This window comes from Pseudomonas sp. BIGb0278 (genome assembly GCF_024809895.1).
GTDB lineage: Bacteria > Pseudomonadota > Gammaproteobacteria > Pseudomonadales > Pseudomonadaceae > Aquipseudomonas > Aquipseudomonas shirazensis.
The window spans coordinates 57,672-113,947 of sequence record NZ_JANUEL010000002.1; the positions used below are offsets into that span (position 1 = coordinate 57,672).

The 56,276-nt window shown below is 63.5% G+C and carries 54 protein-coding genes (1 of these 54 only partly in view); 35 read left to right on the forward strand and 19 right to left on the reverse strand.

Annotation, left to right across the window (positions count from 1 at the left end):
- The 12 genes from M2396_RS09025 to M2396_RS09080 all read left to right on the forward strand — a co-directional run.
- On the forward strand, nt 1-882 hold the final stretch of the coding sequence (locus M2396_RS09025; RefSeq protein ID WP_259074312.1) for a protein-disulfide reductase DsbD. It extends 888 nt beyond the left edge of the window; only the last 882 of its 1,770 coding nucleotides appear in the window; its start codon lies off the left edge, out of view; the stop codon is at nt 880-882.
- A 178-nt stretch (nt 883-1,060) separates the two neighbouring features.
- Entirely contained in the window at nt 1,061-1,513 is a 453-nt protein-coding gene (gene aroQ, locus M2396_RS09030; RefSeq protein WP_101316084.1) for a type II 3-dehydroquinate dehydratase, read from the forward strand.
- Nucleotides 1,514-1,613: 100 nt separating this feature from the next.
- Complete coding sequence (gene accB, locus M2396_RS09035; RefSeq protein WP_101316082.1) at nt 1,614-2,072, forward strand: acetyl-CoA carboxylase biotin carboxyl carrier protein; 459 nt, start codon at nt 1,614-1,616, stop codon at nt 2,070-2,072.
- 17 nt (nt 2,073-2,089) lie between these two features.
- A complete protein-coding gene (gene accC / locus M2396_RS09040) occupies nt 2,090-3,445 on the forward strand; it encodes an acetyl-CoA carboxylase biotin carboxylase subunit (protein WP_101316079.1) in 1,356 nt (451 codons plus the stop codon).
- Between the two features lie 165 nt (nt 3,446-3,610).
- Nucleotides 3,611-4,504 (forward strand): 50S ribosomal protein L11 methyltransferase, encoded by an 894-nt coding sequence (prmA, locus tag M2396_RS09045; RefSeq protein ID WP_103435904.1) that lies wholly within the window; start codon nt 3,611-3,613, stop codon nt 4,502-4,504.
- A 28-nt stretch (nt 4,505-4,532) separates the two neighbouring features.
- The gene (locus M2396_RS09050) at nt 4,533-5,894 is read left to right on the forward strand and encodes a DUF3426 domain-containing protein (RefSeq protein ID WP_259074317.1); all 1,362 of its coding nucleotides are present in this window, start codon (nt 4,533-4,535) and stop codon (nt 5,892-5,894) included.
- Nucleotides 5,895-6,067: 173 nt separating this feature from the next.
- Nucleotides 6,068-7,081, forward strand: coding sequence for a tRNA dihydrouridine synthase DusB (gene dusB, locus M2396_RS09055; protein WP_259074319.1), 1,014 nt, complete (start codon nt 6,068-6,070; stop codon nt 7,079-7,081).
- A complete protein-coding gene (gene fis, locus M2396_RS09060) occupies nt 7,078-7,398 on the forward strand; it encodes a DNA-binding transcriptional regulator Fis (protein WP_101316071.1) in 321 nt (106 codons plus the stop codon). The genes dusB and fis overlap by 4 nt, the downstream gene beginning before the upstream one ends.
- 79 nt (nt 7,399-7,477) lie before the next feature.
- Nucleotides 7,478-9,085: a bifunctional phosphoribosylaminoimidazolecarboxamide formyltransferase/IMP cyclohydrolase gene (purH, locus tag M2396_RS09065; protein ID WP_150573670.1), complete on the forward strand. Its 1,608-nt coding sequence runs from the start codon at nt 7,478-7,480 to the stop codon at nt 9,083-9,085.
- Nucleotides 9,086-9,194: 109 nt separating this feature from the next.
- Nucleotides 9,195-10,487: a phosphoribosylamine--glycine ligase gene (gene purD / locus M2396_RS09070; RefSeq protein WP_259074325.1), complete on the forward strand. Its 1,293-nt coding sequence runs from the start codon at nt 9,195-9,197 to the stop codon at nt 10,485-10,487.
- Nucleotides 10,488-10,626: 139 nt separating this feature from the next.
- Nucleotides 10,627-13,404: a hybrid sensor histidine kinase/response regulator gene (locus M2396_RS09075; RefSeq protein WP_101316067.1), complete on the forward strand. Its 2,778-nt coding sequence runs from the start codon at nt 10,627-10,629 to the stop codon at nt 13,402-13,404.
- A gap of 95 nt (nt 13,405-13,499) precedes the next feature.
- Nucleotides 13,500-14,096 (forward strand): MarC family protein, encoded by a 597-nt coding sequence (locus tag M2396_RS09080; RefSeq protein ID WP_101316065.1) that lies wholly within the window; start codon nt 13,500-13,502, stop codon nt 14,094-14,096.
- On the opposite strand, the gene M2396_RS09085 is transcribed toward M2396_RS09080, so the two are convergent.
- From M2396_RS09085 to cobG, 7 genes are all read right to left on the reverse strand, one after another.
- Nucleotides 14,093-14,716: a hypothetical protein gene (locus tag M2396_RS09085; RefSeq protein WP_259074328.1), complete on the reverse strand. Its 624-nt coding sequence runs from the start codon at nt 14,714-14,716 to the stop codon at nt 14,093-14,095. The two genes, M2396_RS09080 and M2396_RS09085, sit on opposite strands and share 4 nt — an antisense overlap.
- Nucleotides 14,716-15,399 (reverse strand): hypothetical protein, encoded by a 684-nt coding sequence (locus M2396_RS09090; protein ID WP_259074330.1) that lies wholly within the window; start codon nt 15,397-15,399, stop codon nt 14,716-14,718. Before M2396_RS09090 ends, M2396_RS09085 begins: the two co-directional genes overlap by 1 nt.
- A gap of 60 nt (nt 15,400-15,459) precedes the next feature.
- Nucleotides 15,460-16,149, reverse strand: coding sequence for a hypothetical protein (locus M2396_RS09095; RefSeq protein WP_259074332.1), 690 nt, complete (start codon nt 16,147-16,149; stop codon nt 15,460-15,462).
- A 94-nt stretch (nt 16,150-16,243) separates the two neighbouring features.
- Entirely contained in the window at nt 16,244-17,950 is a 1,707-nt protein-coding gene (gene cobJ, locus M2396_RS09100) for a precorrin-3B C(17)-methyltransferase (protein WP_101316057.1), read from the reverse strand.
- Complete coding sequence (locus tag M2396_RS09105) at nt 17,938-18,672, reverse strand: precorrin-2 C(20)-methyltransferase (protein WP_101316055.1); 735 nt, start codon at nt 18,670-18,672, stop codon at nt 17,938-17,940. Before M2396_RS09105 ends, cobJ begins: the two co-directional genes overlap by 13 nt.
- Nucleotides 18,669-19,295 (reverse strand): precorrin-8X methylmutase, encoded by a 627-nt coding sequence (locus M2396_RS09110; protein WP_101316053.1) that lies wholly within the window; start codon nt 19,293-19,295, stop codon nt 18,669-18,671. Before M2396_RS09110 ends, M2396_RS09105 begins: the two co-directional genes overlap by 4 nt.
- Nucleotides 19,288-20,619: a precorrin-3B synthase gene (gene cobG / locus M2396_RS09115; RefSeq protein ID WP_409035094.1), complete on the reverse strand. Its 1,332-nt coding sequence runs from the start codon at nt 20,617-20,619 to the stop codon at nt 19,288-19,290. Before cobG ends, M2396_RS09110 begins: the two co-directional genes overlap by 8 nt.
- A 131-nt stretch (nt 20,620-20,750) precedes the next feature.
- Here cobG and cbiE point away from each other — a divergent pair, with 131 nt between their 5' ends.
- The 17 genes from cbiE to M2396_RS09200 all read left to right on the forward strand — a co-directional run bounded on the left by cbiE (nt 20,751) and on the right by M2396_RS09200 (nt 38,088).
- A complete protein-coding gene (cbiE, locus tag M2396_RS09120) occupies nt 20,751-21,962 on the forward strand; it encodes a precorrin-6y C5,15-methyltransferase (decarboxylating) subunit CbiE (RefSeq protein ID WP_259074336.1) in 1,212 nt (403 codons plus the stop codon).
- Nucleotides 21,955-23,049 carry a cobalt-precorrin-5B (C(1))-methyltransferase gene (locus tag M2396_RS09125; protein WP_259074338.1) on the forward strand — a complete coding sequence of 365 codons (1,095 nt, stop codon included), beginning with the start codon at nt 21,955-21,957 and terminating at the stop codon, nt 23,047-23,049. Before cbiE ends, M2396_RS09125 begins: the two co-directional genes overlap by 8 nt.
- Nucleotides 23,046-23,765, forward strand: coding sequence for a cobalt-precorrin-6A reductase (locus tag M2396_RS09130; RefSeq protein ID WP_259074340.1), 720 nt, complete (start codon nt 23,046-23,048; stop codon nt 23,763-23,765). The genes M2396_RS09125 and M2396_RS09130 overlap by 4 nt, the downstream gene beginning before the upstream one ends.
- Before the next feature lie 127 nt (nt 23,766-23,892).
- Nucleotides 23,893-24,330, forward strand: coding sequence for an NfeD family protein (locus M2396_RS09135; RefSeq protein WP_150571354.1), 438 nt, complete (start codon nt 23,893-23,895; stop codon nt 24,328-24,330).
- A 25-nt stretch (nt 24,331-24,355) separates the two neighbouring features.
- Nucleotides 24,356-25,207 carry an SPFH domain-containing protein gene (locus M2396_RS09140; RefSeq protein ID WP_101316041.1) on the forward strand — a complete coding sequence of 284 codons (852 nt, stop codon included), beginning with the start codon at nt 24,356-24,358 and terminating at the stop codon, nt 25,205-25,207.
- 129 nt (nt 25,208-25,336) lie between these two features.
- Complete coding sequence (locus M2396_RS09145; RefSeq protein WP_181089637.1) at nt 25,337-25,726, forward strand: DUF2946 domain-containing protein; 390 nt, start codon at nt 25,337-25,339, stop codon at nt 25,724-25,726.
- Nucleotides 25,727-25,774: 48 nt separating this feature from the next.
- The gene (locus M2396_RS09150) at nt 25,775-26,257 is read left to right on the forward strand and encodes a copper chaperone PCu(A)C (RefSeq protein WP_101316037.1); all 483 of its coding nucleotides are present in this window, start codon (nt 25,775-25,777) and stop codon (nt 26,255-26,257) included.
- Between the two features lie 25 nt (nt 26,258-26,282).
- Nucleotides 26,283-26,735 (forward strand): DUF2946 domain-containing protein, encoded by a 453-nt coding sequence (locus M2396_RS09155; RefSeq protein WP_259075237.1) that lies wholly within the window; start codon nt 26,283-26,285, stop codon nt 26,733-26,735.
- Nucleotides 26,736-26,801: 66 nt separating this feature from the next.
- Complete coding sequence (locus M2396_RS09160) at nt 26,802-28,865, forward strand: TonB-dependent copper receptor (protein WP_259074344.1); 2,064 nt, start codon at nt 26,802-26,804, stop codon at nt 28,863-28,865.
- 49 nt (nt 28,866-28,914) lie between these two features.
- Entirely contained in the window at nt 28,915-30,279 is a 1,365-nt protein-coding gene (locus M2396_RS09165; RefSeq protein ID WP_188035244.1) for a PepSY domain-containing protein, read from the forward strand.
- A gap of 134 nt (nt 30,280-30,413) precedes the next feature.
- Nucleotides 30,414-31,817 (forward strand): D-serine/D-alanine/glycine transporter, encoded by a 1,404-nt coding sequence (cycA, locus tag M2396_RS09170; RefSeq protein ID WP_150571350.1) that lies wholly within the window; start codon nt 30,414-30,416, stop codon nt 31,815-31,817.
- A 195-nt stretch (nt 31,818-32,012) separates the two neighbouring features.
- Nucleotides 32,013-33,278: an urea ABC transporter substrate-binding protein gene (gene urtA / locus M2396_RS09175; protein WP_101316028.1), complete on the forward strand. Its 1,266-nt coding sequence runs from the start codon at nt 32,013-32,015 to the stop codon at nt 33,276-33,278.
- Between the two features lie 99 nt (nt 33,279-33,377).
- Nucleotides 33,378-34,865 carry an urea ABC transporter permease subunit UrtB gene (gene urtB, locus M2396_RS09180; RefSeq protein ID WP_101316026.1) on the forward strand — a complete coding sequence of 496 codons (1,488 nt, stop codon included), beginning with the start codon at nt 33,378-33,380 and terminating at the stop codon, nt 34,863-34,865.
- Nucleotides 34,865-35,944 (forward strand): urea ABC transporter permease subunit UrtC, encoded by a 1,080-nt coding sequence (gene urtC / locus M2396_RS09185; protein ID WP_101316024.1) that lies wholly within the window; start codon nt 34,865-34,867, stop codon nt 35,942-35,944. The genes urtB and urtC overlap by 1 nt, the downstream gene beginning before the upstream one ends.
- Entirely contained in the window at nt 35,941-36,798 is an 858-nt protein-coding gene (gene urtD / locus M2396_RS09190; protein ID WP_188035243.1) for an urea ABC transporter ATP-binding protein UrtD, read from the forward strand. The genes urtC and urtD overlap by 4 nt, the downstream gene beginning before the upstream one ends.
- A gap of 50 nt (nt 36,799-36,848) precedes the next feature.
- A complete protein-coding gene (urtE, locus tag M2396_RS09195) occupies nt 36,849-37,547 on the forward strand; it encodes an urea ABC transporter ATP-binding subunit UrtE (protein WP_101316020.1) in 699 nt (232 codons plus the stop codon).
- A gap of 31 nt (nt 37,548-37,578) precedes the next feature.
- Complete coding sequence (locus tag M2396_RS09200; RefSeq protein WP_188035242.1) at nt 37,579-38,088, forward strand: GNAT family N-acetyltransferase; 510 nt, start codon at nt 37,579-37,581, stop codon at nt 38,086-38,088.
- A 145-nt stretch (nt 38,089-38,233) separates the two neighbouring features.
- Here the strand turns inward: M2396_RS09200 and M2396_RS09205 are convergent, their stop codons facing one another.
- Together M2396_RS09205 and cbpA are read right to left on the reverse strand one after the other, a co-directional pair.
- Complete coding sequence (locus M2396_RS09205; RefSeq protein ID WP_188035241.1) at nt 38,234-38,539, reverse strand: chaperone modulator CbpM; 306 nt, start codon at nt 38,537-38,539, stop codon at nt 38,234-38,236.
- A gap of 2 nt (nt 38,540-38,541) precedes the next feature.
- Nucleotides 38,542-39,504 carry a curved DNA-binding protein gene (cbpA, locus tag M2396_RS09210; RefSeq protein ID WP_101316014.1) on the reverse strand — a complete coding sequence of 321 codons (963 nt, stop codon included), beginning with the start codon at nt 39,502-39,504 and terminating at the stop codon, nt 38,542-38,544.
- A 164-nt stretch (nt 39,505-39,668) separates the two neighbouring features.
- Here cbpA and M2396_RS09215 point away from each other — a divergent pair, with 164 nt between their 5' ends.
- Nucleotides 39,669-40,940 (forward strand): Hsp70 family protein, encoded by a 1,272-nt coding sequence (locus M2396_RS09215; RefSeq protein ID WP_150571345.1) that lies wholly within the window; start codon nt 39,669-39,671, stop codon nt 40,938-40,940.
- A gap of 51 nt (nt 40,941-40,991) precedes the next feature.
- Here the strand turns inward: M2396_RS09215 and M2396_RS09220 are convergent, their stop codons facing one another.
- From M2396_RS09220 to M2396_RS09230, 3 genes are all read right to left on the reverse strand, one after another.
- Nucleotides 40,992-41,999: an AI-2E family transporter gene (locus tag M2396_RS09220; RefSeq protein ID WP_101316010.1), complete on the reverse strand. Its 1,008-nt coding sequence runs from the start codon at nt 41,997-41,999 to the stop codon at nt 40,992-40,994.
- Nucleotides 42,000-42,070: 71 nt separating this feature from the next.
- Nucleotides 42,071-42,343: a PsiF family protein gene (locus tag M2396_RS09225; RefSeq protein WP_101316008.1), complete on the reverse strand. Its 273-nt coding sequence runs from the start codon at nt 42,341-42,343 to the stop codon at nt 42,071-42,073.
- Between the two features lie 78 nt (nt 42,344-42,421).
- Complete coding sequence (locus M2396_RS09230) at nt 42,422-43,312, reverse strand: triacylglycerol lipase (RefSeq protein WP_101316006.1); 891 nt, start codon at nt 43,310-43,312, stop codon at nt 42,422-42,424.
- A gap of 123 nt (nt 43,313-43,435) precedes the next feature.
- Between M2396_RS09230 and osmE the strand changes: the two genes are divergently transcribed.
- On the forward strand, nt 43,436-43,777 hold the full coding sequence (gene osmE, locus M2396_RS09235; protein WP_150572865.1) for an osmotically-inducible lipoprotein OsmE: 342 nt from the start codon (nt 43,436-43,438) through the stop codon (nt 43,775-43,777).
- A 43-nt stretch (nt 43,778-43,820) separates the two neighbouring features.
- Entirely contained in the window at nt 43,821-44,351 is a 531-nt protein-coding gene (locus M2396_RS09240) for a bacterioferritin (protein WP_101316002.1), read from the forward strand.
- Nucleotides 44,352-44,411: 60 nt separating this feature from the next.
- On the opposite strand, the gene M2396_RS09245 is transcribed toward M2396_RS09240, so the two are convergent.
- The gene (locus M2396_RS09245; protein ID WP_259074363.1) at nt 44,412-46,475 is read right to left on the reverse strand and encodes an AsmA family protein; all 2,064 of its coding nucleotides are present in this window, start codon (nt 46,473-46,475) and stop codon (nt 44,412-44,414) included.
- Between the two features lie 328 nt (nt 46,476-46,803).
- Between M2396_RS09245 and M2396_RS09250 the strand changes: the two genes are divergently transcribed.
- The 3 genes from M2396_RS09250 to M2396_RS09260 all read left to right on the forward strand — a co-directional run bounded on the left by M2396_RS09250 (nt 46,804) and on the right by M2396_RS09260 (nt 49,093).
- On the forward strand, nt 46,804-47,169 hold the full coding sequence (locus M2396_RS09250) for a hypothetical protein (protein ID WP_220632997.1): 366 nt from the start codon (nt 46,804-46,806) through the stop codon (nt 47,167-47,169).
- Between the two features lie 123 nt (nt 47,170-47,292).
- Nucleotides 47,293-47,925, forward strand: coding sequence for an HTH-type transcriptional repressor FabR (fabR, locus tag M2396_RS09255; RefSeq protein ID WP_101315997.1), 633 nt, complete (start codon nt 47,293-47,295; stop codon nt 47,923-47,925).
- Between the two features lie 58 nt (nt 47,926-47,983).
- Nucleotides 47,984-49,093 carry an AGE family epimerase/isomerase gene (locus M2396_RS09260; RefSeq protein WP_259074368.1) on the forward strand — a complete coding sequence of 370 codons (1,110 nt, stop codon included), beginning with the start codon at nt 47,984-47,986 and terminating at the stop codon, nt 49,091-49,093.
- 48 nt (nt 49,094-49,141) lie between these two features.
- Here M2396_RS09260 and M2396_RS09265 read toward each other — a convergent pair whose 3' ends face one another.
- The 6 genes from M2396_RS09265 to M2396_RS09290 all read right to left on the reverse strand — a co-directional run bounded on the left by M2396_RS09265 (nt 49,142) and on the right by M2396_RS09290 (nt 55,702).
- Nucleotides 49,142-49,909, reverse strand: coding sequence for an SDR family oxidoreductase (locus M2396_RS09265; RefSeq protein WP_103435868.1), 768 nt, complete (start codon nt 49,907-49,909; stop codon nt 49,142-49,144).
- Between the two features lie 710 nt (nt 49,910-50,619).
- On the reverse strand, nt 50,620-51,336 hold the full coding sequence (locus M2396_RS09270; protein ID WP_103435867.1) for an ABC transporter ATP-binding protein: 717 nt from the start codon (nt 51,334-51,336) through the stop codon (nt 50,620-50,622).
- Nucleotides 51,333-52,208, reverse strand: coding sequence for an ATP-binding cassette domain-containing protein (locus M2396_RS09275; RefSeq protein ID WP_259074370.1), 876 nt, complete (start codon nt 52,206-52,208; stop codon nt 51,333-51,335). Before M2396_RS09275 ends, M2396_RS09270 begins: the two co-directional genes overlap by 4 nt.
- Nucleotides 52,205-53,494: a high-affinity branched-chain amino acid ABC transporter permease LivM gene (livM, locus tag M2396_RS09280; protein ID WP_101315987.1), complete on the reverse strand. Its 1,290-nt coding sequence runs from the start codon at nt 53,492-53,494 to the stop codon at nt 52,205-52,207. Before livM ends, M2396_RS09275 begins: the two co-directional genes overlap by 4 nt.
- A 2-nt stretch (nt 53,495-53,496) precedes the next feature.
- Nucleotides 53,497-54,411, reverse strand: a complete 915-nt coding sequence (locus tag M2396_RS09285; protein WP_101315985.1) for an ABC transporter permease subunit — start codon at nt 54,409-54,411, stop codon at nt 53,497-53,499.
- A gap of 154 nt (nt 54,412-54,565) precedes the next feature.
- On the reverse strand, nt 54,566-55,702 hold the full coding sequence (locus M2396_RS09290; protein WP_101315983.1) for a branched-chain amino acid ABC transporter substrate-binding protein: 1,137 nt from the start codon (nt 55,700-55,702) through the stop codon (nt 54,566-54,568).
- Nucleotides 55,703-56,276: the final 574 nt, after the last annotated feature.

Consider the following 56,276-nt stretch of genomic DNA (forward strand, 5'->3'; position numbering starts at 1 on the left):
GCGGTGCTCGGCGTGCTCTCCAGCCTGCTGGTTTCACCCTGTGTGTCGGCGCCACTGGCCGGCGCCCTGCTGTACATCAGCGCCAGTGGTGACGCTTTGGGCGGCGCGCTGAAACTGTTCGCCCTAGGCCTGGGCATGGGCGCGCCATTGCTGCTGATCGGCACCGGCGGCGCGGCCTGGCTGCCGAAGAGTGGGCCGTGGCTGAACACCGTCAAGAATGCCATCGGCGTGCTGTTGCTGGGTCTGGCTATCGGCCTGCTCAGCCGGGTTTTGCCCGGGCCGCTGACTTTGCTCTTGATCGGCCTGCTGGCGGCGGGCGTAGCGCTGTTCCTCGGCGCCCTTGAGCTGGTGGTGAAAACGCCGCGCGAGCGCCTCGCGCAATTGGCCGGCCTGGCCTTGCTGGTGTACGCCCTGGCGTGCTGGTACGGCGCCCTCAGCGGCCAGGGTGACCCACTGCGGCCACTGCCCAGCGCGGCTCCAGCCGCTGCTGCAGGCGCAGTCAGCGCCGACGCCTGGCAGACCATCACCACTCCGGCGGCGCTCGACGCAGCCCTGGCGGCGGCCTCGGCCGCCGGCCAACCGGTGCTGCTCGACTGGTACGCCGACTGGTGCATCAGCTGCAAGGTGATAGAACATGAGGTGCTCAGCGCACCGCAGGTGCAGGCGCAGTTGGGCGCCTTCAAACTGCTGCGTTTCGACATCACCGAAAGCAATGTCGAGCAGCGCAGCCTGCTCGACCGCTATCGCTTGTTCGGCCCGCCAGCACTGCTGTTCTTTGCCGCAAACGGCAGCGAAATGAGCAGCGATCGTGTGGTTGGTGAAATAAACGCCGGCGATTTTGCACAGATCCTCACGCGCGTACGCGGCCAACTCGGGCTATAACTTCCTGCTGACTGCGCTGTTCGCAGCCTGCGGTGACCAAATTTAAACATCTGGTCACATACTTTGCGCGAATCTCGGGCAACGTGCTGGCTATTGCCGGGAACTGGACACACCTACTCGCTTTGCGGCATAGTCGCCGCGCATGTCGTATTGCCCTACAAGACCAAGGAACCCGCAGATGGCTACCCTACTGGTGCTGCACGGCCCCAACCTCAACCTGCTCGGTACCCGCGAGCCGGGTCATTACGGTGCCGCCACCCTCGCCCAGATCAACCAGGATCTGGAGCAGCGTGCCCGTGCCGCAGGCCACCATCTGCAGTACCTGCAGAGCAATGCCGAGTATGAGCTGATCGATCGGATTCACGCCGCGCGCGACGAAGGCGTCGATTTCATCCTGATCAATCCGGCTGCTTTCACCCACACCAGCGTCGCATTACGTGACGCATTGCTGGCGGTGAGCATCCCATTCATCGAAGTGCACCTGTCCAACGTGCACAAGCGTGAACCGTTCCGGCATCACTCTTACTTCTCCGATGTTGCGGTAGGGGTGATCTGCGGTCTCGGCGCCAGCGGTTATCGACTGGCCCTGGAGGCAGCTCTGGAACAGCTGGCTGCAAGCGCACAGCCCTGATGAAACAAGGCCTTGGCCCCTGCGGGCCGAGGTCATAGAGAAACGTTTTCGACACGTTTTCAATTTACGTCCCCGACCGAACCTTGGGAGTTGCTGATTAATGGATATCCGTAAAGTCAAAAAGCTGATCGAACTGCTGGAAGAGTCCGGCATCGACGAACTGGAGATCAAGGAAGGCGAAGAGTCCGTTCGCATCAGCCGTCACAGCAAGACCCCAGCTGCTCAGCAGTACTTCGCGCCACAACCGATGGCCGCCGCTCCAGCAGCTGCGCCTGCTCCGGTTGCCGCTGCCGCCCCTGCTGCCGACGCCGCGCCAGTGCTCAAAGGCACCGTGGTCCGTTCGCCAATGGTCGGTACTTTCTACCGCAAGCCATCGCCGACCTCGCCGAACTTCGCTGAAGTCGGGCAGAGCATCAAGAAAGGCGACACCCTGTGCATCGTCGAAGCGATGAAGATGATGAACCACATCGAAGCCGAAATCGGCGGTGTCATCGACGCCATCCTGGTGGAAGACGGTCAGCCGGTTGAATTCGACCAGCCGCTGTTCACCGTCGTTTGATCCTCGGAGAGCCAACGATGTCTGCGAAGCTGGAAAAAGTCCTGATCGCCAACCGTGGCGAAATCGCCCTGCGTATCCTGCGGGCCTGCAAAGAGCTCGGCATCAAGACCGTCGCTGTGCACTCCACGGCTGACCGTGAGCTGATGCACCTGGGTCTGGCGGACGAATCGGTCTGCATCGGCCCTGCGTCGTCCAAGGATTCCTACCTGCACATCCCGGCGATCATCGCTGCCGCCGAAGTGACTGGCGCTACCGCCATCCACCCAGGCTACGGCTTCCTCGCCGAGAACGCTGACTTCGCCGAGCAGGTCGAGAAGTCCGGCTTTGCCTTCATCGGCCCGAAAGCCGACACCATTCGCCTGATGGGCGACAAGGTTTCGGCCAAGGCAGCCATGATCGAAGCTGGTGTACCGACCGTACCAGGCTCCGACGGCCCACTGCCGGAAGACGAAGAAGAAGCCCTGCGCATCGGCCGTGAAGTCGGCTACCCGGTGATCATCAAAGCCGCTGGCGGCGGCGGTGGTCGCGGCATGCGCGTGGTGCACAATGAAGAAGACCTGATCGCGTCGGCCAAGCTGACCCGTACCGAAGCCGGTGCTGCGTTCGGCAACCCGATGGTCTACCTCGAGAAGTTCCTGACCAACCCACGTCACGTGGAAGTCCAGGTGCTGTCCGACGGCCAGGGCCAGGCAATCCATCTCGGCGACCGTGACTGCTCGCTGCAGCGCCGTCACCAGAAGGTTCTCGAAGAAGCACCGGCCCCGGGCATCGACGAGCAAGCGCGTCAGGAAGTCTTCGCCCGCTGTGTCAAGGCGTGCATCGACATCGGTTACCGTGGTGCTGGCACGTTCGAGTTCCTCTACGAGAACGGCCGCTTCTACTTCATCGAAATGAACACCCGTGTTCAGGTCGAGCACCCGGTTTCGGAAATGGTCACTGGTATCGACATCGTCAAGGAGATGCTCAGCATCGCCGCTGGCAACAAGCTGTCGTTCACTCAGGATGACGTGGTGATCCGCGGCCACTCGCTGGAATGCCGGATCAACGCTGAAGACCCGCGCAAGTTCATCCCGAGCCCAGGCACCGTCAAGCACTTCCATGCCCCAGGCGGCAATGGCGTGCGGGTCGATTCACACCTGTACAGCGGCTATTCGGTTCCGCCGAACTATGACTCGCTGATCGGCAAGCTGATCACCTACGGCAAGGATCGCGACGAAGCCATGGCGCGCATGCGCAATGCCCTCGACGAAATCGTGGTCGACGGTATCAAGACCAACATCCCGCTGCACCGCGACCTGGTGCGCGATGAAGGTTTCTGCAAAGGTGGCGTCAACATCCATTACCTCGAGCACAAACTGGCCAACCAGGATTGATCTTGAAGTGATGCGCTGAACAAACCCCGGCCCTGTGCCGGGGTTTTTTATTGCCGCTCGTGCCTCGCTTGCCTCGCCACGCGCACAAACCGCACACACTGAAGTAAACTGCCCTACTTCGCGCAGCCCAGTCGCTGCCCCCACAGATTTTTTAAGGTACCCGCCATGCCCTGGCTGCAAGTACGTCTGGCCATCAGCCCGGAACAAGCCGAAACCTACGAAGATGCCCTGCTCGAAGTAGGCGCTGTCTCGGTAACCTTCATGGACGCCGAAGACCAGCCGATCTTCGAGCCGGACCTCAACACCACGCCACTGTGGTCGCACACCCACCTGCTGGCCCTGTTCGAAGCCGACGCTGAGCCTGAGCAGGTATTCGCTCACCTGCGCCTGCTGACCAACGCCGAGCTGCCCGAGCATCAGGCTGAAGTCATCGAAGACCAGGACTGGGAGCGCAGCTGGATGGACAACTTCCAGCCCATGCGTTTTGGTCAGCGTCTGTGGATCGTGCCAAGCTGGCACGCAGCCCCTGAGCCGGAAGCAGTCAACCTGCTGCTCGACCCGGGCCTGGCGTTCGGCACCGGCACCCACCCGACTACCGCGCTGTGCCTGGAGTGGCTCGACGGCCAGCAACTGGCTGACGTGCAGGTACTGGACTTCGGCTGTGGCTCGGGCATTCTGGCCATCGCTGCGCTGCTGCTGGGCGCGCGCGAAGCGGTCGGTACCGATATCGATGTGCAGGCGCTGGAAGCTTCGCGCGACAACGCCGGGCGCAACGGTATCGAAGCCGAGCGCTTCCCGCTGTACCTGCCTGAAGACATGCCGGCGATGCAGGCCGACGTGCTGGTGGCCAACATTCTGGCTGGCCCGCTGGTCTCGCTGGCGCCGCAGTTGTCGGGCCTGGTACGACCGGGCGGCCTGCTGGCGTTATCGGGGATCCTCGCCGAACAGGGTGAAGAAGTCGCCGCCGCCTATGCTGCAGACTTTGACCTGGACCCGATCGTCGTCCGCGACGGCTGGGTTCGCATCAGTGGCCGCCGTCGCTCGGCAGGCCTGAAATAATCACCTGCACAGCCCCCCGGATCGCCGCATGACCGACAGTTTCGTCACCCAGTGCCCGCATTGCCAGACCAGCTTTCGCGTCACGCATCATCAATTGAGCGTGGCCCGCGGGGTGGTTCGCTGCGGCCAGTGCCTGCAAGTGTTCAACGCCGCCAAGCAACTGCTCGAGCAAAACCGCGTAGCCACTGCCGAGACGGCGCCTGCGCAGCCAGAGCTGGCTACCCCGGTCGAAGCACCAGCGCCTGCTGGGCCGGCGCCGAGCCAGGACGACTGGCAGGCCAGCGCTCAGGCCTTTGACGAAATCGACCTGGACCAGGCATTAGCCAATCTGGAGCGTCGCGATCGGGCCAGCGAAGGCCAGAGCGAGGCGCGCAGCGATGCCCTGCAGGCAGTGCGCGAGGTGCACGACCCGGACGAAGACGTCGGCCGCCCGTTCGGTAACGCCACCGACGAGCCTCTGAGCGAGCCTTCACCGCTGGTCCTCGAGCCGCCACTGATCGAGCCCGAAGCGCTTGAGCAAGAGCCGCTTGAGCAGGAAGCCTTTGAGCACGAGCCATCGCCCCGCGAGCGCACCGAGCCAAGCATTGGCCTGGTACTTGACCCGGACGATCAACCCAGCCGCCAGCAGCCCACGCTGGGCGCGCCGTTGACCGCAGCCGAAGCGCTGAGCCGCGAGTCTCTGGCCGCCGACGACGACCATGACACGGTAGTAAGCGGCCTGTCGGCGTTCGATGATGGCCGCCGCAAGGAAAACCTGTCAGCGCTGGACGCCCACGACGAGGAACTCGAGCAGCCGCTCGATGAGCGTATCGAACCGGGCCTGAACAGCCGCGCCAACCGGCGCAAGGAGCCGCTGATCGATGTGGTCGACGACCCGCTCCAGCTGGGCTGGCAAAAACCCCAGGTCAACTGGGGCAAGCGCTTGCTGTGGGGCACGCTGACCCTGCTTGCCGCCGGCTTGCTGGCCTTTCAGTACGTGTGGTTCCACTTCGACGAAATGGCCCGCCAGGACCAGTACCGGTCGTGGTTCCAGCAACTGTGCCCGACGCTGGGCTGCAAGGTGCCGACCCGGGTCGACATTGCCCGGATCAAGAGCAGCAACCTGGTGGTGCGCAGCCATCCGGACTTCAAGGGCGCCCTGATCGTCGACGCGATCATCTACAACCGCGCGCCGTTTGCCCAACCGTTCCCATTGCTGGAACTGCGCTTTGCCGACCTCAACGGCCAGTCGATTGCCAGTCGTCGCTTCAAACCCAGCGAGTACCTCTCCGGTGAATTGGCCGGGCGCGGCGAAATGCCCAGCCAGACGCCTATCCATATCGCCCTGGATATCCTCGACCCGGGCCCCAAGGCCGTCAACTACAGCCTGAGCTTCCGCTCGCCGGAGTGACAATTGCCTGCAGACGCCGGTTTACCGGCGCCTGCAGCTTGTCCAGAACTGCGAGGCATAAGGCCGCAGCTGTTCAGATTTTATCCAAATTGACCTTTATCCAGTCATCCAGAGCGGGTATTATGCCCACCCTTTTTGACCTCAATGATTCGGCCCCACAACAGGGAACACCTATGTCGGCGGTACGCATCGGCCCATATACGCTTCGCAACAACCTGATCCTTGCGCCTATGGCCGGGGTTACGGACCAGCCTTTCCGCACGCTTTGCCAGCGCTTGGGCGCAGGCATGGTGGTGTCGGAGATGGTCAGCAGCGACATGAGCCTGTGGGACAGCCGCAAGTCACGTCTGCGCCGCATCCATGAAGGTGATCCCGAGCCGCGCTCGGTACAGATCGCCGGGGGTGACGCACAGATGATGGCGGCGGCGGCCCGGGCCAATGTCGAGGCCGGCGCGCAGATCATCGACATCAACATGGGTTGCCCGGCAAAAAAAGTCTGCAACAAAGCCGCAGGCTCTGCTTTATTGAGAGATGAAATGCTGGTCAGCGAGATCCTCGACGCCGTCATTGGCGCAGTGGATGTCCCGGTGACCCTGAAGATACGTACCGGCTGGGACCGTTCGAGCAAGAACGGCCTGAACGTGGCAAAAATTGCCGAACAGGCCGGCATCCAGGCGCTTGCGGTGCATGGCCGCACACGCGCCGACCTGTACACCGGTGAAGCCGAGTACGACACCATTGCTGCGATCAAGCAGGCAGTGTCGATCCCGGTCTTTGCCAATGGCGATATCACCTCGCCAGAAAAAGCCCGGGCGGTGCTGCATGCCACCGGTGCCGACGGCCTGCTGATTGGCCGTGCGGCCCAAGGCCGGCCGTGGATCTTCCGCGAGATCGAGCATTACCTGCAGACCGGTGAATACCTGCCGGCGCCAGGGCTGGACGAAGTTGAACGCATTTTGCTGGAGCACCTGGCCGCGCTGCATGCCTTCTACGGCGATGTAATGGGCGTACGTATCGCCCGAAAGCACGTTGGCTGGTACCTGGCAACCCGACCCGGCGGCAAGGAGTTCCGCTCCCGGTTCAACGCTTTGGATGAGACACACGCGCAATGCGCCAACGTTCGCGAGTTTTTCTCCGAATGCCGACAGAGCCTTGAAACAAAGGACGAACAAGGGGTGGCCGCATGACGATGATGACCGAGACTTTAGTGAGTGGAACAACGCCCGTGAGCGACAACGCCAACCTCAAGCAGCACCTGAATACGCCGAGCGAGGAGGGCCAGACCCTGCGCGACAGCGTCGAGAAGGCGCTGCACAACTACTTCGCCCACCTCGAAGGCGCCTCCGTCACGGACGTGTACAACCTGGTGCTCTCGGAGGTCGAGGCGCCGCTGCTCGAAAGTGTGATGAATTACGTCAAGGGCAACCAGACCAAAGCCAGCGAGATGCTCGGACTCAACCGTGGCACCCTGCGCAAGAAGCTCAAGCAGTACGATTTGCTCTAAGGCCAGAATCCCAATCAGAAAAGGCGGCTCCCGCAGGAGGCGCCTTTTTTGCTGACTCCACCGCGTTATGGAATCCGAAATGACCGACCAGACTACCCGCCTGCCGATCCGCCGCGCCCTGATCAGCGTCTCCGACAAGACCGGGATCCTCGAATTCGCTCGCGAGCTGCAACAGCTCGGCGTCGAGATCCTGTCCACCGGTGGTACCTACAAGCTGCTCAAGGACAATGGCGTCGACGCGGTGGAAGTGGCCGACTACACCGGCTTCGCTGAAATGATGGACGGCCGGGTGAAGACCCTGCATCCAAAAATCCACGGTGGCATCCTCGGTCGTCGCGGCACCGACGACGCGATCATGAACGAGCACGGCATCAAGCCAATCGACCTGGTGGCAGTCAACCTGTACCCGTTCGAAGCCACCATCGCCAAGCCTGGCTGCGACCTGCCGACCGCAATCGAGAACATCGATATCGGCGGCCCGACCATGGTTCGCTCGGCAGCCAAGAACCACAAGGACGTGGCCATCGTGGTCAACGCCGGTGACTACGGCCAGGTCCTCGAAAGCCTCAAGGCCGGTGGCCTGACCTACGCTCAGCGCTTCGACCTGATGCTCAAGGCGTTCGAGCACACCGCCGCCTACGACGGTATGATCGCCAACTACATGGGCACCGTGAACCAGGCTGCCGAGACCCTGTCGACTTCCGACCGCAGCCTGTTCCCGCGCACCTTCAACAGCCAGTTCGTCAAAGCCCAAGAAATGCGCTACGGCGAGAACCCGCACCAGAACGCGGCGTTCTACGTTGAAGCGAACAAGGGCGAAGCGAGCATCTCTACCGCCACCCAGCTGCAGGGCAAAGAGCTGTCGTTCAACAACGTGGCCGACACCGATGCCGCCCTCGAGTGCGTCAAGAGCTTCGTCAAGCCGGCCTGCGTGATCGTCAAGCACGCCAACCCGTGCGGCGTTGCAGTGGTTCCGGACAACGAAGGCGGCATTCGTCAGGCCTACGAACTGGCCTACGCCACCGACACCGAGTCGGCCTTTGGCGGCATCATCGCCTTCAACCGCGAACTGGACGGCGAGACTGCCAAGGCCATCGTCGAGCGTCAGTTCGTTGAAGTGATCATTGCGCCGAAGATCTCCCAGGCTGCCCGTGACGTAGTAGCCGCCAAGCAGAACGTGCGTCTGCTCGAGTGCGGCGAGTGGCCAGCCGAGCGCAGCGCTGGCTGGGACTTCAAGCGGGTCAACGGTGGCCTGCTGGTGCAGAGCCGCGATATCGGCATGATCAGCGCCGACGATCTGAAGATCGTTACCCAGCGCGCGCCGAGCGAGCAGGAAATTCACGACCTGATCTTCGCCTGGAAAGTTGCCAAGTTCGTCAAGTCCAACGCTATCGTCTACGCCAAGCAGCGCCAGACCATCGGTGTCGGTGCTGGCCAGATGAGCCGCGTCAACTCGGCACGCATTGCTGCCATCAAAGCCGAGCATGCTGGCCTGCAGGTACAAGGTGCGGTCATGGCCTCGGACGCGTTCTTCCCGTTCCGCGACGGTATCGACAACGCTGCCAAGGCCGGCATCACTGCAGTGATCCAGCCAGGTGGTTCGATGCGCGATGCTGAAGTGATCGCTGCTGCTGACGAAGCCGGCATCGCCATGGTGTTCACCGGCATGCGCCACTTCCGCCACTGATCGGCAATCGGCCGCACTGAAGCAGGCATCTGCTGCGTTGCGACCTCGTACCGCGAATACAGCGCGGTAGGTTCAGCCTACCGCCCAAGAGATTTCCGAGGTTTTAGACATGAAAGTTTTGATCATCGGCAACGGCGGCCGTGAACACGCCCTGGCCTGGAAAGTTGCCCAGGACCCACGTGTCGAAAAAGTCTTCGTCGCCCCAGGCAACGCTGGCACCGCCACCGAAGCCAAATGCGAGAACGTCGAAATCCAGGTGACCGCTCTGGAGCAGTTGGCCGATTTCGCCGAGCAGAACGTCGACCTGACCATCGTCGGCCCGGAAGCGCCACTGGTTGCCGGCGTCGTCGACCTGTTCCGCAGCCGCAAGCTCGACTGCTTTGGCCCAACCAAGGGCGCTGCCCAGCTTGAAGGCTCCAAGGCATTCACCAAGGACTTCCTGGCCCGTCACCAGATCCCTACCGCGGATTACCAGAACTTCACCGAAGTCGAGCCAGCCCTGGCCTACCTGCAAAAGGTCGGCGCGCCGATCGTGATCAAGGCCGACGGCCTTGCTGCGGGCAAAGGCGTGATCGTTGCCATGACCTTGCAGGAAGCCGAAGACGCCGTGCGCGACATGCTCGCCGGTAACGCCTTTGGTGATGCAGGTTCGCGGGTCGTCATAGAAGAGTTCCTCGACGGCGAAGAAGCCAGCTTCATCGTCATGGTCGACGGTGAAAACGTGCTGCCGATGGCGACCAGCCAGGACCACAAGCGCGTCGGCGACGGCGACAGCGGGCCGAACACCGGCGGCATGGGCGCCTACTCGCCAGCCCCGGTGGTTACCGCCGAAGTGCACCAGCGGGTGATGGACCAGGTGATCTGGCCGACCGTGCGCGGCATGGCCGCCGAAGGCAACGTCTACACCGGCTTCCTGTACGCCGGGCTGATGATCGACAAGGCCGGCAACCCCAAGGTGATCGAGTTCAACTGCCGCTTCGGCGACCCGGAAACCCAGCCAGTCATGCTGCGCCTGGAGTCGAGCCTGGTGCTGTTGATCGAAGCCGCCTTCGCCAAGGCCTTGAACAAGGTCGAAGCACAATGGGACCCGCGGCCAAGCCTGGGTGTCGTGCTGGCTGCCGGCGGTTACCCGGCCGACTACGCCAAGGGCGCTACCATTCACGGTCTCGGCGCTGCGGCCAAGCTGGAAGGCAAGGTCTTCCATGCCGGCACTGCGCTGCAGGACGGCCAGGTCGTGACCAACGGCGGCCGCGTGCTGTGCGCCACTGCCCTCGGTCAGACCGTCGCCCAGGCCCAGGAACAGGCTTACCGCCTGGCCAAGGAAGTCAGCTGGGACGGTAGCTTCTACCGCACCGACATCGGCTACCGGGCCATTGCCCGCGAGCGTGGTGAAGCGCAGTAACAGCGCTTTGGCGAATGGCCGTGACGCCCTTTGGTGCACGGCCTTCGGCTCGTCGACAGGATGCCGATGGGCCTTGCGTTCGCCTTCACCCGCCGCGCATAGTTGTGCTTCGCCACACCCGCTAAGAAAGGATCTCGTCTTGCGTCGGCTTCGGATTGCCCTTGCCCTGTTCGTCAGCTTGCTGACCCTACTCTGCCTGCCGCCGGCCTCGGCCGAGCAAGGTGGTGGCTGGTCGCTGCTGCTCGATGAACAGGCCAACCTGCAACTGAGCGACGTACGCTCCGAACGCTACCGCAACCAATTCAGTCCCCTTCAGCTCAACGAGCTGGAGGCTGCCGAGCCTGATCAAGCGCTCTGGCTGCACTACCGGCTGGAACCGGATGACCAGCAACGCCTGCTGCGCATCTTCGCTCCCGACCTGTCCCGCCTCGATCTGTATGTGCTCAACGGTGACAAACTGCTGCGCCAGCGCCACCATGGTCCGCAGGCCAACACCGGCAGCGAGCCGACCCTGCTCGGCAGTGACCACTTGCTGACTTTACCCAACAGCAGCCAGCCACTGGACGTCTACCTGCACCTGGTCTCGGAACACCAACTGCGCCCAGCCATCAGCCTGCTGTCTGCTGCCGAGGCTGCGGGCGACCAACACTTGCTGCTGTTGTTCGGCCTGTTGTTCGGCGGTCTGGTCATGCTGATCCTGCACAACGTGATTCGCTTCCTCTACGTGCGCTCGAGCACCACCCTGATTCTTGCCCTTTACCACGGCCTGATGCTGCTCAGCGCGCTGATCCTGCTCAACCTCAGCGGGCCCTGGTGGCACGTCTGGCACAGTGCGCAAACGCCTGCCGCCTACCTGACCCTGGTCATGGCCGGGCTGGCCGGTCTGTACTTCACCCAGCACTTTTTCAGTACCGGCAATTCGCCGCGGCTGAATCGGCTGTTGCAGGGCGAGATGCTGTTGGTTGGTGTCAGTAGCCTGATCCTGCTGTTCGTCGACACCCTGCCGCTCAACCTGATGACCTACGCCCTGCTCGCGATTGGCAGCGCAAGCATGCTGCTGGTCAGCAGCTATCACTGGTACAAGGGCTACAGCCCGGCACGTTTGTTCGCCTTGGCGATGCTGGTGTACAACCTCGGCGGGCTGGTGTTGCTGCCAGCGTTGCTCGGCCTGACCCGCACGCCGACGCCATGGTTGCTGTGCATTCTGCTGGCACTGACGGTAAGCAGCGGCCTGCTGCTCAACCTGGCTGTGAGTGAACGCTTGCGACGCATCAATGAGGACCGCTTCCGTGCCAGCCGCGCGCTGGCAGCCAGCGACGCCGAGCTCAACGCCAAGGCCGAGTTCCTGGCCAAGATCAGCCATGAAATCCGCACACCGATGAACGGCGTGCTGGGCATGACCGAGCTGTTGCTCGGCACGCCGCTGTCGGTCAAGCAGCGCGACTACGTGCAGACCATCCACAGCGCCGGCAACGAGCTGCTGACCTTGATCAACGAGATCCTCGACATCTCCAAGCTGGAGTCGCGTCAGATCGAGCTGGACGATGTGCAGTTCGACCTCAACGCCTTGATCGAAGACTGCCTGAATATCTTTCGGGCCAAGGCCGAACAACGCAACATCGAGCTGATCAGCTTTACCCAACCGCAAGTCCCGCGGGTCATCAGCGGCGACCCAACGCGCTTGCGTCAGGCCCTTTCCAGCCTGCTGGAAAACGCGCTGAAAAATACCGAGCAGGGGGAAATCCTGCTGGTGGTGGCACTGGATCAACGCGGCGAGCTGCCGCGTTTGCGCATTGCCGTCCAAGACAGCGGCAGTGCCATGCCACCGGCCGAGCGCGAAGCCTTGCTGCAGGCCGAGCTACACAGCCATCAGTTTCTTTCCAGCAACAAGCTCGGTGGCCATCTCGGGCTGGTGATCGCCAAACAATTGATTGGCCTGATGCAGGGCGAATTCGGCATCAAGAGCAGCAGCAACATGGGCAACACCCTGTGGTTGACCCTGCCGCTCGACCCGTCACGTCTGGAGCAGCCACCGGCCGACCTGGACGGCCCGCTGCGCGACGCACGAGTACTGGTGGTCGACGATAACGACACCTGTCGCAAGGTCCTGGTGCAGCAATGCAGTGCCTGGGGGATGAATGTCAGTGCCGTGCCGTCGGGCAAGGAAGCGCTCGCCCTGCTGCGCACCAAGGCGCACCTGCGCGACTATTTCGACGCGGTCCTGCTCGACCAGAACATGCCCGGCATGACCGGCATGCAACTGGCAGCCAAGATCAAGGAAGACCCAAGCCTCAACCACGACATCCTGGTGGTGATGCTGACCGGCATCAGCAACGCCCCGAGCAAGGTCATCGCGCGCAACGCCGGGGTCAAGCGCATCCTTGCCAAGCCGGTGGCCGGCTACACCTTGAAAACCACCCTCGCTGAAGAGCTGGCCCAGCGCGGACGTGAGCAGGCCACGCCGCCGGTCGCGCTGGGCATGCCGCCGGCGACACTGGAAGTTCCAGCCGACTTCCACGTGCTGGTTGCCGAAGACAACAGCATTTCGACCAAGGTCATCCGCGGCATGCTCGGCAAGCTCAACCTCGAACCTGATACCGCCAGCAATGGCGAGGAGGCCCTGCAGGCCATGCAAGCTCGTCGCTACGATCTGGTCTTGATGGATTGCGAGATGCCCGTGCTGGATGGATTCTCAGCGACCATTCGCCTGCGCGAGTGGGAGGCGGCCAACCAGCGCCAGCGCACGCCGGTTGTCGCGCTGACCGCCCACATCCTCAGCGAGCACAAGGAACGTGCACGCCTGGCCGGCATGGACGGCCACATGGCCAAGCCGGTCGAGCTGTCGCAACTGCGCGAACTGGTCCAGTACTGGGCCGGGCAGCGCGAGGCGAGAGCCGCTGAGGTGGATGCATCATGACCGGCAGCGCTGAGCGCAGCCGGGCAAAGCTCAAACCCACCGCCTGAGCGGCTGATACACTTGCCGCACCCCTCCCTTCGCCATGGATCCTGGCCATGCTTCATGAGTTGTTCAGCGTTTACCTGAAGATGCTCGTGCTCTACAGCCCGTTCTTCGTGCTGTCCTGCTTCATCAGCCTGACCCGCGGCCACTCCAGCAAGGAGCGCAAGCAGCTGGCCTGGCGCGTGGCGATTGCCGTGCTCATTGCCAGCGTGCTGTTGTACCTGTTTGGCCGGGTGATCTTCGGCGTGTTCGGCATCACTGCCGACGCCTTTCGTATCGGTGCCGGCAGTGTGTTGTTCATTTCTGCGCTGAGCATGGCCCAGGGCAAGCCGGCGGTGCAGAGCGACAACGTACAGCAGGACGTAACCATCGTACCGCTGACCATCCCGCTGACCGTCGGCCCCGGCACCATCGGTGCGCTGCTGGTGATGGGCGTCAGCCAGCCGCACTGGGATGACAAGCTACTGGCAATCGTCAGTATTGCTCTGGCCAGTTTCACTGTCGGCCTGGTGCTGTACCTCTCGCACGGTATCGAACGAATCCTGGGTGACCAGGGCTTGCAGATCGTCAGCCGCTTGATGGGGCTGTTCGTCTGTGCCCTGGCTGCGCAGATCATCTTTACCGGGATCAAGGGCTACTTGCTTAACTAGATCTGGTACTCGTGGATACTCAGTCGCGCCTGCTCTACCGTGCTGGCAAGAACCTTGGGCAGGTGCGTGTCCATGAATGCTCGGACAGTGAACCGCACCAGCTCGGCAGAGACTTTATGGTAGCTACGCTTGCGCTCCATGAAGCCGGTCGCGAAGCGAGTCTTCTTGTCAGTCTCGAAGTACAGCACCATGTCGACTCGACCGTTACCGGCCGGCGAACAAGGAAGAAATTGCAGGCACTGTCGCTCGGCGGCCTGTCGCTCGAAGGTACCCAGGGTGGCCGGGCTGGCCATCAACCGGCGCAGGGCAAGATCGGTGGACTCGGCAAAGTGCTCACCTGCCGTGGCGGCAATGGTCTGAAGCGCTTTGTCCACCAGCTTTGACCGTTGATCCGTCGGCCAATGTATGTCCTCTGGCGCAACCGCATCCCACCCCATGAACTTTAGCTGGTTACGAAAGTAGCTCAACCAGTCCTCGACCAGACCCTCATTGAACACGCTCAGGGTGGCGCGCTCGGCCAAGGCAACCGCCGTCTTTACCGCGTCGCACTGCTGTCCATCAAGACCGGGCAGGAAGCTCACAATCGACGAGCCGATTACCGCTGCTTGGGTATTTGCCATCACATCCTCCTGTTCTGCGTGGGCAGTTCGAGCACATAGGCGTGTTCATGCTGTTTCTTGTCCATCAACATGCGTAACTGGCTGCGTTTTGTTTCAAAGGACTGCGCGTCGCACAGCAGTGAGAGGCAGCGCAGTTGGACCTCCGCCGGCAACGTCGCGATTTCGCTCAGGCTGGGCTGCTCGGCTGCTTCGACAGCGGCCGTGGACTGCCAGCTCAGGCTGCACAGATGCAGACGCATGTCCGCCTCCATCAGGCCGATTTCCAGCTTTGCCAAATGCCCGTCTGCAGTGTCCGAGCGGATGAAGCCTTGCAGCTGCCGCAGCCCATCTGGGTGCTCGCGCAAGCTTTCGAAGACGCTGCGCAAGACCTGACCGCCATCGATGCCTGCCTGCCCGAACCACGCTTGAAGCGCTGGAGAGATGGCCAGCCCGGCGACGCCCGGAACACTCTGCTCATCGTGCGCCTGACTGGTCACGAGCCAGCCCAGCTCTGCATACACTGCTCGATAAGCGCGGTCCCAGGTGGCCGGCTCGGTAAAGCGATTGCCCGCACGCTTGTTCGCGACCAGCTGCGCGTAGAGCGTGCTATCAATGGCTGCCTGACGCTGCGATGGGCTGATCTGTGGATCAATCAACAACACTGTCCCGGCGACCAGCACCAGGGCGTGATTCTGTATTTGCATGGGATGCCTGCTGCCTGCAAGTCGTTGGAATGACGGCGAAGCATGTCGCCGTCAGCCTGCTCAGATCTCGTACTCGAGAATGTCTTCAACACTGCGCACGCCGAGCTTGGTCTCGATGTGCTCACGTACGCGGTCGTAGATCATTCGGTTGAACGACAACACCGCGCTGCCGGCGTAGTACTCCGAGGAAGTAATGTTCCATTCCACGCCGAGCAGGTCAGTGTTGGACTCGGGCGCTGCGGCGTTGACGCAGCTCATCACCAGCACCACCTCACCTTCAGGCGTTTCCATGCACGCACCCAGCCCGACCATGCCGCTGCGCTTATTCTTTCGATCGCTGATGAAGATGCGCTTTTCGCTATCGATCGAACCGAGCTTGTCGATCGCTTTCTGGGCCAGCTTGCTAAACGCCTCACCAACAGGCCCGCCCAGCGCAGCAGCACCGGCAGCGGACATCACGCGAAACACCACTGCGCCGACGGTAACCGTTACCGAAGATGCCGTTTCGAGTTCGAAACTGCGGCGCGCGGCGACAAACCCGCAATCCTGCATGGCCTTCAGAAACTGGTCGTACCAGGCCTTACTTTGAATTTGTGGGTCATACAGTTTATCGGCCACCAATGTGGCGAAGTGGAAGGCATTCTTGACGTCGTTACGGCTTTGCTGGGTCATCCCGGCACCGCAGGCGAGCAGTGAATCCTGGACCAGGACGGCGGTGTTGGTGCTCGCAATATCGTTGCTGTCAGACATGAATAAATCCTTGGTGGTAGCCCCTGTGATTCAGGGATTACCACCCTATGCGCAGGCCTTCGGGGAAGGAGCGCTGAAGGATTTCCTCAACACCTCAGTTGGCCGCTGGGTACCACCGCGGGGTGTAGACCCAGGTGCCACCGTCGGCACGCGGCAATGTGCAGGTTGTCGAAGACCCGACCAGCACCATGGTGCGCATGTCGACCATTTCTGGCAGCAGTTCGGCCAGTGTGACTACGCGCAGCGTCTGCCCTGGCCTGCCAATATCGCGACCAAGGACTACCGGCGTAGCGCCTGAGCGATGACGGCGCACGACGTCCAGCGCTACACCCAATTGCCAGGGTCTGGCTTTCGAAATCGGGTTATAGAACGCCAGCACCAGATCAGCCTGGGCGGCAAGGTCCAGGCGTGTCTCGATGATCGACCAGGGTTTGAGGTTGTCCGACAGCGACATCACGCAGAAGTCATGGCCCAACGGTGCACCTGCCTGCGCAGCAGTCGCCAGCGACGCCGAGACGCCAGGGAGGATCTGCAGATCGACCTGATGCCAGGCCGGGTCGGTCGACTCGTGCAAGGCCTCAAGCACGGCGGCGGCCATGGCGAACACGCCGGGATCACCCGACGACACCACCACGACCGAACGGCCCTGTGCGGCCAGCTCAAAGGCATGCCGGGCGCGCTGCATCTCCTCGCGGTTGTCGGTGTTGTGCAGCACCTGATCCGGGCGGAACGGGCCAGCCATACGCACGTAGGTTTCGTAACCGAGCACATCCTCGGCCAGGCTCAGTTCACGCTTGACTGCAGGCACCATCAGTTCGGCGGCGCCGGGGCCGAGGCCGATCACTGCCAGCCGGCCACGACCGCGACCGACCTGGGCAGGGTCGATGGGCGCGCTGGCAACTGCCACCAACAACCCCGAGTGTTCACTCAAGCGGGCGCCAGGCACGCTCTGTTCGACCATCTCGGCCAGGCTCACTGCCGGCGCGGCAAAGCGCAGTGCGACACCGAGTTGCTGCGCCGCCTGGTGCAGGCCCGGCAGGGCCATGTGCTGGTCACTGGCAAGCAGGCACGCCAGCGCTGGCTCGGCAATATTGGCCGCGCGCAGGGCCGCGCGCACGTGTTCGGCAAGCTCGGCAGACTCGGCACTGACGGCGACCAGCACCGAACGTGGATGGATCAGCAGTTCGTCACGGCTGGCGGGGCGCGCTTCGCAGCCCACGTGAATGGTTCGTTGCGCTGCCGCATCGGCGGGCAGTTGCGCCTGCGCAAGCCACGGCGCATCACCCTCGATACGCACGCTCTGACCGGCCAGCAGGTCGGAGACAAAGCGCTTGCCCTGCTCCAGGTCTGCCAAGGCATAGCCAACCGGCGGATTGAGCAGGCAGGTGCCGAAACGCAGTTCACCACTCGTGGTGATCGCGGCAGCGACCGACAACGCCGCGCCGATCTCGCGCGCCATCACGTTGACCCCGCCGAGGCCGCCGAGCAACGGCACCACGGCACTGCCATCTTCGGCGACCACCAGTACCGGTGGCTCGACATCCTTGTCGCTGAGCACGCTGGCCAGGCTGCGGATGACGATGCCAGCGGCGCACAGGGCAATGATCGGCGTGTCTTGCAGATACAGCTCGCGCAAGGTGCTGCCAAATGACTCATAGCCACTGTCGGCGCCCGCGACCCGGCCATTCAGGCCATGGATGCTGGCCTCGGGATACAGTTGCTGGAGGCGCTGCGCAGTAGCCAGGCTGGCCTGGCCGAGGATGATGATGGCCGGCGCTTTGCGTAGGTTCAGCCCTGCCATTTTTCACCCGGCACGATGATCAGCGAAAAGTAGGGCGAAGACTGCGGATCGACCGCGTCCAGCGCAACGATTTTCTGATTGGCCATGGTCGCACGCTCAACGTACAGCGCGCGCTGGTCCAGGCCCAACTCGGCCAGCACCTGGCGCACCTTGGGGAAGTTGCGCCCCAGCTTCATGATCACCGCCGCATCGGCGTCGGCCAGCCGCCGCTTGAGCTCTTCGGCAGGCAACACACCGGACAATACGGTCAGGGTCTGGTTGCGGTAGACCAGCGGCGCGCCGAGCACCGAGGCGCCACCGAGCATCGAACAGACACCAGGAATCACCTCGGCGTCATAGCGCTGCGCCAGGCGGTCATGCAGGTACATGTACGATCCGTAGAAGAACGGATCACCTTCGCAGATCACCGCTACATCACGCCCGGCGTCCAGATGCGCGGCCACTTGCTCGCCGGCCTCATCGTAGAAATCACTGATGACCTGTTCGTAGGACAGCGGCGCAGGCAGCGCTTCGGTAGTCACCGGATACACCAGTGGCAGCAAGGTCTGCTGCGCCTGCAAATGCGCTTCGATGATGCCGAAGGCGTTGCCGCGCTTACCCTTGGCCACAAAGTAAGCCACCACCGGCGCCTCGCGCAGCAGGCGCAAGGCCTTGACGGTGATCAGTTCCGGGTCGCCAGGGCCAACGCCGAGGCCAAGCAGTCGTCCGCGTGGCGTCATCATTCGACCTCCGTGGCCAGCGCGTTGACGGCGGCGGCGGCCATTGCGCTACCGCCCAGACGGCCCTGCATGATCACGAACGGCACGCCACGGCTGTCGGCGGCGAGCATCGCCTTGGACTCGGCCGCGCCGACGAAGCCCACCGGGAAGCCGAGAATCAGCGCCGGTTTCGGCGCGCCCGCGTCGATCATCTCAAGCAGGTAGAACAGCGCCGTCGGTGCATTGCCGATCACCACCACGCTGCCTTCCAGGTGTTCGCGCCACAGCTCCAGGGCCACTGCCGAACGGGTGTTGCCCTGCTCCTTGGCCAGTGCCGGCACACTTGGATCGCGCAGGGTGCAGATCACTTGGTTGTTGGCTGGCAGCCGCGCACGGGTGATGCCTTCGGCAACCATGTGCGCGTCACACAGGATCGGCGCGCCTTTGGCCAGCGCTGCGCGCCCGGCAGCGCCGGCACCTGCGGAGAACTGCAGACCATCGATTGCCTCGACCATGCCGCAGGCGTGAATCACCCGCACCGCGAGCTTTTCCAGATCGGCAGGAATCCGCTCCAGGCGGGCCTCCTCGCGGATGATCCGGAAGGAATTGCGATAGATCTCCTGACCATCGCGAATGTAGTCAATCATCAAGGTGCTCCGTGGGCAGGTCGAGCATGGCGCCTGCTGCTTTCAAGGTAAGGTCGGTCGCGCGCAGGGCACCAAAGCCGGGCTGCTGCGCGTCACGCAAATAAAGGTCGTAGCGGCCCGGCGAACGGGCCAGCAAGGTCGCCGGGGCGACATGGGCCACAGCGCAGGAGCGCGGGCAGCCGCTGAGGTGCACGCTGGCCGGTGCGCCGGGCGCAATCAGCGCGGCGAGCTGGACGGCATCGGCCTTGGTCTCGGCCAGTGCCTTGGCACAACCGCTGGCGCCGCTGCAGGCGGTCACTCGTGCCAGTGGCTCGCGGCTGGAGCAGACCAGGCCGAACGCCTGCAACTGGGCCTGGGCGGCCTGCAATTGACTTGTTGCGATGCTGCTCAACACCAGGCTCTGCCAGGGACTCAGGTGCAATTCACCGTCACCACTGACGCGCGCTACCTGGGCGGCGCCACGCAGCATCGCCGGGGTCAAGCGGCCCAGCGGTGGGGCAACGCCAAGCGCAGTGCCCTGGGCTTGCGCCAGCGGCCCGAGCCAGTTGGCGTAGGCCTTGGCCCGTCGCCACTGGAGCACTGGCGGGTCGCGCCGCAGCTCGATGCCGAGGCCTTCGATGAAATGCTCGACCGGGCAGGTCTGCAGCAACTGGCGCATGCGCGACTGCTCGGCACTGGCCAGCTCGAGAAAGCGCTCCAGCACCGCCCGGGTCAGCGCCAGCCCAGCGCCCAACGGCACCGCGCCCAGCGGCTGATCGGTGCCTGGGCAACCGGCCAGACCGAAGGCCAGCCAGGTCTGCTGTTCCAGTTGCAGCGGCGACAGCCACAGGTCATGCGGGTGTTCGAGCATGGCCAGGTGCTCACCGCCATCCAACTGCACGGCAAACTTGGCCGAAAGTTGATGCAGATGCGGCGTGCTTTCGAGCATCTCGAGGATCTGCCCGGCCAGCGGCCGGGTATCCAGCAGCATGGCCGGATCGCGCCCGGCCAGCGGGCTCAGCATCAGGTTGCGGACATCGTCGCCAGCCGCCTGGCGCGGGCCAAGACCAGCCGCCAGCAAATGCTCGATCAGCGCGGCGTGCTGCGCGCCGACCCCGCGAATCTGCAGATTGCCGCGGTTGGTCGCTTCGATCACGCCGCCGGCAAAGCGCTCGGCAGCCTCGGCCACAGCGTCGGCCTGATCGGCCAGCAGCAGGCCACCCGGCAGCTTGATCCGGCAGATGCCGCCATCGCGGGCGGCGACGATGCGCCACAACCCCGGGCAGGCCGAGGGGCGGGGCGAAACGGCAGGGTCAAGGGGCGGGTTCAAGAAGGCATCCGGCAATCGTCAAAGTGCGCTTGAGTGTAGAAGGCGCGGTATTATGCCTGCTTTGCTCGACGGCATGAAAAACCGGCGGTCGAAGATCGTGTGAATTTGCGGCCGTTGTGGCCCACTCAAGCTTGATGAGGAAGCAGATGGCCCCCTGGCTGACAGTTGTAGGTATCGGTGAAGACGGTTTCAGCGGCCTGGGCAAACCTGCCCGGCGTGCCCTGCTGGCGGCTTCGCGGATCTTCGGCAGCCCGCGCCAGCTGGCGCTGTTGCCGCACTGTGTCAGCGCCGAGCAACTGCCCTGGTCGAGCCCGTTCAGCCTGGAACCGGTGCTGGCGCTGCGCGGCGAGCCGGTATGCGTACTGGCCAGCGGCGACCCGATGTTCTTCGGCGTCGGCGCCAGCCTGGCGCGGCAGGTGCCAGCCGAGCAGTTGCGTGTTCTGTCGGCGCCATCGTCCTGCGCCCTGGCCGCTGCGCGCCTGGGCTGGCCACTGCAGGAGGTGCAGGTCGTGTCGCTGGTCGCCCGCCCGCTGGCCGCACTCAACGCCTACTGCTACACCGGCTTGCGCCTGCTGGTGCTGAGCAACGATGGCGACAGCCCGGCACAGATCGCTGCGCTGCTGCGCGACAAAGGCTTCGGCCCGAGCCGCTTGCAGGTGTTCGAACACCTTGGCGGGCAGCAGGAACGTCATGTGCAAGGCACGGCCGAAGACTGGCCACACAGTCAGCTGGCTGCGTTGAATGTGGTCGCCATCGAATGCCAGGCTGCAGCGGACACACCGCGCTTGTCACCTGCTGCCGGTTTACCGGACTCGGCCTTCGAACACGACGGCCAGCTGACCAAGCGCGATGTTCGCGCGATCACCCTCGCCCGCCTGGCACCGCAACCCGGCGCGCTGTTGTGGGATGTCGGCGCCGGCTGTGGCTCGATCGGCATCGAGTGGATGCGCGCCCACCCGAGCTGCCGCACCCTGGCGATCGAAGCCGATGCAGGCCGGCAAGCGTTGATCGAGCACAACCGCGACGCGCTTGGTGTGCCGGGGCTGCGCCTGATCCGCGGCAAGGCCCCGCAGGCGCTGGCCGAACTGGAGCGGCCCGACGCGATCTTCATTGGTGGCGGCGTCACCGGCGAAGGCATGCTCGGCCTGTGCTGGGAGCGCCTGCGCCCCGGTGGCCGGCTGGTAGCCAATGCCGTCACCCTGCAAAGCGAAATGGCCCTTGCCCAGTTTCGCGAAGCGCACGGCGGCGAGCTGACCCGCATCCACATTGCCCACACGCAACCGCTGGGCAACTTCGACACTTGGCGCCAGGCCTTGCCGATCACCTTGCTCGACGTAGTGAAAGCCCTGGATGCGTGAAGAAACCCGCGAACAACCCGCCCCCCTGCGCAGCGGCCTGACCACCGGCAGCTGCGCCACGGCAACCAGCCTCGCCGCCGCACGCCTGCTGCTGAGCGGTGTCGACGCCGACGCGGTGCACATCACCCTGCCCAAGGGCAAGGTGGTGCAGATGCGCCTGGAGTTCTGCAGGCGCAACGGCGACTGCGCCGAGGCCGGCACCTTGAAGGACGCCGGCGACGACCCCGACGTGACCCACGGCGCCCTGCTCTACAGCCAGGTGCGCCTGCTCGCCACGCCCGGCGTGCGTTTTGTCGCGGGTGTCGGTGTCGGCACCGTAACCCGGCCCGGACTGGTGCTGGCGGTCGGCGAGCCGGCCATCAACCCGGTACCGCGACGGATGATCAGCGAGCACCTGCAGCAACTGGCCAACGACTGTGGCTACAGCGGCGGCTTCGAGGTCACGGTGAACGTGCGTGACGGCGATCAGTTGGCCCTGAAAACCATGAACCCACGCCTGGGCATTCTCGGCGGGCTGTCGATTCTCGGCACCAGTGGTATCGTCCGGCCGTTCTCCTGCGCGGCCTACATCGCCTCGATCCAGCAAGGCATCGATGTCGCCCACAGCAACGGCTACACGCACGTCGCTGCCTGCACCGGCAATGCCAGCGAAGACACCATGCGCCGAGTCTACAACCTGCCGGAAATCGCCCTGATCGAGATGGGCGACTTTGTCGGCGCGGTGCTCAAGCACCTGCGCAAGGTGCCGATGGCGCGCCTGAGCCTGTGCGGCGGTTTCGGCAAGATCAGCAAGCTGGCTGCGGGCAACATGGACCTGCACAGCCGTCATTCCAGTATCGACCTGCCGCAGTTGGCCGGTTGGGCTCAAGCGCTGGGCGCCGATCAGTCGCTGCAGCAGGCGATCATCGCCGCCAATACCAGCCAGCAGGCGCTGGCCCTGGCGCATGCCGCAGGCATCGCGCTGGGCGACGCAGTGTGTGCCCATGCCCGCGCCTTTGCCTGCAGCGTGGTGCCGGCGCAGGTGCAGGTCGAGGTGTTTGCCATCGACCGCCAGGGCGGCATCGTCGGCCGGGCGGGTGTGCAATGAGCGAGCGGATTCTGCTGCTTGGCGGTGTTACCGAAGCCTTGGCCATTGCCCGGCGGCTGGGCCCGCAGCATGTCTACAGTCTGGCCGGCGTCGGCCGCGTGCCGCAGGATCTGCCCTGCCAGCTACGGGTCGGCGGCTATGGTGGCGCCGAGGGCCTGGCACAGTACCTGCGCGAAGCCGGCATCAGCTTGCTGATCGACGCGACCCATCCCTATGCGGCGCAGATCAGCGCCAATGCCGCGCAGGCAGCGCGCAGTGCCGGTGTGGCCTGCTGGGCACTGCGCCGCCCGGCCTGGCAGCCCCAGCCGGGAGATGACTGGCGCGAGGTGGCGGACTGGGCCGAGCTGGTCACGGCCCTCTCGCCGTTTGCCCGGCCACTGTTCACGCTGGGCCGCGAGCCCCTGACTCATCTGCACGAAATTCCCGAGCAGCAGTTCTGGACCTTGCGTGCCCTCGACAGCTACCCGGGCAATGACCGCTGCGAAGTCATCGCCGCCCGCGGGCCGTTCGCCCTGGCGGATGAGCGCGCATTGTTCGCCCGCCGCCAGATCGACGTGCTGGTCAGCAAGAACAGCGGCAGCGTCGCCACCGAGCCCAAGCTTGAGGTCGCCCGCGAGCTGGGCATACCGGTGCTGGTGCTCAAGCGCCCACTACTGCCGACAGTGGATCGTGAGTTTGCTCAGGTAGACACCTTGCTGGCCGCGCTGGGGCTTTGATCGCGCTGCTGGCGCCAGCGGGCAGGCTGGTAGAGAGATTTCCTGCACAGCTTTAGGAACCGTCTCAATGGCCGCCATCCGGCCATCTGCCGTAAACTGCGCATTCCCCTCCTGGAAGGCCACCCATATGGAAATGCAATGGTGGATCTGGCTCGTCTTCGGCGTTGCCCTGGTCCTGCTTGAACTGGTCCTGCCCACGTTCTTCATTCTCTGGTTCGGCATCGGCGCCGTGCTGGTGGCGCTGATCGCCCTGATCGCACCCAGCCTGCAACTGGACAGCCAGGTGCTGCTGTGGGTGCTGTTCTCGTCGGCCACTACCCTGCTCTGGTTCAAGCTGTTTCGCCGGAAAAAACCCGACGTGCGCTGGACTGCCGACAGCGTGATCGGCGAGGTCGGCCTGCTTACCGTGGCCGTCTCGGAGTTTCAGAAGGGCCGGGTGCGCTTCCAGAAGCCGATCCTCGGCAACGAGGAATGGGTGTGCATCGCCGACAGTGACATCGCCGCCGGCGAGCGCGTGCGCCTGACCGCCATCGAAGGCAACACCGCCCGGATCACCCGGGCCTGAATCCGTACTTAAAGGACGCTGCACCATGACCAGCCTAATCGTCGTCGCCTGCCTGGCACTGTTTGTTCTGATCACCGTATTCAAAGGGGTGCGCATCGTGCCCCAGGGCGAAGAGTGGATCGTCGAGCGCCTGGGCCGCTACCACAGCACGCTCAAGCCCGGCCTGAACATCCTCATCCCGTACATGGACGTGGTTGCCTATCGCCTGCCGACCAAGGACATCATCCTCGATGTCCAGCAACAGGAAATCATCACCAAGGACAACGCCGTCATCGTCGCCAACGCACTGTGCTTCGCCAAGGTAATCGACCCGCAGAAGGCCTCCTACGGCGTGCAGAACTTCTCGTTTGCCGTGACCAGCCTGACCATGACCTCGCTGCGGGCGATCGTCGGTGCCATGGACCTCGACGAAGCGCTGTCCAGCCGCGAGCAGATCAAGGCGCGCCTGCGCGAAGCGATGTCCGAGCAGACCGAAGACTGGGGCGTGACCGTGCGCTCGGTAGAAATCCAGGACATCAAGCCGTCGCCGAACATGCAGTTGGCGATGGAACGTCAGGCCGCCGCAGAGCGTGAGCGTAAAGCCGACGTGACCCGCGCCGAGGGTGCCAAGCAAGCGGCCGTACTGGAAGCCGAAGCGCGCCTGCAGTCGGCTCGGCTCGACGCAGAAGCGCAGATCAACCTGGCCGAAGCCTCGGCCCGAGCGATTACCCTGGTGCGCGAGGCGGTCGGCAGCGAGACCACTCCGGCCATGTACCTGCTTGGCGAGCGTTACATCGGTGCGATGGAAACCCTCGCTGCGAGCAACAATTCCAAGATCGTGGTGTTGCCGGCCGACCTGCAAGAAACAGTGCGCGGGCTGCTCGGGCGCAAGGCCTGATACACCGCCGCCCCGCTCAGGTCAGGGCGGCCATTGCACAGGCGCAGCTGCGGCACTTCACCGCACCGGGGTATTTTTACCTATACTGCGCCTTACAATAGCCACCACGATTCCTGACCGGATCTCTCCATGCCCCCACGTCGGCCCATCGCCTGGATCGCCTGCCTTGCAGTGCTGTTCAATCTGCTGGCCATGCCGCTGTCTTCCGCTGCGCCGAAAAGCGCGGCCGAGCAGCTGCTGTGGGGGGCGTTCTGCTCCAGCATGGGCGTCAAGCCCACGCCGGCAGTGCAGGCGCTGGCCAAGATCGACCTCGGCCCGCAAGGCGACGAGCACGCGAGCATGCAACATTGCTGGTGCTGCTCAGGCGGCCTGACGCTGCTGGCCTTGCCTGGGCATCCGCCGCAGTTGCACATCCCTGTCGCCATGGACAACGGCACTGCGAGCATTCTTGCCAGCTACCAACCGACGCCGCGCCAGTTATGGCCTGCGCTCAATCCGCGCGCCTCTCCTCTGACCTGAGTTACAGCCGCCCCGCGCCCTGAACCTGTCCAGATCGGAGATTTCCCCATGCTCAAGCAAGCCCTCGTCGTGGCCGCCCTGTTGCTGCCTGGCGCATTCGCCAATGCCCATGAATACACTCAGGGTGACCTGCACATCGCCCACCCGTGGTCGCTGCAGCTGCCGCCCAATGCGCCCAACGTGGCGGCGTATTTCACCGTGCACAACAGTGGCAGCAGCGACGACCGCCTGCTCAGCGTCGACAGCCCGATCAGTGATGACGCGCAGCTGCATGAGCACGCCATGAACGCAGCAGGCCTGATGAAAATGCAGCAGGTCGACGGCGTGACCATCCCCGCCGGCAAGGACCTGCTGTTCGCCCCCAGCGCCTACCACGTGATGCTGATGCAGCCCAAGGACCGCAGCCTGCTCACCGACGGCAAGCGCTTCCCGCTGACCCTGCACTTCGAAAAAGCCGGCGACATCACCGTGCAAGTGGCTGTCCAGAAGCAGCCGCCGGCCGACCAGCCGCAACAGCAACACGCGCACTGACCGCTGACAGGCGCCAGCCGTGAACGTGCTGGGCAAACACAGCTACCGCCGTACCACCCGCCCTGCTCGCAGGCGCGCCGGTGGCGGCTGGCTGAGCCTGTTTGCCATGTGGATGATCTTCATCGGGCCGCTGATTTCTCAGTCGATGCCGATGGAGCACCACACGGGCATGAGCATGAGCATGTCCAGCGACATGGCCATGAACATGCCCATGCCCGCCAGCCATGCCCACGCCGACAGCAAGCACCACCACAACCACAGCGATGACGCCGAGCTGCACGCGCTGTGGGCCAAGTGCGGCTATTGCACCCTGCTGTTCAACTGCCCGGCGCTGCCGCAGAGCTTCAGCCCGCTCAACGCCAGCCGCGTTCCACCTGCCCCGCCCCCGCCAAGCGCCACCCGCCACGGCCACGCGCGCCAGGCGATTTTCCCCGGCGCCCGCAGCCGGGCGCCACCTGCCCAGTCGATCTACGTCTGAACATCCATTGACCGCACGCAGCCAGGAGGCTGTGCGCTCATATTCGACTGATCGACTGGAATCACTATGTCCGGCTGCATCCCCGTTTTCACCCTTTCCCTGCGCGGCACTATCGCCGTGCTCTGCGGCTCGCTGCTGAGCCCCTTGGCTATCGCCGCCGACAGCGGCCATGTTGGCCACGACCACGACGCCGCCGAGCTGAGCCCGACGGTAATCACCGCCGTCGCCCCCAGCTCGCCGCTGACCATCGTCACCAACCCCAAGGACCCGCGCCAACCAGTGCCGGCCAGTGATGGTGCCGACTACCTGAAGACCATCCCCGGCTTCTCGGCGATCCGCGCTGGCGGCACCAACGGCGATCCGGTGTTGCGCGGCATGTTCGGCTCGCGTCTGAACATCCTCACCAATGGCGGCCAGATGCTCGGCGCCTGCCCCAACCGGATGGACGCGCCAACCTCGTACATCTCGCCGGAAACCTACGACCGCCTTACCGTGATCAAAGGCCCGCAAAGTGTGATCTGGGGCCCCGGCGGCTCGGCCGGGACGATCCTCTTCGAACGCGAGCCGGAGCAGTTCGGCGAGCTTGGCAGCCGAGTCAACGCCAGCCTGCTGGCCGGCTCCAATGGCCGCTTCGACAAGCTGCTCGACGTCGCCGCCGGCAACAGCCAGGCGTATGCGCGCTTCGTCGGCAACCAGTCACGCTCGGATGACTACCGCGACGGCAACGGCGACAGCGTGCCGTCGCGCTGGGACAAGTGGAACGGCGACGTCAGCCTTGGCTGGACGCCGGATGCCGACACCCTGCTCGAGCTCACCGCCGGCAAAGGTGACGGCGAAGCTCGTTACGCCGGGCGCGGCATGGACGGCTCGCAGTTCAAGCGCGAAAGCCTGGGCCTGCGCTTCGAAAAATCCAACCTCGGCGAGGTGCTCGACAAGATCGAGGCGCAGGTCTACTACAACTACGCCGACCACGTGATGGACAACTACAGCCTGCGCACCCCGTCCGGCAGCGGCATGATGGGCATGCCGATGGTCGCCAACGTCGACCGGCGCACCCTCGGCGCGCGGATCAAGGCCACCTGGCGTTGGGCCGATGTGCAGTTGATCAACGGTATCGATGCGCAAAGCAGCGAGCACCGCCAGCGCAGCGGCATGGGCGTCGACGCGCACCGTGGCCAGCCGTGGAGCAAGGATGCCGAGTTCCACAACTACGGCGCGTTCGCCGAGCTGACCTGGTACGCGAGCGGCGAAGACCGATTGATCAGCGGTGCCCGCCTTGACCGCGCTTCGGCGCGCGATCTGCGCAGCGACCAGGCCACCGCCGGCAACACTCGCGCCGATACCCTGCCCAGCGGCTTTGTCCGCTATGAGCATGACCTCAGCGCGCTGTCGGCCACCACCTACATCGGCCTTGGCCATGCGCAACGCTTCCCGGATTACTGGGAGCTGTTCTCGGCCGACGGCCCGGCAGGTGCACGCAACGCCTTCGACGCGATCAAACCGGAGAAAACCACCCAGCTCGACTTCGGCCTCCAGTACCGTGACGAGCGCCTGCAAGCCTGGGCCTCGGGCTATGTCGGGCAGATCCGCGACTACATTTTGTTCGACTACCAGACCGGCATGATGGGCATGAGCACCACCCAGGCGCAGAACATCGATGCGCGGATCATGGGCGGCGAGCTGGGCGCGGCGTACAAGCTGTCGGAAAACTGGAAGGCCGATGCGACCCTGGCTTACGCTTGGGGCAAAAACAGCAGCGACGGCAAGGCACTGCCGCAGATGCCGCCACTGGAAAGCCGCCTGGGCCTGACCTACAGCCAGGACAACTGGAGCACCGGGGCGTTGTGGCGGTTGGTCTCGGCGCAGAACCGCGTCGCTGAAAATCAGGGCAATGTGGTCGGCAAGGACTATCAAAAAAGCGCAGGCTTTGGCGTGTTCTCGCTCAACGGCGCCTACAAGGTCACGCGCAATCTCAAGCTCAGCGCAGGCGTCGACAACCTGTTCGACAAGGCTTACGCCGAGCACCTGAACCTGGCCGGCAACGCCGGTTTTGGTTACCCGGCGAACGATCCGCAGCCGGTGCCTGAACCTGGCCGGACCTTCTGGACCAAAGTCGATCTCAGCTTCTGACAATTACAACGGGCGCGGCCATGACCGCGCCCCTCTGATGGGAGGTTCCATGAGCGGACCGCGTATTTCCTTCTATAACCTGGCCTGGCGCTGGCACTTCTATGCCGGGCTGTTCGTTGCGCCATTCATGATTCTGCTGGCGCTCACCGGGATCATCTATCTGTTCAAGCCACAGCTCGACCCGCTGATGTACCGCGAGCTGATGGTGGTCGAAGGCGGCCACCATCGCCAAAACGCCGACGCGCTGCTGGCGCAGGTTCAGCAGGCTTATCCACAGGGCCACGTCGGCCAGTACCTGCCGCCGCTGAACAGCGAGCGCAGCGCGCAATTCGTGGTGCATGACGGCGGTCGTGAGCTGAACGTGTTCGTCGATCCGTACAACGCCAAGGTGCTCGGCGAGCAGGACGCCCAGCAGAACCTGCAGGCCATCGCCCGTGCCCTGCATGGCGAGCTGATGGTCGGCACCGTCGGCGACCGGCTGGTGGAACTGGCCGCTGGCTGGGGCATTGTGCTGGTGGTGTCGGGGCTGTACCTGTGGTGGCCGCGCGGGCGCAGCAGTGCCGGCGTGCTCTGGCCGCGCTTTGCCTCGCGCGGCAGGCTGCTGTGGCGCGACCTGCATGCGGTCAGCGGTTTCTGGGGATCGGCGCTGTTGCTGCTGATGCTGCTCAGCGGCATGACCTGGACTGGCATGTGGGGCAAGCAGTATGCCGATCTGTGGAACCGCTTCCCGGCGGCGATGTGGAATGACGTGCCCAAGTCGGACCAGCAGGCGCGGGTGCTCAACCAGGCGCATCGGCAGACCGTGCCCTGGGCGATGGAGAACACGCCGATGCCGCAGTCGGGCGCCCATGCCGAACATGCCGGGCACCACATGATGTCGAGCAAGCCAGCAGCGCCGCAGGTCAGCTTGCAGCAGGTCGAGGACATTGCCAGCAGCCGCCAGGTCGAGCCCGGCTACAGCATCACTCTGCCGACCACCGCCGACGGCGTGTTTACCATTGCGGTGTTTGCTGATGATCCCCGCAACGACGCCACCCTGCATGTCGACCAGTACACCGGCCAGGTGCTGGCCGATGTGCGCTGGCAGGACTACAGCCCGGTCGCCCGCGCGACTGAGCTGGGCGTGATGCTGCATGAGGGCAAGATGTTTGGCGCGTTCAACCAGATCGTGATCTTGCTGGTGTGCCTGATGATTCTGCTCGGTTCGGTGAGCGGTCTGGTGATGTGGTGGAAGCGCCGGCCCGAGGGTGGCCTGGGGGTGCCGCCGCTGCGCCATGATTTGCCGCGCTGGAAGACGGCGACAGTGGTGATGCTGGTCTTGGGCGTCGCGTTTCCGTTGGTGGGGGTGTCGATGCTGGTGATGTGGGTGGTTGATCGTTGCGTGGTGAGGCGGCGGATGGTGGTTCGGGCTTGAGAGAGCCGGGGCCGTTTTGCGGCCCCAGGCTGCCACGCAAAACTCGTGTCGATCTGTCACGCCCCGATCTGGAACGGGCGTGTTAGCCTACTCGGCTAGCAAAAAAAGACTGAACCAATAATGGAATGCAGCCAATGACCGTGACCTCCACCCCCGAGCCAGATGATCAGCATCTGCAACGCAACCTGAGCAACCGCCACATTCAGCTTATCGCCATCGGTGGCGCCATCGGCACCGGCCTGTTCATGGGTTCGGGCAAGACCATCAGCCTTGCTGGCCCGTCGATCATCTTCGTCTACATGATCATCGGCTTCATGCTGTTCTTCGTCATGCGGGCGATGGGCGAGCTGCTGCTGTCGAACCTCAACTACAAGTCCTTCATCGACTTCTCGGCCGACCTGCTCGGGCCCTGGGCCGGTTACTTCACCGGCTGGACCTACTGGTTCTGCTGGGTCGTCACCGGTATCGCCGACGTGGTCGCGATCGCCGCCTACACCCAGTTCTGGTTCCCTGACCTGCCGCAGTGGATCCCGGCGCTGAGCTGCGTGGCGCTGCTGCTGTCACTGAACCTGGTGACGGTGAAGATGTTCGGCGAGATGGAATTCTGGTTCGCCCTGATCAAGATCGTCGCCATCCTCGGCCTGGTCGCCACCGGCCTGTATATGGTCATCACCGGCTTCCAGTCGCCCACTGGCAGCACTGCGCAGCTGGCCAACCTGTGGAACGATGACGGCATGTTCCCCCATGGCCTGATGGGCTTCTTCGCCGGTTTCCAGATCGCCGTGTTCGCCTTTGTCGGTATCGAGCTGGTCGGCACCACCGCCGCCGAAGCGAAAGACCCGGAGCGCACCCTGCCGCGGGCGATCAACTCGATCCCGATCCGCATCATCGTCTTCTACGTGCTGGCCCTGATCGCGATCATGGCAGTGACGCCGTGGCGGGACGTGGTGCCGGGCAAGAGCCCGTTCGTCGAGCTGTTCGTCCTCGCCGGCCTGCCTGCTGCGGCCAGCATCATCAACTTCGTGGTGCTGACCTCGGCCGCCTCGTCGGCCAACAGCGGCGTGTTCTCCACCAGCCGCATGCTGTTCGGCCTGGCCCAGGAAGGCGATGCACCGAAGGCCTTCGAGAAGCTCTCGCGCCGCGCGGTCCCGGCCAACGGTCTGTTCTTCTCCTGCGCCTGCCTGCTGCTGGGCGCGGTGTTGATCTACCTGGTGCCGAACGTGATCGAAGCCTTCACCCTGGTGACCACGGTGTCGGCGGTGCTGTTCATGTTCGTCTGGACGCTGATCCTGCTGTCGTACCTGAAGTACCGCAGCCAGCGCCCGGCGCTGCATCAAAGCTCGATCTACAAGATGCCCGGCGGGCGCTTCATGTGCTACGTGTGCCTGGTGTTCTTCGCCGCGATTCTGGTGCTGCTCAGCCTTGAGGCCGACACCCGCTCGGCGCTGGTAGTGACGCCGATCTGGTTCCTGCTGCTGGCAGTGACCTACCAGTTCGTGCGCAGCAAGCGCCAGCCGCGGGCCGCAATGGACCGCTGACTGCTTGGGGCCGCCTAGCGGCCCCAATACCGTGCACGCCTCGGGCGCCAGCACCAAGCTGGACCCAGCAACCCTACCCTTCCCCCGCAAAGCCCCGGAAACCGGGGCTTTGGCCGTGTCCGAAAAGCGGGCACAGCGCTTGCAATGTCTCCTGCAGAGTCGCCAACAGCATAAAAAACTCAGCGGAGAGAGCACATGAAGCGTCGCAGTCTGATCAAGGCCTTTACCCTTAGCGCATCGATTGCGGCGATGGGCCTGAGCTGGAGTATCCAGGCCGCCGAGACCATCAAGGTCGGCATCCTGCATTCGCTGTCGGGGACCATGGCCATTTCCGAGACCTCGCTCAAGGACATGGCGTTGATGACCATCGACCAGATCAACGCCAAGGGCGGGGTCAATGGCAAAATGCTCGAAGCGGTGGTGGTCGACCCGGCTTCCAACTGGCCGCTGTTCGCAGAGAAAAGCCGCCAGTTGCTGACCCAGGACAAGGTCGCGGTGGTGTTCGGCTGCTGGACGTCGGTGTCGCGCAAGTCGGTGCTGCCGGTGTTCGAGGAGCTCAATGGGCTGCTGTTCTACCCGGTGCAGTACGAAGGTGAAGAGATGTCGCCAAACGTCTTCTACACCGGCGCGGCGCCTAACCAGCAAGCGATCCCGGCGGTGGAATACGTGATGAGCGAAGACGGCGGCAGCGCCAAGCGCTTCTTCCTGCTCGGCACCGACTATGTCTACCCGCGCACCACCAACAAGATTCTGCGGGCCTTCCTGCACAGCAAAGGTGTGGCCGACAAGGACATAGAAGAGGTGTACACGCCGTTCGGCCACGCTGATTATCAGACCATTGTCGCCAACATCAAGAAGTTCTCTGCCGGCGGCAAGACCGCGGTGATCTCCACCGTCAACGGCGACTCCAACGTGCCGTTCTACAAAGAACTGGCCAACCAGGGCCTGAAGGCCACCGACGTACCGGTAGTGGCGTTCTCGGTGGGCGAAGAGGAGCTGCGCGGTATCGACACCAAGCCGCTGGTCGGCCACCTGGCGGCGTGGAACTACTTCGAGTCGGTGGATAACCCGGTCAACCAGAAGTTCGTCGCGGACTGGAAGGCCTACGCCAAGGCAAAAAATCTGCCGGGCGCCGACAAGGCGGTGACCAACGACCCGATGGAAGCCACCTATGTCGGTATCAATATGTGGGCGCAGGCGGTCGAGAAGGCCAAGTCCACCGATGTCGACAAGGTCCGCGAAGCGCTGGCCGGACAGACCTTTGCCGCGCCGTCGGGCTACACCCTGACCATGGACAAGACCAACCACCACTTGCACAAGCCGGTAATGATCGGCGAGATCCAGGATGACGGTCAGTTCAGTGTGGTCTGGGAGACCGAGCAGCCCCTGCGTGCGCAACCGTGGAGCCCGTTCATTCCTGGCAACGACAAGCGTCCGGATTATGCGGTGAAGGGTAACTAAGTGACGGGGGCCGCTCTGCGGCCCTTTCCTGTAGGAGCGGCCTTGTGTCGCGATCGAGCGCGCAGCCCTCGCCTCCCCCTGACACAACAGGATCAACCAATGCTCAGATTCCTGCTCGCCCTGCTCCTGCTGCTGCCGCTGGCAACCCAGGCCAGCGAGGGCGACCTCTTCTACGCTGCCAAGCCCGCAGACCAGGCCCGCCTGCTGCAGGACTGGGCAGCCCAGCCAGAGCCTGCGCGGCTGGCGCTGCTGACCGCGCTGAAACAAGGCCGGATCGCCGACGGCGACACGCGCAAGCTGCGCCTGAACAACCGTCTGCGCGGCCTGATCGACAATGCCCTGGCCAGCCATCAGTTGCTCAGCGATGACGCCCGCGTGCGGCTGGCCGCGGCTGGCGAACTGCAACGCAGCGCCCAGCCGGCACAGGTGGCGTTTCTAGACCGGCGCTTCGCCAATGAGTCAGACCCAGCGGTGCATGCCGCTCTGGGCCTGGCCCTGGCCAACCTGCAACTGGTCGCCAGCGAGCCCTCGGTACGCCTGGCCGCAGTGCGTCTGCTCGGCGAAACCGGCGACCCTTTGGCCCGCACCCGTCTTGAAGCGCTGTTGCAGCCCGGTGTCGAGACCGACGCCGCCGTGCGCACCGCCGCCGAAACCAGCCTGGCCCAGGTCAAGCGCAAGCTGCTGATCGGTGAACTGCTCGGGCAGGCCTTCAGCGGCCTGTCGCTGGGCTCGATCCTGCTGCTGGCAGCACTGGGCCTGGCGATCACCTTCGGCTTGCTTGGGGTGATCAACATGGCCCACGGCGAGATGCTCATGCTCGGCGCCTACAGCACCTACATGGTCCAGGTACTGCTGCAGCGCTACGCGCCAGGCGCCATCGAGTTCTACCCGCTGATCGCCCTGCCGGTGGCGTTCGCCGTCAGTGCCGGGGTCGGTATGGCGCTGGAGCGCACAGTGATCCGTCATCTGTACGGTCGCCCACTGGAAACCCTGCTGGCGACCTGGGGCATCAGCCTGATCCTGATCCAGGCGATCCGCCTGCTGTTTGGCGCGCAGAACGTCGAGGTAGCCAACCCGGCGTGGCTGTCCGGCGGGATTCAAGTGCTGCCGAATCTGGTACTGCCCTACAACCGCATGGTGATCATCGGCTTTGCCCTGGCGGTGGTGCTGCTCACCTGGCTGCTGCTCAACCGCACCCGGCTGGGGCTGAACGTGCGCGCGGTCACCCAGAACCGCAACATGGCTGCCTGCTGCGGGGTCTCCACCGGCCGCGTCGACATGCTCGCCTTCGGCCTTGGCTCGGGCATCGCCGGCCTTGGCGGGGTGGCCCTGAGCCAGGTCGGCAACGTCGGCCCAGACCTTGGCCAGAGCTACATCATCGACTCGTTCCTGGTGGTGGTTCTCGGTGGCGTCGGCCAGCTTGCCGGCACGCTGTGGGCCGCGTTCGGCCTGGGCATCGCCAACAAACTGCTCGAGCCGCAGATCGGTGCGGTGCTGGGCAAGATCCTTATCCTTGCGCTGATCATCCTGTTCATTCAGAAGCGCCCGCAAGGCTTGTTCGCTCTCAAGGGACGGGTAATCGACTGATGAACCAGCCACTGCTTGTCACCGCCGCACAAAAGGCCGGGCCGCGCCTGTCGCTGGCCATCGGCATCGTTGTTGTCCTGCTGCTACTGGCCTTGCCGCTGTTGTCGCTGCTACCCGCAGAGCACTCGTTGCAGGTCTCGGCCTACACCCTGACGCTGGTCGGCAAGATCCTTTGTTACGCCATTGTCGCGCTGGCGCTGGACCTGGTGTGGGGCTACGCCGGCATGCTTTCGCTGGGGCATGGATTGTTCTTCGCCCTCGGCGGCTACGCCATGGGCATGTACCTGATGCGCCAGGCGGCGGGTGACGGCCTGCCGGCGTTCATGACCTTTCTGTCGTGGACCGAGCTGCCATGGTTCTGGGCCGGCACCCAGCATCTCGCCTGGGCGCTGTGCCTGGTAGTGCTGGCGCCGGGCCTGCTCGCGCTGGTGTTTGGTTGGTTCGCCTTCCGCTCACGGATCAAGGGCGTGTACTTCTCGATCATGACCCAGGCGCTGACCTTCGCCGGCATGCTGCTGTTCTTCCGTAACGAAACCGGCTTTGGCGGCAACAACGGCTTCACCAACTTCCGCACCATTGCCGGCTTCGATGTGGCCGCGCAAGGCACCCGCGCAGTGTTGTTCCTGCTTACCGTCGGCCTGCTGCTGGCCAGCCTGTACCTGTGCTGGCGGCTGACCCAGAGCAAGTTCGGCCGCCTGCTGACGGCACTGCGTGATGCGGAGAACCGGCTGATGTTCTGCGGCTATGACCCGCGCGGTTTCAAGCTGCTGGTGTGGGTGCTCAGCGCCGTGCTGTGCGGCCTGGCCGGGGCGTTGTACGTACCACAGGTGGGCATCATCAACCCCAGTGAAATGTCGCCGACCAACTCCATCGAGGCTGCCGTATGGGTAGCACTGGGCGGACGCGGCACGTTGATCGGGCCACTGCTCGGAGCGGGCCTGGTCAATGGCATGAAGAGCTGGTTCACCGTGGCCTTCCCGGAGTTCTGGCTGTTCTTCCTCGGCGCGCTGTTCATCATCGTCACCCTGTACCTGCCCAAAGGCGTGGTCGGCCTGTTGAAGAAAAGGAACCAGCCATGAGAGGCATCCCACCGGTACACCCGGAATTCATGCTCGAACCGGTATTCGACCAGATCGGCGCCGGGCGCGATGCGATCGGACTCGGCCAGCGCCGCGGCATAGGCCTGGATGTGCGCCACGGCACGGTGCTGAGCCTGGAAGACATCAGCGTCAGCTTCGATGGTTTCAAGGCGCTCAATGCGCTGAACCTGTACATCGGGGTTGGCGAGCTGCGCTGCATCATCGGCCCCAATGGTGCCGGCAAGACCACCATGATGGACGTGATCACCGGCAAGACCCGCCCGGACACCGGCACGGCGTTTTTCGGCGACACCCTCGACCTGACCCGCATGAGCGAATACCAGATCGCCCAGGCCGGCATAGGTCGCAAGTTCCAGAAGCCGACGGTGTTCGAGGCGCTGACCGTCTGTGAAAACCTCGAACTGGCGCTCAAGACCGACAAGTCGGTATGGGCTAGCCTGGCCTCGCGGCTGTCATCCGAGCAGCGCGAGCGCATCGACTCAGTGTTGACCCAGTTGCGCCTGCTGCCCTTGGCCCATCGCCAGGCCGGGCTGCTGTCGCACGGGCAAAAACAGTTTCTGGAAATCGGCATGCTGTTGGTCCAGGAGCCGCAACTGTTGCTGCTCGATGAGCCGGTGGCAGGCATGACCGATGCCGAAACCGAGTTCACCGCCGAGCTGTTCAAGGGCCTCGCGCGCAGCCATTCGCTGATGGTGGTGGAGCACGACATGGGCTTTGTCGGCAGCATCGCCGACCACGTCACCGTGCTGCACCAAGGCAGCGTGCTGGCCGAAGGCTCGCTGGAGCAGGTGCAGGCGGATGAGCGGGTGATCGAGGTTTACCTGGGCCGCTGATCGTTGTTTGCCAACAGACCGCGCCAACCGTTGCGCTCAAGGATTTGCACATGCTGAAAATCGATACCCTGCATCAGTACTACGGCGGCAGCCATATCCTGCGTGGCCTGTCATTCGAGGCCAAGATCGGTGAAGTGACCTGTCTGCTCGGGCGCAATGGGGTCGGCAAGACTACCTTGCTGCGCTGTTTGATGGGGCTGGTGCCGGCGCGGGAAGGCAGCGTGCACTGGGAAGACCAGCCGATCACCACGCTCAAGCCGCAGCAGCGGGTGCATGCCGGCATCGCTTATGTGCCACAGGGGCGGGAGATCTTTGCCCGGCTGACCGTTGAAGAAAACCTGCTGATGGGCCTGTCACGTTTCCCGGCCCGCGAGGCGCGGGAAGTGCCGGCGTTCATCTATGAGCTGTTCCCGGTACTTGAGCAGATGAAGCAGCGCCGTGGCGGTGACTTGTCCGGCGGCCAGCAACAGCAGCTGGCCATCGGTCGTGCCCTGGCCAGCCGGCCACGCTTGTTGATCCTCGACGAGCCTACCGAAGGCATCCAGCCGTCGGTGATCAAGGAAATCGGCGCGGTGATCCGCAAGCTGGCCGACCGCGGCGACATGGCCATTTTGCTGGTCGAGCAGTTCTATGATTTTGCCGAGGAGCTGGCCGATCAGTACCTGGTGATGGCCCGCGGCGAGATCATCCAGCAAGGCCGTGGCGAAAACATGCAGGCCGAAGGTGTGCGCGGGTTGGTAACCATTTAATCTGCAGGCAATCCTTCTGCGAGACGTTGTCATGAGCTACCCGATTCGCGATGCCCAGGCTGCCGATGTGCCGGGCATTCTCGCCATCTACAACGATGCCGTGCGCAATACCACGGCGATCTGGAACGAGACCCCGGTGGACCTGGCCAACCGCCAGGCCTGGTTTGCGGCGCGGGCTGAGCAGGGCTATCCGATTCTGGTGGTAGCCGATGACAGCGGCGTGCTGGGCTATGCATCGTTTGGCGACTGGCGCCCGTTCGAGGGTTTTCGGCACACCGTCGAGCATTCGGTGTATGTGCGCGATGATCAACGCGGCAAGGGCCTGGGGCCGTTGCTGATGGCGGCACTGATCGAGCGTGCGCGTGGCTGCGGCAAGCATGTGATGGTGGCTGCGATCGAGAGCGGCAATGCAGCGTCGGTGCGGTTGCATGAGCGGCTGGGGTTCATTGTGACCGGGCAGATGCCGCAGGTCGGCATCAAGTTTGGTCGCTGGCTGGACCTGACCTTCATGCAATTGCTACTGGACCCCGCGCACCTGTAGGAGCGGCCTTGTGTCGCGAAAGGGTCGCGCAGCGGCCCCAAAAATTTCAGCTCCGCCGCTGACATCGCCGGGCCCGCTTTGCGGGCCTTTCGCGACACAAGGCCGCTCCTACAGGCCACGCGCCGGTCGATGGCCCTGTGGCGAGTCACATCTGGGTAAACCGCCCCAAACGCTGGCGCAGCATGCTGTTCTCGCTGCGCAGGTGCTGCACTTCTTCCAGCAACTCCAGCGCCAGCGCCACGCCTTCCCACTCCAGTTCCAGCTCCTGATGCAGCTTGACCGCGCGCTTGAGCGTTACCGGCGCGCGGTCGTCGAACAGCCAGTCTTCCGGCGTTCGCCCCGATGGTTGAACAATGCCGTGCTCGACGATTTCGATCACCCAGTCAGCCGTGATATTGGCTTCCTGGCAGAGGGTGCGCATGTCCAGTTGAACGATCAGGGTGCTGCTCATGATCAACTACTCCATTGAGTCCTCGGGTTGAACGCGGCCTTCTCGGCAAGCTTGGCCCACAGTTCACGGGTGGCGTCGTCCGACTGGGTCGGCATGACCACCTTCAATTGCGCGTACAGATCACCGCGCTCGCCCTGCTTGTTGCTCAAGCCCATGCCTTTGACGCGCAGGCGCTGGCCGCTCTGGCTGTCGGGGCGGATGGTCAGGTTGATCTTGCCGGTCAGGGTCGGTACCGCGACCTTGGTGCCCAGCGCGGCTTCCCACGGCGCCAGCGGCACGGTGATGATCAGGTCATGGCCTTCGACATCGAACAGCGGATGCGGCGCCATGCGAATGGTCAGGAACAGGTCGCCATTGGCACCACCGCCAACCCCTGGCGCACCCTGGCCCTTGAGGCGGATGCGCTCGCCGTCGGTGACCCCGGCCGGGATCTTGACGTTGAGGGTCTTGGTGGTGAACCCGGTGCGCTGCCCGGCGGCGTTGGTCTGCGGGATCTGGAAGCTGATCTGCTTGGACTCTTTGTTCAGGGTCTCCTCAAGGAAAACCGCCAGCTCCAGTTCCACGTCCTGCCCTCGTCTGCCCGCACTGCGTTGCTGTTGCTGCTGTCCGCGTCCGAACGGGCTGCCGCCACGTGCGCCAAAGATCGAGCTGAAGAAGTCGGAGAAGTCGCCGCCTTCGAAACCATTGTCCGCGCCAGCGCCGCGACCCTGCCAGCCGGGCGGGGCCTGGAACGGCCGGCCGTGCTGGCCGCCATACTTGCGGATCTCGTCGAATTCAGCGCGTTTCTGCGCGTCACCAAGCACTTCGTAGGCCTCGTTGGCCTCTTTGAACTTGTCCTCGGCATCGCGCTCCTTGCTGACATCGGGGTGATACTTGCGGGCCAGCTTGCGGTACGCGGCCTTGATCGCCTTATCGTCCGCGGTGGGCTCTACGCCGAGTATCTTGTAATAGTCTTTGAAGTCCATCTATGGATCACCAGTGTGAATTTGCGTGTTGCATCTGAAGATAGGGACCAAGCATAGCCTTTCAAGGGCGGTTTGGGGTTGCCGTGGAGCAGACGACTGGTCTTGATTCTGCTGGCAAAGGGCATAAACTGCGCGGCCGTTTTGCCTCCGGAAGTAAATTGTCCATGTCCGACGTATCCCCGGCCCGTGCCCTGGGCATCGATTTTGGCACCTCCAACTCCACGGTCGGCTGGCACCGCCCGGGTGCCGAGTCGCTGATCGCCCTCGAGCAAGGCAAGATCACCTTGCCCTCGGTGGTGTTCTTCAATATCGAGGAGCGTCGCCCGGTGTACGGCCGCCTGGCCCTGCACGAATACCTCGAAGGCTACGAAGGGCGCCTGATGCGCTCGCTCAAAAGCCTGCTCGGTTCCAAGCTGATCAAGCATGACACCAGCGTGCTCGGCACTGCCCTGCCGTTCAAGGACCTGCTCGGGATGTTCATCGGCGAGCTGAAAAAACGCGCCGAAGCCGACGCCGACCGCAGCTTCGAGCAAGTCGTGCTGGGCCGCCCGGTATTCTTCGTCGACGATGACCCGGCGGCCGACCAGGAAGCCGAAGACACCCTTGCCGACGTAGCGCGCAAGATCGGCTTCAAGGACGTGTCGTTCCAGTACGAGCCAATTGCTGCGGCCTTCGATTACGAGTCCGGCATCAGCCGCGAAGAGCTGGTACTGATCGTCGATATCGGCGGTGGTACCTCCGACTTCACCCTGATTCGCCTGTCGCCCGATCGCCACCATCTGGCCGAGCGCCAGAGTGACATTCTCGCCACCGGCGGTGTGCACATTGGCGGTACCGACTTCGACAAGCAGTTGAGCCTGCAAGGCGTGATGCCGCTGTTCGGCTACGGCAGCAAGATGAAGAGCGGTGCGCTGATGCCGACCAGCTACCACTTGAACCTGGCCACCTGGCACACCATCAACGCCGTGTATTCGCAGAAATCACAGCTGGCGCTGGGCAACATGCGCTATGACATCGAAGACGCGCTGGGCATCGATCGTCTGTTCAAGCTGATCGAGCAGCGTGCCGGGCACTGGCTGGCGATGGAGATCGAGGCCAGCAAGATCGAGCTGACCGACCAGCCCAGCCGCCAGATCGACATGCGCCGGGTCGAACCGGAACTGACCGTCGAGCTGACCCGCGCGTTGTTCGAAGACGCCATTGGCAGCCTGCTGCAACGGGTCCGCGGCAGCGTCAGCGAATTGCTGAACAAGGCTGGCGTCACTGAGGGCCAGGTCGACACGGTGTTCTTCACCGGCGGCTCCAGCGGCATCCCGGCGCTGCGCAACAGCGTTGCGGCGATGCTGCCCAATGCTCGCCACGTCGAAGGCAATATCTTCGGCAGCATCGGCAGCGGCCTGGCGATCGAAGCGCGCAAGCGTTACGGCGCGCTGTGAGCCTCAGCGCAAGCCTGGCAGCGCGTTAGCGCGTGCTGTCAGGCCTGCCCCTCACACCAGCTCGGCGCGGCGCAGCTCACTTTTCAGATACGCATAATAGATCGGCCCGGCCACCACTCCCGGCAAGCCGAACGCGGCCTCGAACACCAGCATCGCCAGCAGCAACTCCCACGACTTGGCCCTGATCTGGCCGCCGACGATCCGCGCGTTGAGGAAGTACTCGACCTTGTGGATAACGATCAGATAGCCCAGCGCCGCCAACGCCACCCAGATCGACAGCGACAAGCCGACGATGGTGATCAGCGTGTTCGACATCAGGTTGCCGATCACCGGCAGCAGGCCGAGCAGGAAGGTCAGCACGATCAGGGTCTTGGTCAGCGGTAGGTGTACGCCGAACAGCGGCAGCACCACTGCGAGGAAGATCCCGGTGAAGAAGGTGTTGAGCAGCGAGATCTTGATCTGGGCGAAGACGATATTACGAAACGCCTGCACCAGCAGCGCCAGCCGTTCGAACATCGCCGCTGCCAGTGGCTTGCGCCGGGAGATATCGGGGATGCGCTGCAAGGCAACGATGGCACCGAGGATCATCCCGATCAGCAGGGTGACGAACATGTGCGCCATGCCCTTGCCAACCAGCTGCAATTCACCGAGGTGGCTCCTCAGCCATTCGCCAATCGCCACCTTGAACTCGGCCGCACTGGCCGGCAGGTAGCCTTCGATGAACGGTGGCAACTGGCTACGCGCCTGCTCCACCAGCAGCATGAACTTGTCCAGCGAGGCGCCAGGGTTCTCCGCTTCATGCAGCAAGAAGCTGAACGCGCCCGCAATCAGCAACGTCAGGCTGATCACCACCAGCGTGCCCAGCAACGCCACCGCCAGCCAGCGCGCGCGCTGCCCGGCAATGATCGGCTGTAGCCGCGGGGTAAGCATATTGACCAGTTCGAACACCAGCAGGCCGGCGAGCAGGCTTGGCAACAACTTCAGCGGCAGGGCCAGCAACAGGCCGGCAAAGACGATGATCCAGCTGGCCAGGGTGACCTGGCGAGGGGTGAAAGTCATACAGCCTCAGGGGCAGACAGCGGAAAAGAATCGCAGTCTGCCAGCCTTCGGCGCGCAAACATAGATACAGCTCATTTCTTCTTCAGGCAGGTACTCATGAATGCTTTGCGCTCGTCACCCTTGAGGGTCTTCTCGGTGGCGGTGGCGTTGCAGCGGGTCATTTTCTCCTGCTGGGTGACCTTCAGGCACTTGCTCATGAATGCCTTGCGCTCATCACCCTTGAGGGTCTGCGCAGTGGCGTCGGCGTTGCAGCTCTTCATCTTTTCCTGCTGGGCGGTGGCGGCAAAGCCCTGCGCGCAGATCAACATGCCCAATACCAGCAATGGCGCTTGCAGTCGCTTCATGGAGTGGTCTCCTTGTTCCGCGCCCAATGCACGGATCCAAGCCTGAGTGTAGCCAACTATTTCCGCGTGCCAGCGCCATCAGAGCCCCGCGGCTTTCAAGCGCGCGGCGTGCTCGGTAAACAGCCGCACCGGCTCAGCCCCCTTGCCCACCGCACCGAGTGACTGGTTGACGATGTCCAGATGATCCAGCGGGTGGTCATCGCCCAGCACCTGGCCCAGGTGCGAACTGTTGCGCCCGACCATGCCGTCGCACTGGCCTTTCTCGCGGACGAAGCTGCGGGCGAACAGGCGACAGAAGCGGTTGCTGCCGTCAAAGCGGTTGCGGCCCTGGTCGGTCAAGCCTGGCTGCAGCGTGCCCGACCACGAGTAGTAGCGCACGCCATTGACCTCATAGGCGCCCTCGCCGCCCCATTCCTGCGGCAGGCCCTGTGGATAAGCCTGGTTGAACAGCGCCACACCCGCGCAGGTCAGCGACTGATGCGACGCGTGCACGTCGATCGGCAGCCGCTCACGGCGCCAGCCCGTTTCCAGCCAGCCCATCAACCGCGCCAGGCCGTGCAACACGACGCGCAGCACACGCCCTTTAAGCGAGTGCCCGGGCGCCGTGCGTTCGAGGTGGTCGGCCAGCTCCGAGCCGTGATTGGGCCCGGCCACCGACGTCACCGAGGCAACCCGGTCTGGCCGCTTGGCAGCGGCATAGCGCGCGCTGAGTGCGCCCTGGCTGTGGCCGATCAGGTTGACCTTGGCGGCGCCGCTGCGCTGGCAGATGTCTTCGATGATCGCCAACAGCTGCTCGCCACGCACCTCGCTGGAATGCAGCGGCGACACCTGCACGGGATAGACCTTGGCACCGCCGCGGCGCAGCGCCGACACGATGCCGAACCAGTAGGGATAAACCAGCAGCCGGACAAAACCGAGCATGCCCGGCACCAGCACCACCGGGTATCGCGTCGCCAGATCCTGTTTCATTGCCGTTCTCCTCGGGTTTGGCCGTGCGCCAACACTAACGCGGGGTAGATGACAGCCACAATCGAACTCCTGAGCCGCGCTGCGGTTCCAATCCTGCACACACCCTGAGCAAGGAGCGGGACCATGTACAAACAGACTTTGGCAATCCTTCTGGCCAGCGCAACCCTGGCCGCCTGCGGCAGCCGTCCGGAAAACCCGGTGGACTACGTTACCTACCGTGACGAGCCGCTGGTCAAGCAGGTCGAGAACGGCATGACCATGCAGAAGGTAATCGCCATCGGTGGCAGCCCGTCGATGGTCATTGACCTGCCCAACGGCGGCACCTGCAACGACTACATCCTCAACCGTGATGGCCATCAACAGCCCTACTACGTGCGCTTCGATGCCACCGGCCACGTCGATGCCAAAGGCTTCAAGACCTGCAAACAACGAGAAGAAGACACGAAAGCCGCAACTGGCGCGTGAGTCTTCCTGAAGCCCTGACAACCCTGATATCTCGGAGATAAGCATGAGCAACGTTGAACTGACCGATAAACACACCTTGCGCGAACGCGCCCGCCAGCACGTTGAAGACGGCGCCGTGACCGAAGGCTATAGCGCCGACCGCGAGAAGATCATCCAGCTGCTCAACGAGTCGCTGGCAACCGAGCTGGTCTGCGTACTGCGCTACAAGCGCCACTACTTCATGGCCAGCGGGATCAAGGCGGCAGCAGCAGCTGACGAGTTCCTCGAGCACGCCACCCAGGAAGCCGAACACGCCGACAAATTGGCCGAGCGTATTGTCCAGCTGGGCGGCGAGCCGGACTTCAACCCGGACAACCTGAGCAAGAACTCCCACGCGCAGTACGTAGCGGGCAACTCGCTCAAGGAGATGGTGCTGGAAGACCTGGTGGCTGAACGCATCGCGGTCGACAGCTACCGCGAGATCATCCAGTACATCGGCGAGAGCGACCCGACCACCCGGCGCATCTTCGAAGACATCCTGGCCCAGGAAGAAGAGCACGCCGACGACATGGCCGACCTGCTCAAGGGTCTGTGATTCGCTAGCCTCTGGCCTCTGCCCGCAACCTGCGGTGCAGAGGCCGATAACGAACCCGCCTTACTTCTTCGTCTTGACCTCCGCCGGCGCCTTGCCGGCTTTCATTTGCTCAAGCAATGGCGTGCATTGATTCTGCTCGCCGTCACCCGGTGCAATCAGCGCCAGCAGCCCTGCTGCCGGGCCAATCGCAACGCCCAGGGCAACCATACCGGCGCCACGCAGGGCCAGCGGCAGCGCCTGCACACCAGCACTGGGTTTGACGAACTTGCCGCGCACATACAGCGGCGAGCGCAGCGAGAACAGGCGCAGGCCCTTGGACTCCGGGGTGACCTTCAGGTCGAGCTGTTCACTGGCGAAGTTGACCGTGCCATCGACATAGATGATCGCGTTCTCGGTATCGAAGACAAACACGCGCGTGCTCGCCAGGCCGTCCTTGATGCCGACATCGGCGGCCGCGCAGTTGATCTGCACATCCTTGTCGCCGAACAATTTGCCGACCACATAGTTACCGACGTTGAGGCCGGCCAGTTCCATCAGCTCACGGCTGATCGCGCCATCGTTGATCAGCATGCGCATGTCGCCGTTGGCGGTGCCGAGCAGCGCCGCAACCGAATTGCCACGGCCGCTGATATCGGCATCGCCGTTGAGCTGGCCAAAGCTGGTCTGCATCGGCGCGAAGCCTGGGAACAGTTCCTTGAGCTTGAAGCCACGCGCGGTCAGCCGGGCCCGGCCCTGCATCGGCACGTTACGGCCATCCAGGCGGATGTTGGCGGCGAGATTGCCCCCGGCTACGCCAAAGCGCAGCGGCTGCAGGCGCAACAGGCCGTCATCGAGGATCAGGTGCACGGCCAGGTCGTTGAACGGCAGCTTGGAGCTGTGCACGATGCGCTTGCCGCTGAAGCTGACGTCGGCATCCATTGCACGCCAGCGCTCGGTCCGAAACTCTTCGACCGGCAGCACTTTGTCGCCTGGCTGCTTGCTGGCACCGCCACGGGCCTTTTGCTCGGCGTTGGAGTCAGCGCCGATCAACGGCGCAAGGTCCTTGAACAGCAGCTGATTGGAGACCAGCTTGCCGCTCAGTTTGGGCCGCGGCTTGCTCGCGACAAAGGCCAGATCGCCATGAATGTCGCTGTCGCCGATCTTGCCGTTGAAACCTTCATAGCTGAACCGCGCACCCTCGGCAGCGTGCAGGTTGGCCAGCAGATGGCCGTCGGTGGAGTACGCAGGTGTGTCCGGCAGGGTCACGCCAGTCAGCGGGTAGAGGTTGCCAAGGCTCGCGCCGGACAGCTTCAGGCGCAGGTCCAGCGCGCCCAGGTTACGCGGGTCGGTCAGGGTGCCGGCGACCACCACATGGGTGTCGGCAATACGCACGTCGGCCTGCAACGGGAACGGCTGGCTGGCGTCCTGCAGCGCCAGCAGGCCACCGATCTTGCCAGTGCCGGACACCGGCTGATCCTTGTAGCGGCCGCTGGCCTTGAGGCCAAAGGCGTAGTCCTGGGCGCCGGCGCTCTTCTCGGCGCGGGCCTTGCCGACGATCTCGCTGAACGGGATTGGCTTGCCCAGCGGGTCGATCTGCACCTTCATGTCAGCCTTGAGGATCTGGTCGTTGTAGCTGACATTGCCCTGATCAAAACCGATGGCGCCGATATCCAGCACCCATTTCGACGGTTCGGCGTTTTCATCCTTTGGCCCGAAATCGAACGTCCAGTTGGCGCGGCCATCGGCCAGGCGGGTCAGGCTGGCATTGGGTTTGGTCAGGTTGATGCGCGGAATGACAATGTGCTGAAAGATCAGCGGCAGCGGTGACAGACGAAATTCGACCTTCTCCAGGCCGACCATCTGCGGCTGTTTGAGCCACTCCGGATTGCCCAGGGTCAGGTCCTCGGCAATGAAGTGCGGCCACGGCACCCAGGCGCGCCAGCCGCCTTCTTCAGGCTCGGTGCGCCATTTGACGGCGAGGTTGCCGTTGATGGCGAACGGTCGCTGCAAGGCGGCTGAGACTTTCTCGTTGAGCAGCGGCTTGGCGCGGTTCCAGTCGAAGGTGGCGATCACCACCACCAGGATCGCCAGCAAGGTGATCAGTGTGGCGAGGGTCCAGGTGATGATTCTGGCGGGGCGCGTCATTGCGTGATTCTCCTGACTGCATGGCTCATGGCGCCACGACGGTGACACTTAATAAGTTGGACTGATGAAAAGCCGCTGGGTTTAATCCATGGCGCATTCTAGCCAAGAATTTTCTGACGACCTCATCAGCTTTGCCGTGAGATTGAATGGTTACCAAGCTGCTCAGTGGCATGCGCGCGGAGCCGAAATGCCTGGGCTAGAGCCGCTGCTGCAACAGTATCAATCCTGTCGATTGTTACCATTATCCTTATGAACTTTTCTCTGGCGGTGCGGCGGGTAGCATTGGCTTCGTACCCACTTTCCAGCCCTCCAGAGGAGCGCCCTGATCATGAAACGCCAATTACTGCTTAGCCTTGCCCTGTCCATCGCAGCCACCAGTGCCTTCGCCTTGCCTGGTCAGGAGCAGCACCTGACCGCCGAGTCGCGCTCCAGCGACGCGGCCGCCGTGCAGCCTTTGAACACCCTTGCCGAAGGTGGCTCGGATCGTCTGATCGAACGCAGTGGCCGTGTCGCCGAAGGTGGCTCTGATCGCCTGATCGAACGCAGTGGCCGCGTCGCTGAAGGTGGCTCGGACCGCCTGATCGAGCGCAGTGGCCGTGTTGCCGAAGGTGGCTCGGACCGTCTGATCGAGCGCAGTGGCCGAGTAGCCGAAGGTGGCTCGGATCGTCTGCTTGAACTCAGCCGTGTGAGCTGATTGCCATGGCAGAAAAGGTCGATCCTCGATATTGCGCCTGCTACCCTCCAAGCCCGGTCCATTGACCGGGCTTTGTTTTTTTATCCAGAATAACCCCGTCGTACAGCCACAGAAGCCTGCCCCATGCTGCCTCGCGCCGAACAGAAGCTCCAGACCCGTCAAGCCTTGCTGGACGCTGCCTGCCAGTTGATGGAGAGCGGCCGTGGCTTTGGCAGCATCAGCCTGCGTGAAGTGGCCAAGACCGCCGGCATCGTGCCCACCGGTTTCTATCGGCACTTTCCTGACATGGACGCGCTCGGGCTGGCCTTGGTCGAAGAAGTCGACGCGACCTTCCGCCACGCGATCCGCCTGGTGCGGCAAAACGAATTTGAGATGGGTGGCATCACCGATGCCTCGGTACGCATCTTTCTCGACATGGTCGCCGCGCACCGCACTCAGTTCCTGTTTCTCGCCCGCGAGCAATACGGCGGCTCGCAGCCGGTGCGCCAGGCCATCGCTCGCCTGCGCCAGCACATCAGTTCCGACCTTGCCACTGACCTCGGCCTGATGCCGCGCTGGAAGCACCTTGATGCGGCAGCCTTGGAAGTGATGGCCGACCTGGTGGTCAAGACCGTATTCGCCACCCTGCCCGAGCTGATCGACAGCCCTGACCCGCACACCGCCCAGCCGCTCAGCGCGCAGGAGAAGATCACCCAGCAGCTGCGCTTCATCTTTGTCGGTGCACGCCACTGGCAGGGTTTGAGCACCCCTGGCTGACGACCCTTGGCCGCTAGCTGCTATCATGGCGCCCTGCCCGATTGCGACGAGCGTTGCCATGTCCGACCCCCGCCCCACCCTGCCCGAGCTGAGCACCCGCCTGGCGCGTTTCCGTCAGCACTTCGCTGAACGCATCGTGCCACTGTGGCAAGGCCCAGGCTGGAACGACGAAATGGCTCTGCCTTTCGAAGCCCTCGATGAACAGCACCAGCCACTGCCCGTGCAGCGCTACCGGGCGATGGCCGTCGCGCGTCAGTTGTACCTGTTCAGCAGCCGTATCGAGCAAGCCGGCGCCGCCGAGCGCGCCGCAGCATTGTTCCGTTCGCTGCAGCGCCACTTCCACGATGCCGAACACGGCGGCTGGTTCTACAGCGTAGACGCCGCCGGCAAGCCGCTGGACCGGCGCAAGGACCTGTACACCCATGCGTTCATCGTGTTCGCCTGCGCGCATTACTGGGGCAAGGTGCAGGAGGGGCTGGTCGAAGCCACACTGAACGCAGCGCTGGAAGTGGTAGCCGAACGCTTCGCGCGCGACGATGGCCTGTATGAAGCAAGCCTGGGCGAAGACTGGGCCGACCTGGGCAGCGGACCGCTGCAAAACCCGCAGATGCACCTGGCCGAAGCCTTCCTGCAAACCCTCGCAGTACGCGACGATCAGGACGTGCAGCAAGCGTTGCTGCAACTGTGTGAGGCGCTGCAAACGCACTTCATCGAGCCCGAGCACGGCCTGATGCTGGAAAAACCGCGCGGCGCTGTGGATAACTGGTTCGAACCTGGTCATCAGTTCGAGTGGTTCTACCTGCTCGAAACATCGCCGCTGCTCAACAGCAGCGCGCTGCATGGATCGATCGCCCGTGGCTTTGACTACGCCGAGCGCCATGGCGTGATCGATGCGGCGGTACTCGCCAGCCTGGATATCAATGGCAAGGTGCTCGACCCAACCCAGCGTATCTGGGCCAAGGCAGAATACCTGCGCGCGTTGGCATTGCGCCCGGGCAGTGAGCAGCAGCTGTTGCAACAGCTACGCTCGCTGGAGGACAAGTTCCTGCATGCAGGCGGCTGGCGCGAATGCCTGGACGCCACCGGCGCGGTCAGCCGGCACGACATGCCGTCGACCACGCCCTATCACCTGGCGACCTGCCTGCAAGGGCTGGACGCGCTGGCCTGACGGTTACGCGTCGCACCAAGGGGCCGCAGGCCGGCCCCGTTGCTGCGCTCAGCCTTTGGGCGAGCGATCGATCGAGAACCCAGCCCAATCCTGACTCACCGGCATCAACTCAAGGCTATTGATGTTGATGTGCGCCGGCTGGTTGAGAATCCAGAAGATGGTCTCGGCGATGTCCTGCGGCTGGATCGCTTCGGCGCCAGCGTAGGTTGCATCGTACTTGGACTGATCGCCACCGAAGCGCACCAGCGAAAACTCGCTTTCGCACAGGCCTGGCTCGATGTTGCTGACCCGCACGCCAGTGCCACGCAGGTCGCAGCGCAAGCTCAGCGAGAACTGACCGACAAACGCCTTGGTGCCGCCATAGACGTGGCTGCCAGGGTATGGATAGTTACCCGCCACCGAACCCACGTTGAGGATCGACGCGCCACGACCATGAGCGATCAGCCGCGGCAGGAGCAGGCGAGTGGTGTACATCAGGCCCTTGATGTTGGTGTCGACCATGGTGTCCCAGTCGTCCAGGTCGCACTTCTGCGCAGGGTCTGCACCCAGTGCCAGGCCTGCGTTGTTGACCAGCCCGCGCAGCTTGTCGAACGCAGGCGGCAGGTTGGCGATGGCCTGCTCCATTGCCGCGCGGTCGCGCACGTCGACCACGATGCCATGCACGTCGGTCTTGGCCGACAACTCGGCGCACAGCGCATCCAGGCGCTCTTTACGGCGGCCGGTCAGGACCAGCTTCCAGCCTGCGTCGGCAAACAGGCGGGCGGTGGCCTCGCCGAAACCGGAAGTGGCGCCCGTGATGAATACGGTAGACGTCATGCTGTTCTCCTTCGCAATGGGGTGTCGTCGGCAGGCCTTGAAGCATGCCCGTGGCCGGCCCAGCCAGCAAGCCGTTTAAGCGACTGGTCAAAAAACGTACACATTGCGCAAAGCCTTGCCGCATAAGGCCCGGTGCAGGCTATGCGCATGTTATCCACAGGGCTCTCCCCACCGATTGGGGGCAACTTGCAACCTGCTTAGACGCGGTCTCTGTAGGAGCGGCCTTGTGTCGCGAAAGGGTCGCGGAGCGGCCCCAGCAGTTCTGCGGCGTTGCCTAAATCGTGGGGCCGCTACGCAGCCCTTTCGCGACACAAGGCCGCTCCTACAGGGCCAGCGTGCACCCTATAAAGGTTAAGTCGAGCAAAGCCATGCTAGCTGCCACTTGCAGCAGTCTGTCCAAGGCTTTTGCACAGAGTTATCCACAGATTGATCAGGCGCGAAATCCGTCGGCTGCAGGGCTAATCAGGGCGCCGTTACAGGTATCCAAAGGGCATTGATCAAAATATGATCAAACCTCTACAAGCCTTGATTACAAAGGGCTGCAACAGAGTGCCACCATGTTGTCCACAGGCAGTTCCACACGATCCGTGGACAAGTTTCTACCTGTGCAAACAAGGGCTTGGCGAGGGATTCAAAGAAGCTAAATCAACGGTGTGCGACAAGTTGTCCACATTTGCTGAAAGAAGGGGCCGCATGGCGGCCCCTGACCATCAATGGCCGCCAAGATAGGCGTTGCGCACATCCTCGTTGACCAACAGCTCCTGGCCGGTGCCGGTCATGCGGATCTCGCCGTTGACCATCACATAGGCGCGGTCCGACAGCTTCAAGGCATGGTTGGCGTTCTGCTCCACCAGAAAGATGGTCATGCCGCTCTGGGCCAGCTCGCGCAGGGTGGCAAAGATCTGCTTGACCACGATGGGCGCCAGGCCCAGCGACGGCTCATCGAGCAGCAGCAGTTTGGGTCGGCTCATCAGCGCGCGGGCGATTGCCAGCATCTGCTGCTCGCCGCCGGACATGGTCATGGCCCGCTGGCTGCGGCGCTCCTTGAGCCGGGGAAACAGCTCGTACATACGCTGCATGTCTTCGCTGGCGTGCTTGTCGCCGATGGGGATGGTGCCCATCATCAGGTTCTCCTCGACGGTCATGTCGGGGAACACCCGGCGCCCTTCCGGCGATTGGGCAATGCCGTTGGAAGCGATGAAGTGCGGCGATTTGCGGGTGATGTCGGTGCCGCGATAAAGGATTTGCCCGGACGCTGCCCGTGGCTGGCCAAAGATCGACATCAGCAACGTCGACTTGCCGGCACCGTTGGCGCCGATCAGGCTGACCGTCTCGCCCTCGTTGATGTGCATCGAGACCTTTTTCAGGGCCTGGATCGGCCCGTAGAACACGTCCAGCTCCTTCAGCTCGAGAATGGGTGCACTCATACCAGTTCCTCTTCATCTGCACCCAGGTAGGCGGCGATCACCGTCGGGTTGTGGCGGATTTCCTGCGGCGCGCCTTGCGCGATCACCGTGCCGTGATCGAGCACGACGATGTGGTCGGAGATGCTCATGACCATGCCCATGTCATGCTCGATCAGCACGACGGTGATGTCGTGCTCGTCGCGCAGCACGCGGATCATCCGGCTCAGTGCTTCGGTTTCCTGCGGGTTGAGGCCGGCGGCCGGTTCGTCCAGACAGATGATCTTGGGCCGGGTACACATGGCCCGGGCGATCTCCAGGCGGCGCTGCTGGCCGTACGACAATTCGCCAGCCAGGCGGTTGGCACAGTCGACCAGGTCGACCACTTCGAGCCAGTAGAAAGCGTGGTCCAGCGCATCGCTTTCAGCTTTGCGGTAGCTCTTGGTGTTGAGCACGCCGGCGAGTAGATTGCGGTTGACCCACATGTGCTGCGCCACCAGCAGGTTCTCCACCACGGACATTTCCTTGAACAGGCGAATGTTCTGGAAGGTCCGCGCCAGCCCGGCGCGGTTGACCAGGTGGGTGCCGCCGAACATCTTGTAGTACACGCGGCTGGCAAAACGCGCCGGCGACACGAAGTCGCTGGGCTGGAAGCGCTCGCCTAGCAGCTGGATCACGTCGGTCTGGTTACCGCGCAGGTTGATCTGGATGCGCCCGCCGCTGGCCTTGTAGAAGCCGGTCAGGCAGTTGAACACGGTGGTCTTGCCGGCGCCGTTGGGGCCGATCAAGGCAAAGATCTGGTTGCGCCTGACCTGCAGGCTGACGTCGCTCAATGCCTTGATGCCGCCAAACTGCATCATCAGGTGTTCGACCGAGAGAATGACTTCGTCGCTCATGGCGCCACTCCTTTACGCGGGACTACCCCGGTGCGGCTGATCCGGATCAGCCCACGCGGTCGCCAGATCATCATCAGCACCATCAGTACCCCGAACAGCAGCACGCGGTATTCCGAGAAGCTGCGCAGCAGCTCGGGCGCCACGGTCAACACGAAGGCCGCAATCACCACGCCAACGGTCGAGCCCATGCCGCCCAGCACCACGATGGCGAGGATCAGCGCCGACTCGAAGAAGGTGAACGAGGACGGGTTGACGAAGCCTTGGTAAGTGGCAAAGAACACCCCCGCCAGGCCCGCGGTAGAAGCGCCCAGGGTGAATGCCGAGAGTTTCACCAGCACGTGGTTCAGCCCCATCGAGCGGCAGGCGATCTCGTCTTCGCGCAGCGCTTCCCAGGCGCGGCCAACCGGCATCCGGGTCAGCCGATGTTTGATGTACAGCACCGCCAGCACGACCAGGAACAGCACGATGTAGATGAACAGGAATTTCACGTTGGGGTTGTAGTCCAGCCCAAAAAACTCATGGAACGGCACCCCGCCGTCCTTGGCCCGGCGGCCAAACTCCAGGCCGAAGAAGGTCGGTGATGGCGCCGGCATACCGTTCGGCCCGCCGGTGAAGGACAGCCAGTTGTTCAGCACCAGGCGGATGATCTCGCCAAAGCCCAGGGTCACGATCGCCAGGTAGTCGCCGTGCATGCGCAACACCGGAAAGCCCAATATGCAGCCGGCCAGTGCCGCTGCAATGGCGGCCAGCGGCAACACCGTCCAGAAGCCCAGGCCGAGGTACTGGTAACCAAGCGCCAGGCCGTAGGCGCCGATGGCATAGAACGCCACGTAGCCAAGGTCGAGCAAGCCGGCCAGGCCGACTACGATGTTCAGGCCAAGGCCCAGCAACACGTAGATCAGGCCGAGAATCACCACCGTCAGCAGGTACTTGTTGGCGAAGATCGGGAACACGATGGCGATCACGATCAGCGCCGGAATGATGTAGCGCAGCCGCGACTTGTAGTCCGGCGCCAGCACATGCACGCCCGAGCCACCACTGTCGAAGCCCTGCAGCATGCGCTGGCCGGTGCCGCTCTGGAAGAACAGGCTGAGCACGAAGCGCCCGACCATCACCGCGCCGACCAGCCAGGCCACACGGGCGGGCTCGGCGTTGAAGGTATAGCCATCGAGCACCACGCCGACTACCGGGCCGAACACGATCAGGGCAAGCAGGCCGGCGACGATGGTCTCGATCAGGCTGCGTTTGATATCAAAACCGGAAGAAGCAGAATTGGCAGCAGACATGTTCACACCTTAGCCACGAGCGGGCGGCCCAACAGGCCTTGTGGCCGGAAGATAAGGATCAACACCAGCAGCGAGAAACTGAACACGTCCTTGTAGTCGGAGTTGATCAGGCCGGCGAAGAGTGATTCGGAGATGCCCAGGATGATCCCGCCCAACATGGCTCCAGGCAGCGAACCGATGCCGCCGAGCACCGCGGCGGTGAACGCCTTGATGCCGATGATGAAGCCGGCATAGAAGTCGAAGGTGCCGTAGTTCATGGTGATCAACACGCCAGCCAGGGCGGCCATGACCGCACCGATGACGAATACGTAGGAGATCACTCGGTCGGTGTTGATACCCAGAATCGAGGCCATCTTGCGGTCTTGCTGGGTGGCGCGGCACATCCGCCCAAGTTTGGTGTACTTGATCACGTAGGTGAGCAGGGCCATGCCGGCAAAGGCAGCAATCAGAATGAAGATCTTGGTGTAGGTCAGTTGCACGAAGCCGCTACCAACCTCGACCCGCAGCGCGCCTTCGAGCAGGGTCGGCACGCCTTGCTGGCGAGCGCCCTGGCTGATCTGCGCATAGTTCTGCAGGATCAGCGAGATGCCGATAGCGCTGATCAGCGGCGCCAGGCGGGTGGAGTTACGCAGGGGTTTGTACGCGATACGCTCGATGGTGAAGCCGTACACACCGGTCACCACCACGGTGAACAGCAGCGTGCCGAGCATCAGCAGCGGGAAGGATTCGACACCGAAATAAGCCAGCAATGCCAGGCTGATTGCCGCCAGGTAGGCGGAAATCATATACACCTCGCCGTGCGCGAAGTTGATCATGCCGATGATGCCATAGACCATTGTGTAGCCGATGGCGATCAGGCCGTAGACCGACCCTAGAGTCAGGCCGTTGACCAGTTGCTGCAGGAAAATACCATCCATAACGCAATCTCGCTGAGTGAGATCGCCCCTGCGCTGGCCACAGCGGGGCTGCCGTCAGGCGGCCCGCGTGGTGCAGCACAGGTGCAGATCTACGGATAAAGACAGATACCGCCTGGGCGTCAGCCCGGGTCTGTGCCCGGGCCTTGCGCCGTTGTTATTTTTGTTTTTCCAGCTGGTGGTACTTGCCGTCTTTATCCCACTGGTAGACCACGTAGTCGGAGATCTTCAGGTCACCCTTGGCGTCCCAGGTCTTCTCGCCCATGACGGTCTGCACCGGGTTGGCCTTGAGCCACTTGGCGGCGTCTTCGCCCTTGTTCGACTTGGCGCCATTGAATGCAGCAGCCAGGGCCTGTACCGAGGCGTAGGCATACAGGGTGTAGCCTTCAGGCTCGGTGCCGTTCTTGCGGAACTGATCCACTACCGCCTTGCTGTCTGGCAGCAGACGCGGGTCGGCGCCGAAGGTCATGTACACGCCGTCGACGTATTGCGCGCCGCCTGCGGTGGTGACCAGTTCGTCGGTGACGATACCGTCATCGGACATGAACTTGACGTCTTTCAGGCCAGCTTCACGCAGCTGACGTACCAGCGGACCGGCTTCCGGGTGCAGGCCGCCGAAGTAGACGACATCGGCGCCGGCGCCACGGATCTTGGTGACCACCGCGCTGAAGTCTTTCTCGCCGCGAGTCAGGCCTTCATACAGCACCGGTTTGACGCCGCGTTTTTCCAGCTGCGCCTTGGTCGCATCGGCCAGGCCTTGGCCATAGGTGTCCTTGTCGTGCAGCACCACGACCTTCTTGCCCTTGAGCACATCAACGATGTAGTCGCCGGCAACGATGCCTTGCTGGTCGTCACGCCCGCACATGCGGAACATGGCCGACAGGCCCCGCTCGGTGACCTGCGGGTTGGTCGAGCCTGGGGTGATCGCGATGATGCCGGCCTCGTCGTACACCTCGGAGGCTGGGATGGTGTTGGACGAGCAGAAGTGCCCGACCACGCCAACCACTTTCTCCTGGTCGACCAGCTTGTTGGCTACCGCTACGGCCTGTTTCGGTTCGCAGGCGTCATCGCCGGCTACCAGTTTGATCTGCTCGCCGTTGACCCCACCGGCCTTGTTGATCGCGTCGGCCGCAGCCTGCGCACCTTTCATGTACTGCTCGCCAAACGCTGCGTTGGCCCCGGTCATTGGCCCCGCGACGCCGATCTTGATGTCGGCCTGCACATACGAAGAAACACCCAGTGCCGTTGCCACGGCCAGAGCCAGGAAGCCTTTCTTGTAAAACGTCTGCGACATGAGGTGGTGCTCCTAGAGTCTTTTTTTTGGTTGGCACTACAACGTTCTGCTTGCTGATCAGAGCAAGCGCCGTGCCACTGACTTTGCATTTCGAGCAAACACGCCTGGCTGGCCGTCTGGAGGCCGGCGCCGGGCATCGTTCATTGAGCGTGCAACCGTCTACAACGAAGCGGGCGCCACCATTCCTCCAATATAGGCGCAACCGAGCAGTGCCATCATTGCAACCAGCACCAGTGTCAACGTGCAACCTGCCGGTAACTGTCGACGTCACCGAAGTGCACACCGCTGGTGCGCGACTGCTACGGGGGCACTGTTTCAAGGCTAGTCGCTGCGCGCGAAAACGTCCGGGTTTTGGCAGTTACAGCCCCGTTGCAGGGCTGCGCGAAGCCTGCCCGCACCAGCCGCGACACGGTCAGGGGTAGGAGCGGCCTTGTGTCGCGAAAGGGTCGCGTAGCGGCCCCAGCATTTCTGCTGCACCGCAAAATCGCCGGGCACGCTGCGCACGCCTTTCGCGACACAAGGCCGCTCCTACAGAGGCTCCGCGCGAGGTAAAGGTAGTGCGGTCAACTGTGAG

Coding starts and splice junctions, on each gene's coding strand:
- aroQ (WP_101316084.1), top strand. CDS start 1,061: ATGGCTACCCTACTGGTGCTGCACGGCCCCAACCTCAACCTGCTCGGT.
- accB (WP_101316082.1), top strand. CDS start 1,614: ATGGATATCCGTAAAGTCAAAAAGCTGATCGAACTGCTGGAAGAGTCC.
- accC (WP_101316079.1), top strand. CDS start 2,090: ATGTCTGCGAAGCTGGAAAAAGTCCTGATCGCCAACCGTGGCGAAATC.
- prmA (WP_103435904.1), top strand. CDS start 3,611: ATGCCCTGGCTGCAAGTACGTCTGGCCATCAGCCCGGAACAAGCCGAA.
- M2396_RS09050 (WP_259074317.1), top strand. CDS start 4,533: ATGACCGACAGTTTCGTCACCCAGTGCCCGCATTGCCAGACCAGCTTT.
- dusB (WP_259074319.1), top strand. CDS start 6,068: ATGTCGGCGGTACGCATCGGCCCATATACGCTTCGCAACAACCTGATC.
- fis (WP_101316071.1), top strand. CDS start 7,078: ATGACGATGATGACCGAGACTTTAGTGAGTGGAACAACGCCCGTGAGC.
- purH (WP_150573670.1), top strand. CDS start 7,478: ATGACCGACCAGACTACCCGCCTGCCGATCCGCCGCGCCCTGATCAGC.
- purD (WP_259074325.1), top strand. CDS start 9,195: ATGAAAGTTTTGATCATCGGCAACGGCGGCCGTGAACACGCCCTGGCC.
- M2396_RS09080 (WP_101316065.1), top strand. CDS start 13,500: ATGCTTCATGAGTTGTTCAGCGTTTACCTGAAGATGCTCGTGCTCTAC.
- M2396_RS09085 (WP_259074328.1), bottom strand. CDS start 14,716: ATGGCAAATACCCAAGCAGCGGTAATCGGCTCGTCGATTGTGAGCTTC.
- M2396_RS09090 (WP_259074330.1), bottom strand. CDS start 15,399: ATGCAAATACAGAATCACGCCCTGGTGCTGGTCGCCGGGACAGTGTTG.
- M2396_RS09095 (WP_259074332.1), bottom strand. CDS start 16,149: ATGTCTGACAGCAACGATATTGCGAGCACCAACACCGCCGTCCTGGTC.
- cobJ (WP_101316057.1), bottom strand. CDS start 17,950: ATGGCAGGGCTGAACCTACGCAAAGCGCCGGCCATCATCATCCTCGGC.
- M2396_RS09105 (WP_101316055.1), bottom strand. CDS start 18,672: ATGATGACGCCACGCGGACGACTGCTTGGCCTCGGCGTTGGCCCTGGC.
- M2396_RS09110 (WP_101316053.1), bottom strand. CDS start 19,295: ATGATTGACTACATTCGCGATGGTCAGGAGATCTATCGCAATTCCTTC.
- cbiE (WP_259074336.1), top strand. CDS start 20,751: ATGGCCCCCTGGCTGACAGTTGTAGGTATCGGTGAAGACGGTTTCAGC.
- M2396_RS09125 (WP_259074338.1), top strand. CDS start 21,955: ATGCGTGAAGAAACCCGCGAACAACCCGCCCCCCTGCGCAGCGGCCTG.
- M2396_RS09130 (WP_259074340.1), top strand. CDS start 23,046: ATGAGCGAGCGGATTCTGCTGCTTGGCGGTGTTACCGAAGCCTTGGCC.
- M2396_RS09135 (WP_150571354.1), top strand. CDS start 23,893: ATGGAAATGCAATGGTGGATCTGGCTCGTCTTCGGCGTTGCCCTGGTC.
- M2396_RS09140 (WP_101316041.1), top strand. CDS start 24,356: ATGACCAGCCTAATCGTCGTCGCCTGCCTGGCACTGTTTGTTCTGATC.
- M2396_RS09145 (WP_181089637.1), top strand. CDS start 25,337: ATGCCCCCACGTCGGCCCATCGCCTGGATCGCCTGCCTTGCAGTGCTG.
- M2396_RS09150 (WP_101316037.1), top strand. CDS start 25,775: ATGCTCAAGCAAGCCCTCGTCGTGGCCGCCCTGTTGCTGCCTGGCGCA.
- M2396_RS09160 (WP_259074344.1), top strand. CDS start 26,802: ATGTCCGGCTGCATCCCCGTTTTCACCCTTTCCCTGCGCGGCACTATC.
- M2396_RS09165 (WP_188035244.1), top strand. CDS start 28,915: ATGAGCGGACCGCGTATTTCCTTCTATAACCTGGCCTGGCGCTGGCAC.
- cycA (WP_150571350.1), top strand. CDS start 30,414: ATGACCGTGACCTCCACCCCCGAGCCAGATGATCAGCATCTGCAACGC.
- urtA (WP_101316028.1), top strand. CDS start 32,013: ATGAAGCGTCGCAGTCTGATCAAGGCCTTTACCCTTAGCGCATCGATT.
- urtB (WP_101316026.1), top strand. CDS start 33,378: ATGCTCAGATTCCTGCTCGCCCTGCTCCTGCTGCTGCCGCTGGCAACC.
- urtC (WP_101316024.1), top strand. CDS start 34,865: ATGAACCAGCCACTGCTTGTCACCGCCGCACAAAAGGCCGGGCCGCGC.
- urtD (WP_188035243.1), top strand. CDS start 35,941: ATGAGAGGCATCCCACCGGTACACCCGGAATTCATGCTCGAACCGGTA.
- urtE (WP_101316020.1), top strand. CDS start 36,849: ATGCTGAAAATCGATACCCTGCATCAGTACTACGGCGGCAGCCATATC.
- M2396_RS09200 (WP_188035242.1), top strand. CDS start 37,579: ATGAGCTACCCGATTCGCGATGCCCAGGCTGCCGATGTGCCGGGCATT.
- M2396_RS09205 (WP_188035241.1), bottom strand. CDS start 38,539: ATGAGCAGCACCCTGATCGTTCAACTGGACATGCGCACCCTCTGCCAG.
- cbpA (WP_101316014.1), bottom strand. CDS start 39,504: ATGGACTTCAAAGACTATTACAAGATACTCGGCGTAGAGCCCACCGCG.
- M2396_RS09215 (WP_150571345.1), top strand. CDS start 39,669: ATGTCCGACGTATCCCCGGCCCGTGCCCTGGGCATCGATTTTGGCACC.
- M2396_RS09220 (WP_101316010.1), bottom strand. CDS start 41,999: ATGACTTTCACCCCTCGCCAGGTCACCCTGGCCAGCTGGATCATCGTC.
- M2396_RS09225 (WP_101316008.1), bottom strand. CDS start 42,343: ATGAAGCGACTGCAAGCGCCATTGCTGGTATTGGGCATGTTGATCTGC.
- M2396_RS09230 (WP_101316006.1), bottom strand. CDS start 43,312: ATGAAACAGGATCTGGCGACGCGATACCCGGTGGTGCTGGTGCCGGGC.
- osmE (WP_150572865.1), top strand. CDS start 43,436: ATGTACAAACAGACTTTGGCAATCCTTCTGGCCAGCGCAACCCTGGCC.
- M2396_RS09240 (WP_101316002.1), top strand. CDS start 43,821: ATGAGCAACGTTGAACTGACCGATAAACACACCTTGCGCGAACGCGCC.
- M2396_RS09245 (WP_259074363.1), bottom strand. CDS start 46,475: ATGACGCGCCCCGCCAGAATCATCACCTGGACCCTCGCCACACTGATC.
- M2396_RS09250 (WP_220632997.1), top strand. CDS start 46,804: ATGAAACGCCAATTACTGCTTAGCCTTGCCCTGTCCATCGCAGCCACC.
- fabR (WP_101315997.1), top strand. CDS start 47,293: ATGCTGCCTCGCGCCGAACAGAAGCTCCAGACCCGTCAAGCCTTGCTG.
- M2396_RS09260 (WP_259074368.1), top strand. CDS start 47,984: ATGTCCGACCCCCGCCCCACCCTGCCCGAGCTGAGCACCCGCCTGGCG.
- M2396_RS09265 (WP_103435868.1), bottom strand. CDS start 49,909: ATGACGTCTACCGTATTCATCACGGGCGCCACTTCCGGTTTCGGCGAG.
- M2396_RS09270 (WP_103435867.1), bottom strand. CDS start 51,336: ATGAGTGCACCCATTCTCGAGCTGAAGGAGCTGGACGTGTTCTACGGG.
- M2396_RS09275 (WP_259074370.1), bottom strand. CDS start 52,208: ATGAGCGACGAAGTCATTCTCTCGGTCGAACACCTGATGATGCAGTTT.
- livM (WP_101315987.1), bottom strand. CDS start 53,494: ATGTCTGCTGCCAATTCTGCTTCTTCCGGTTTTGATATCAAACGCAGC.
- M2396_RS09285 (WP_101315985.1), bottom strand. CDS start 54,411: ATGGATGGTATTTTCCTGCAGCAACTGGTCAACGGCCTGACTCTAGGG.
- M2396_RS09290 (WP_101315983.1), bottom strand. CDS start 55,702: ATGTCGCAGACGTTTTACAAGAAAGGCTTCCTGGCTCTGGCCGTGGCA.